Here is a 57671-nt window from a genome sequence, read left to right on the forward strand (position 1 = left end):
GCTCTGGGTGGTGTTTACGCCTAAATGGTGCTATATTACAGCGAGAACCCCCCCCCCCCCCCCGCGTCCGACTGTCGGCGCGCCTTCGGCACGGGTTGAAGGCGCGCCGTAGCTGCGGGTACGCACTGCTTCCCGTCGTAGTCAGAACTGACGGCTGACAGCCGGTCTTCGTATCAGCAAGGTGGTTGCGAGCAGTCGTTTAGGCTGTAGCGAACCAGTGATGCGGTGTCGACCCGCGTAGGCTGGCAGTCGCTCCGATACGGGCAGCACGAAGTGCTGGCGCGCCACTGATGTAAAGGCGCAATTCGAGGCCGCCAATCGATCGATTGGGTGCGCCTTTTCTGCGAAAAAAAATGGCCGCAACCGCCCAGTTGTTCACTCGGATCGGATGCGGCGTCGGCAATACGAAGTTGGGTGCTGTTAGTGCGCCGCCATCGCATCGGACGGGTTCGGCTCTAGGCGCGTTAGCGGGCGCGTCTCGATATAAGACCGAATGGCCCAGATCAGTTCCTGCCCCAGCACGGGCTCCCAGGCGGGCATATGAACGACGCCGACGATGGTTTTTCCCTTGCGCACGCTTTTGCTGAAGAAGATGTCGTTGTCGGCGATGCACTTCGCCTTGATTTCGGGGGTCTTGATGCGCCTGCAGGCGACATCGGTTCGGCGCAGGTCGGGCGCTGGATGCCCCGTAGCGTTGGCTTCCGGCCCGTGGCAGCGGGCGCACGTCTGGGCGAATGCCTGTCCGCCGATCTCGATCGCGGCGGAGTTGCCCCGGTAGGGGTTCACGCGCCGCCACTCGGTGCCCAAAGGTGCGAGCGATGAAGCGTCCACGTCAGGCCGGTTGGCCACCTCCTCGGCGCTGACTGGCGATAGTGCCGTCATGAGCAAGAAGCCGCCGAAAAACAATCGCCTCATTTCCATTCCTCCTCCGGGCAACCCTTGCAGCCCTCGAAAAAGGACTCGGGAAAAATGGTGAAGCGCCGGAACGAGCCGGTCAAATCCGCGTCCTTGAAGTTCACGGTAAAGAACTTTGTTTCCTGCAAATTGGCATCGACCAGCTTGGCGCCGGCGAACCAGGCGAAGTTGGCTCGGGCAGCTTCCAGATTGGCAGCAGTGAGATCGGCCCCGGAAAAATCGGCGCGAAAGAGGCGGGCGAATTCCAGATCCGCGCCGACGAGCCGCGCATTGCGAAACGTCGCAGTGGGCGCGGTCACCTTGCTCATGCGCGCTGCCGTCAGGTCGGCATTGTCGAATGTTGCGCCTGCGATGTTGGCTCCCCGCAGATCCGCCCGCGCGAGCTTCGCTCCGGTAAAGTCGGCACCGGCGAGGTTTTTCCCCGAAAGGTCGGCGTGCCGCAGATCAACCCCCTGGCACTGGGCATGAGGCCACATTCCGCAGCCGTTCTTGACAAGGGCGTCTTCCTCGGAATCGTCGGCATGCACCGATCCGGCCGACACTGCGGCAAGCAGTGCTCCCAGAGCGATGCAGGCCAAGGAACAGCGCAGTTTTCTGTTCGGAAATCGAAAGGTCATGCTTTCCTCTTGTCGGGCACCGGGTTTGAAACCGACTGCCGGTTGCGGGAAGCGCGGAGGGCATTCCTCCGCGCCATCCAGTCATGAGGTCAGCCGGCAATCGAACGCCGCCGGGAAACCTGTCCGGGCGGCGTCGAGGCCGGCACGTGCCTTTCAGCCAGGCGCGACTACTTGCTCGCCTGCTTTCCGAAATTGGCGAGCTTGAACACCCACATGGAGCCGCCCTGCGTGACCTGCTTTGTCAGTTCGGCCATATCGCCGCCCCAGAGTGGAACAGCGCCGCCGTAGCCCGACTGGATGCCGACATATTGTTCGCCGTCCATCTCCCAGGTGATCGGGATCGAAACGACGCCGGAGCCCGTCTGGAACTTCCAGAGTTCCTTGCCGTTCTTTGCGTCGAACGCCTTGACGAAGCCATCGGACGTTCCGGTGAACAGAAGCCCGCCGCCAGTCGTCAGCGTCCCCGCCCAGAGCGGGAATTTCTCCTTGTGCTCCCAGGCGACCTTGCCCGTCTTCGGATCGATGGCGCGCAAGATGCCCACATGGTCGTCGTAGATGCGCTTGATGCGGAAGCCCTGGCCGAGATAGGCGGCACCTGCCTTATACGTCAGATGCTCGGTCCAGTAGTCCATGGCCCAGTGGTTCGCCGGAATGTAGAACAGACCGGTCTTTGGGCTGTAGGACATCGGCATCCAGTTGGTGCCGCCAAGGAAGGGCGGAGAGACGTAGATGCTTTCGCCCTTTTGCGCGTCACCCTTCGGCAGCGGTGGGCGATTGTCTTTTTCAATCGGGCGGCCCGTCTTCAGATCGAAGCCGGAAGCCCAGGTGATGCCGTCGACGAACGGCCATGCGCCAATCAGTGCCGTCGGCTTGTTCGGGTAGCCCGCACCGGTTGCGAGTTTTTCGCGATCCGTGATGAAGAAAAAGCCGTTGCGGTCGGCGTGAGCCGAGGCCTTCACCGTTTTGCCGTTCGCGTCCTGATAGTCGAACAGGATGATCGAGTTGTTGCCGGAGAAGTCCCAGGCGTCGTTCGGCGTGTGCTGGAAGAAGCCCTTGAGTTCACCGGTCGAGGCGTCGACATAGGCTTGGCCGGAGGTGAAAAGACTGTCCCAGTTCTTCGGATCGTCGCCTTCCTTGGTGCGCTTCCATGTGTTCCACGGAGCCGGGTTGCCCGCGCCGATCACGATGGTGTTGGTGTCGACATCGAAGCTTGCCGTCTGCCACGGAGCGCCGCCGCCGTGATTCCAGGCTTCCACGAGGTTGCCGTCCTTGTCGCGCGGCCAGGAAGGCGCTTTCGGATCGCCGGTCGGGGTCGATTCCTTGCCGCCGAGACGTCCCACATGTCCCTCGACCATCGGGCGCGCCCACACTTCCTCGCCCGTGTCGGGATCGCGTGCGAACAGCCAGCCGACGACGCCGAATTCGTCACCCGAAGATCCATGGATGAGCAACACCTTGCCGGTCTTCTGGTCCTTCACGATGAAGGGAGCGCCGGTCATGGTGTAGCCGACCGTATGATCGCCGAATTTCTTCTTCCAGACGAGCTTGCCGGTGTCCTTGTTCAGCGCGACGATGCCGGCATCGAGGGTGCCGAAGAAAACCTTGTCGCCGTAGATGGCCGGACCGCGATTGACGACATCGCAGCACGGGCGGATATCATCGGGCAGCCGGTAGTTGTATTCCCAGAGCCTCTTGCCGGTCTTCGCGTCGACGGCAAAGATCCGCGAGTAGGAGGCGGTTATATAAATGACCCCGTCATGGACAAGCGCCTGACCTTCCTGACCGCGCTGCTTCTCTCCACCGAATGAAAAGCTCCACGCCGGGATAAGGGCGCCGACGTTATCCGTGGTGATCTTGTCGAGAGGGCTGAAGCGCTGCGCCTTGAGGCCGAGACCGTAGCTCAGGACATCGCCGGACGTCTTGTCGTCGTTGGCGATGTCATCCCATGTCACCGGACCGGCCAAGGCGGATCCGCTCCCGGCGAGGGCGGCGAGCAAGCCCGCAACCGCCACCGCGGACTTAAAACGAGGCAATTTCATGCAGTGATGTCTCCTGGTCGTTTCACTATCCAAAACGCAGTCGGTATTGCGGGCCGAGCAAAAGGTCTCGCACCCTGCAATGCGAACGCTGATAGAGGCTGCCGGATGTCGTGCGAACCGGCGTCCCCCCGAATTTTCTTGTTTTCCCTTCACTTGATGTGAAGCTGCTAAACTGTACGGCGACTGTATATTTGCTGATATTGCCCAAAGGTCGAAGACTGCGGCCTTTGGGCAAAACAATGACAGTCAACGAGGGTCGAAGATCGGCATTAGCGCTTGTAGGTCACCGGCTCGGCCTTCGGCGCGGACCATACCGGAAGGATGAGGCGCACCCAGCCACGCGTTTCCTCGGTCTCGTAGTTTTTCGTCCAGACATCATGCGTGACGTAGCTTTGAAGCGTGAACTTGCCGAAGTCGTACCCAACAAGACCGCCCAGCGCGAACTGAGACTGCTTCCTGTCTGTGTAGAAGGTGCCGCTCGTATCCCACGAGCCGAAGCCGACGAGACCCACCTGCCACTTGTCGATGGCCTTGACCGCTGTCAGGTCGAGGTTGACATAGTCGGGATGGGTCCTGACGCCGGTATTTTCATCCTCGCCGGTCAGGCCGACGATAACATGCGCCGTAAGGTTCCAGTTATCGCCGGTGTAGCTCAACGCCGAGCGGCTGTTGAACACCCACATATTCTGTCCGAGATCGTTGTCGACCGGGCCGTAAGCGCCGACAAAGGTGCTGAAACCCCAGTTGCCGCCGAGATCCCATGCTATGCCCGCCGTGAAGAACGGATTGTAGAGGTCGAAATGATCCGTATCGTCAGGCAGGCTATAGCTGACGAAAGGCGCGGCCGCGTAGGCCTCGATGCGGCCGCCCGCTACCTGCCATGGTGTCGACCATGCCAGCACCGGAATATTTACGCCGAGAGTGGCGTCGTTCCCCACTGCGCGAAAACCGCCGACACTGCCCGTGTTAAGAAAGTATACACCTTCCGGCAACGGCGCACCGAGTGCAAGCCCTGCCGTTTCGCCCGGCTGCGTTATCGAACCTGCCTGAGCGTCAAACGCTCCCCATCCCAGCGCCGCTACTGCGGACGCCGCTATCCTCAGCTTCATTCTTCTCTGCCCCTATTCGGTGGTGCCCTGAATCCCAGATCCGAACTGCTAATCGAACAATCGAATGCACTGATACGCATTATTGAAACAAAGCGACGAGCAACGGATCGAAAAATCCGCTATGATGGTTGCCATTGAAACATTATTAGTCAACAAGGAGAGTGGAAAACGTGGGCTCAGCCTGCGCATTTGCGAGCCAACGGAACCGGAAAGACACACGTTGGAGTGGTTCTAGATAGCAGGGGCCTTGATGGACCCCGGATTTGGATGAGGTCTCATGAACGGGCATCCATAGGCCGAATCTCTAGCCGAAAGGCTACATGACGGCGTTCGCCGATCTGGCTTAGAACTGACTTCCCCCGGCGCGTTTTGGGCAAGAAAAACAGGCGCTACCGGGAAATAAAAACAGCGACTGGGCAGTCGTCCGTGCCCCGCGGAAGCGCGGGCCGGGCGGGGGGAAAACAATGGGTGGGCATTTTCGAGCCCCGCGTCGAGCGCGGGCTTTGCTGGTTTGCGAGCGAGCGTATCTGTTTCTACTCTGTGTGTGCTGCGCGATGGTTTTCGCGACGGCAAACGTCAGAGCCGACTCCCCGAGCGGCGGCAAGGAAGAGATCGAATTCAAGTTTTATCGCTGGAAAGAAGATTATTCCTGGCTGGCGAAGAAAGACGAACCGCTAGCCGGCTACGAACAACTCAAATACATGCCGCTGTTCGGCTCGCCTGAAAACTATATCAGCTTCGGCGGCGAGATCCGCTACCGGCTCGACACCTTCGCCCCCTATCTGTTCGATCTGAACGCCTCGCAGAAGGATTTCGCGTCCAATCAGGAGCGGATCCTGCTCCACACCGATGTGCATCTTTCGGAGAACTTCCGCGCCTTCCTGCAGGTGGATGCATCGACCGAGGACGGCCGCGTATTCACGCGCGCCTACGATCAAAGCGGTCTCGACCTCAGGCAAGGCTTTGCCGACTTCATTCTTCCATCCGCCGACCAGGGTACGCTGACCATCAGGCTCGGTCGTCAGGAATTGTGGCTCGGTCCGACGCGGTGGCTTGCCGTGCGGGATCCGACCAATATTCGCCGCACTTTCGACGGCGCGCTCGTGGAATATGTAAACGGCGGCCTTACGGTCAGGGTGTTCGACGCAAAGCCCGTCATCATCGACAAGGGCTGGTTCGACGATACGACATCCGAAGTCGAGACGTTCAAGGGCGTGTACGCGATCGCCAAAAAGCCCCTTGGCGCGCCCTTCACGGTTGAAACCTACCTGATGGATCGCGAGCAGCAGAGCGTGCGCTATGCCAGAGGGACCGCCCACGAGGAACGATGGACGCTCGGCTCGCGCGTGACGGGCGACATCGGGCCGGTGAAATACGCGGTTGAAGGCGCCTATCAGTTCGGCACCTTCGGCACCGCCGACATCTCCGCCTTCGGCTTCAACAGCGACATCAGCAGCGGCGTCGGAAGCCTCGTCGGCATCCCGAAGGATTCAGAGATCAAGCCGCGGCTCGGCTTCCGCACCCACTACGGCACCGGCGACAGAAACCTCAGTGACGGAACCTTCCGCACCTTCGCCGCGCCTTACCCTGCCGCAAGCGAGATCGCTGAAATGTCGCTCATCGGCCTTTCGAACGCGATCAACGTCTCTCCCTACATACAGTTTCAGCTCCCGCACGACATCTTCATCGAGGTGAACTGGAACTGGGTCTGGAAGGATACCATCGCCGATTCTGTCTATGGGCCGCCGGGCACCATCGTGAGAGCCGCCGGATCGACCGCACGCGGCGTCGCGGACATAGCGGAAGTGCAACTCGAATGGGACGTGAATACCTTCGTCAAGGTCGAGGCGGTTTACGCGCATGTCTTCGCGGGCGACTACATCAGCGCGGCCAGAGGTACGGATGGCGCGAGTGGGTCGGACTTCGATTACGGCCGTGCTCAGGTCATGATCCGGTTTTGAACCGATGGCGCCGCTACATCTGCGTCGGCGCCTTACGATCACGTTCTGCACGGCACCATGATCTGGTGGGCCGAAGCTCTTCAAAAAGGAGCACTCCCCCCGAACGGCAGCATCATCGGAGCGGGCGGAGCCCCGTGATACTGTCGCCATATCAGGGCAGGCGGCGGCGGCTCACCGCTCGCTGTAAAAACCGCGAGATGCGAGCAAGGGTGCTGTTCGGGCAGATGCGCCCGTCTTTTCGAAGCATAGCCTCGAATTCGATAAAGCCCGTGTATTGTTTCCTCGCTCGCAGCCGTCTCGCGCCGTGCCTCTGAACCCCGGGAACGGGTCACTTCCCGCCTTTCAAGCCAAAGACGATGGGCAAAGTGAATGTCAGCCCTTCCTGCACAACGGAGGACGGCGGCTTCGGTACAGGATTGGCACGACGGAGCACTTCAAGCGCAGCGGCGTCGAAAGATGGTTCGCTCGATCCGCGCACAATGGTTGACGAAAGCACATGGCCGGTGTCGTCTATGACAAATTTCACCGTAACCTCGACGCCATCGAGCGTTTGGCTGGCTGGGTAGCGCTTGTACCTGTTCAGATGGGCGACGAGTTCCTTTTGCCAGCTCGCGCGGATGCGCTGATCACTATTGCCCCATCCCTGCACCGGCGTGACAGAACGGTCGCCTGCGGGAGCGTCCTGTTGCCTCGGCATCGCTGTCGCCTCGGAGGCGATGGATGGGGTCGAGGAACTTGTGCCGACGCTGGGCGACACCTTCTCTTCCTCCTTCGGGTTCTTTGCCTCGGCAGGAGCGACAAGCCGCTCGGGGTCGTCGGTCTTGTCCGGCGTTTCTTGCGGCAAAGTGGTTTGCTCGATCTCCTGATGCGCAGTCGGTGCCGAGGTGGAAGCCGCCGACTCTTCGGAGTCGGGCCCTGGCGGCAGGTCGGTAGGGTCACCGCGGACGGTCAGCAGGTCAATTCCGATTTCGATCGCGGGCGCTCCGAACTCCGGATCGCTATCGCCGGTCTCGAGAAGCGTCATCCCGATAGCGATGAACCCGGAATGCAGCAGCAGGGCGGCAGCCGCTGCCGATGCCCACATTCTGGAGGATATTCGGGTCGTCGGCTCAAGCTCTGTCATGGGGCACTCACCGACCGGAGGCTGCGGGCGCGGCTGGCAGATCCGCGCCATCGGGGAGCTTTTCGAGTGCCACCAACGCAACTTTCTGATAGCCGCCGCGACGCAGCAACTCCAGCACGGCCATAAGCTCGCCATAGGCGACGCCACGGTCGGCGCGAAGGAAAATGCGCCGCTCCTTCGTCGCCTCGGCGGAGACATCAAGCGCACGAACAAGATTTGGGCGGCTGACATCATTTTCGCCGATCGCAAGTGTCAGGTCGGCCTTGATCGTAATGTAAATGGGTTTGTCGGGTCTTTTTGCCGGAGCCGCGCTCGACGACGGCAGGTCGATGGGAAGATCCACGGTCGACAAGGGCGCCGCCACCATGAATATGATGAGCAGCACGAGCATGACATCGATGAAAGGGGTGACGTTGATGTCGTGGACCTCTTCGTCTTCACCCTCATGGGCGTCCGCATGGGTGGGATTTTCCATGGCTCACTCTGCTGCGCGGATGTCCGCGCCCGCTCCGGTCTTTTCGAGAGTCCGCGACAACAGACGCTCTGTGGCGCCGGAGGCCCGACCGACAAGGTCGAGGTAAGCCCTCATGACCCGCGTCAGGTAATTATAGATCATGACGGCGGGGATCGCGGCTACGAGGCCAAAAGCCGTAGCCAGAAGCGCCTCGGCGATACCCGGCGCGACAACCGCGAGGTTTGTCGTCTGAGACTTCGAAATACCGATAAAACTGTTCATGATGCCCCAGACAGTGCCGAAAAGACCGACAAACGGCGCGGTTGCTCCAATCGTCGCGAGTATGCCGATCCCTTGCCGGACAGCGCGGCTTTCCGCGCGGACTATTTCCGAGAACCTCGAAGCCGCGCGGGCTTTGATACCGCTGCCGCTGGAGCCGTGGCCCGATATGCGAATCTCCTCCGTTGCCGCCGACAGGAAGCTTCCAAGGACGTCCGTCTTTGGGCCCAGTGCGAGTTCCGCTTCAGGCAGGGTGCGGCAGGCTGAAATTCGCAGCAATGACCTCTCCAGCTGCCGCCGCGCCAAACGGAAACTTGCGGATTTTGCGAGCAAGATCGTCCAGGTGGCAAGCGAGGCGAAGGCAAGGCAGATCATCACGGCCTTAACGACGGCGTCGGCCGATACAAACATGGACCAAGGGGAAAGCTCGCCGAGCGCGGACCCGAGATCATGAGGCGTCGCGGTCGACTTCACCTGTTCTGGCGCGTTTTCCGGGAGTTCAACCGGATTCTTCTGAACCGGCGGCGTCTGAACTGCTTCGCCTGAGATGTGCGCTGGCGCCTGAGCGTCGACGCCCGGCGCCGGGGAATTGGCCTGCTGCTGTCCCAGCGAAGGGCTGGCAAGCAAAAGCACCACCGCAAACAGGGAGAGAGCTTTTCTCATGCCACGCCTGCGCTGATAGCGGTGTAAGGGCATGCTGCGTCCGAAGCTGGATTTCCGGGAGTTCTGGCGGTCTTCGCTTCAATACGTGGCAAGATTTGCCCCGCCGATTGCCGCAGCGGCGCACAGGCGCGTAAGCGCGCATCTTCGGCATGACGCGATATCATGATGATCGGTTTAGTCATAATTGGATCTCTCAAACACCCATCTTCTGGACGCGCAGTCTTGCCCAAATTTTGCGCGCCGGTATCGATTGCACGGGCACTGGTTTGCTGGCCAAAAGCTTCTGCAAATGTCCCGGCAACCGACAAGCCCGAATGTGTCTTTCCTCAGGCAGCGAGCACCGTAAAGCCCGCTCCCCTTATGAGGTCCTCGATTGCGGCGCGATTCACGTTTGCCGCGTCGTAGGACACGTTAACCTTCTTCGTCTCAAGCACGATGTCGGCTTTCTTTATCCCGGACGATTCCTCCAGGACACGCTTCAGGCGGCTGGAACATCCGCCGCATTTCATTCCGTCTACAGTAAGTTCAATCTGGGTCATCATTTGGTCCTTTCTTTAAGAAAGCGGGTGTCGAGGAAGAGGCTCGTCATCGCCACGGCTTCCAGCGGTTAAGCAGAAGGGAATTGCTAACCACGGAAATCGAACTCAGTGCCATGGCGGCGCCGGCGACGACGGGATTCAGCAAGCCGACTGCCGCCAGAGGAATTCCCAACGCGTTGTATATGAAGGCGAAGAAGAGATTCTGGCGAATTTTGCGGACGGTTGCGGTGGAAAGGCTTATGGCCGCCGGTACCCCGCGCAGGTCGTTTCGGACCAGAACCACGTCCGCGACATCGATGGCGACGTCCGATCCCGCTCCGATGGCAAAGCTGACGTCGGCGGCAGCCAGCGCGGGCGCGTCGTTGATCCCGTCGCCTGCCATGCCGACCTGACCGGGCGTCGCCGCCTGCAGACGACGCACTTCCTCAGCCTTGTTGTGCGGCAAGACCTCGCCGAAAAAGCGCTGGACGCCTGCCTGTTTGGCGATTGCATCGGCGGTGTGACGGTTGTCGCCCGTCATCATCACCACCTCGATGCCCATCGCGCGGAGACGATGCACAGCCTCAGGGGAGGACTCTCGAATTCGGTCGGCGATGGCGAGGTAGCCCAACAGGCGGTTCTCGATCGCGACGCCGACCACAGTCTTGCCTTCAGCCTGAAGCGCCTCCGCCGCGTTCCTGGCCGAGGCTTCGCCAGCCGGGGCAATTTCCGCGACCCACGCCGGCGCTCCGAGCCGCGCCGACGCGCCTTCGACCCTGCCGGAGACTCCCTCGCCGGGGATGGTTTCAAACGCCTCCACGGCGGGCACCGCGATGGAGGACTCCTCTGCCTTCTTCAGAATGGCGCGCGCAAGGGGGTGATCCGAGCCAGCTTCAAGGGCTGCGGCAACGGCCAGAAGGCGCTCGCCCGTTTCGCCGGCGGCGGGCACGATGTCGGTCACTTCGGGCTTGCCCTCCGTCAGGGTTCCCGTCTTGTCGACAACCAGTGTCTTGAGACAGCGCGCGCGTTCCAGCACTTCCGCGTTTCGAATGAGAATTCCTGCCCTGGCACCGAGCCCGGTCCCGACCATGATCGCGGTCGGCGTGGCCAGGCCTAGCGCGCAGGGGCAAGCGATGACCAGCACGGCGATGGCGTGCACGAGCGCGGTTTGAACCGCGCCGTCAAACGCCAGGGTGAGACCGAAGGTCAGCAGGGCGATCGCCACGACCGCAGGCACGAAGACGGCAGCGATTTTGTCCACGTGACGCTGAATGGGCGCTTTGGAGCCCTGGGCTTCATCGACCATGCGTATGATTCTCGCGAGCATGGTGTCAGCCCCGACTCCAATGGCGCGCGCTCTCAGCATTCCGTTCTGGTTGATGGTGGCAGCAAAAATACGGCTGCCCGGCGCCTTCAAAACGGGAAGGCTTTCACCCGAGAGCATGGCCTCGTCGACGCTCGACCGGCCCCCGATGACCTCGCCGTCGACCGGCACACTTTCTCCGGCAGCAACCTGAAACACATCGCCCACAACGAGCGTTCCGGCGTCGACCTCGACGAAGACGCCGTCGCGTTCGACGCGAGCGGTCTTGGGTTTCAGGTCAAGCAGCGCCCGTATCGCGGAGGTGGTTCGATTTTTCGCGCGTGTTTCCAGCAAACGCCCGAGGAGGACAAGGGTGATGATGGATGCGCTGGCCTCGAAGTAGACGTGTTGATCGGACAAACCGAAGGCCGTGACGAAAGCGCTGGAAAAATAGGCCATGCTGGTTCCAAGCACGACCAGCACGTCCATATTCGCTGATCCCGAGCGAACGGAGTTCCAGGCGGCTTTATAGAACCGGGAGGCGATCCAGAACTGCACGGGCGTAGCGAGGGCGAATTGCAGCCAACGCGGCAAAACCTCTGAATGGTGCCCCTGACCGATCTGGTCCAACGTCGAGACGTCGAACATCGCGAACATCTGGGCTAGCAAAGGCAACGTCAGGATCGAGGAAACGGCAAACAACGCCACTTCCTTCCGCCATTTGACGCGTTCGCGCGCCTCTCTCGCCTCGGCTTCAGCGGCGCTGATCTCGCGGACTTCTTCCGCCCCGAAGCCCGCCTTGCCTATCCTGCTGACGATATCCGCGATGTCGACGACGCCCGGCGTGTATTCAACACGCGCTTTCGCCGAAGCAAAATTGACGTTCCCATGCAGGACACCTGGAGTTCGGGCGAGAAGCCGCTCGATCCCGCTGGCGCAGGCCGCGCAGGTCATGCCCGACACTTTCAGTGTCACTGTCTCCGAAGGCACCGAGAAACCGGCCTTGCCTACCGCTTCCACCATGGCTTGCGGGTTCACTTGCGCGCCATCGAATTCGACCTGGACGCGCTCGGCGACAAAATTCACCCGCGCCCTGACGCTTGGTAGCCTGTTCAGGACGGTCTCGATTATTCCGGCACAAGCAGCACAGGTCATGCCGCGAACGGGAAAGCTGACGGTGGCGGCGGGATATGGGCTCATTGAAGATGACTTCGTGAGTTCTGCGATCATGAACAGCAATCGCTGGAGACGGGCGGAACCGGCTCGGCGCCGTGAAGGGAGTTGAGGATCGGGCAGCACCCGGGATCGCCCTGGCCGGGACAGGCCGCGAGCAGTTGGGCCAAGCGATCCCTCATGGAAGTCAGATCCGCGACTTGCCGATCCAGCTCCTGAAGGCGTTCGCGCGCCTTGCGCTGCACGCCTTCCACCCCGTGCTCGGCATCCGTTGCCAATGAAAGAAGGCTTCGGATTTCGCCGAGTGTGAAGCCGAGTTCCTTGGCCCGGCGAATAAAACGCACCCGCTCGACAGCGTCGGCGTCATATTCCCTGTAGCCGGACTTGCGTCGTTGCGGTGCCGGGAGAAGTCCCTCCCGCTCGTAATATCGGATCGTGTCGACGGCGACGTCGGCCAGGTGCGCCAACGCTCCGATCTTGAAATGGGTAGGCGGCGAACGTTTCATAACGGAACCGTAACCTTTGGGTCAGGTCCAGAGTCAACGGGGAAAATTGCCGAGGTGAACCGGCCTGCGGATCGGCAGTCACCCCGGCTTAACGCAGCATCGCCGCCCTTTGGTGTCGATTTCCCTCTTCTCCCTGATCTTTATTAAATGAAACCACGCCAGCTCTATTTGGTGGTATATTATTTCTCGGCGCAAATTCGATAAATATTTAATTTCATTCAAGAAAGTCTAGAGTATACTCTAATATTTTTTCAATTTTCAATCTACCAATGATTTTTGATTTGTGATTACCTAAGCTCGGGCACGAATGTTGGGCAACGGTCGCGGTACGACCGAGGGCATTTGTGGGGGAAAATGACAAAATTTTGCAGCGCGCTCGTCCGTGCAACGAATGCGGCTGGCCCGGCGTCAGCCGAAACCGCGATTTCGTCTTCAGACGCGATCCGTATCCACGGGCGCTGCGCAAAATCCGATCCGGCTTTTGCTCGCACGTCAAGGAAGGCGCGGCTGCGCGATCGCCGTGTCGTGGAGCTTCTCGATCCCGGCTGTGCGTTGAGCGCCACCGGCGACGGAGCGAAGCTGTCCGCTGCCGTCCCACCACCAAACCGCGGTCCTCCTCGTCTTTCTCTCATCTGGGCTGATCTGATCTCTGCGAGCCATCTGGGAAGTGGCTTGGCAAATCATGAGTAATATTGACGAGGGAAGAAGACTTATGTTGAGGCTTTCATACGCTGTACTGTCGAGTACTGTGGCACTAAGCATGACATTCATACCGGCTAACGCTCAATCCAACGGCGAAACGGCGACAACCAATCTGCCGCCCTTGCTGGTCTCCAAGGCCAAGCCCAAAAAGAACGCCAAAAAGCCGACCGACGAACGCCGGAGCGACGCCGCCCCCGCGCCGGTCGCATCGAAGCCCCCGAGCATTCGCGATACCAGCGCGGACACGCAGGGCACGCACTCCTACAGCGCCGCGGCGACGACCGCAGCCAGCAAGGAGCCTCGCGCGTTCCTTGAGGTTCCCCAGACTGTGTCGGTCGTAACGCGTCAGCAAATCGAGGACCAGAATCTCACTACGTCCTGGCAAGCTGTGGCGACCGCACCGGGGGTTCAGGTCGTTTCCAACAACCCGGACCAAGGGCAGTATTACGCACGCGGCTGGGCCCTGAATACGGCCGTCGACGGGGTGCCGGTCTATAACTCGCTGTCCGGCTATCGCCAGTTCAATACCGCAATTTACGACCGCATCGAGGTTCTGCTGGGCCCCGATGGCCTGTTTCTTGGAGCGGCACCCAACCCGTCAGGTGTGGTAAACTTCGTCCATAAGCGGCCGACGAACGACGTGCAATTCGGCTGGTCCACGTCCTATGGCTCGTGGAATCAGAAGCACGGCGAACTCGATTTTTCGGCGCCGTTGAACGAGGCCAAGACGGTCAGGTTTCGCGGCGTTCTCGAAGGAAACGACCAGGACTTCTTCTTCGACCGCTTTCATGCAAGCAACGGTCTCGCCTACGGCATACTTGAGGCCGATGTGACCAAGAGTACGCTGTTCACCATTTCGGCCACCGACGAGAAATACTTCGGGCCGTCCTACTCCGGGTTGCCCGCTTGGAATACGACCAGTGATGTTCCGGCAAATCTTCGTGGACGCTTTACCGACCTGCCGCTCAGCACGAATGTTTACCCTTCCTGGAATTCCACGTTCTGGGACTCCAGAGAGTACAACACATCGATCGAACAGAAGCTCGGCAGCGAATGGCGGGTGAAGGTTTCGGCGCGCTTCTTCGAACAAGAGCAGCATTTCCACGACGCTTATCCTGATACCGGCGTTTATGCCGACCTGACCGCCGATTATATCGCTCGCAATGCGATCTACGACTATGAGCGTGTCGGTGTGGACGCCTATGCACAAGGACCGCTCTACCTGTTCGGGCAGAAGCACGAACTCCTCTTCGGCTACAATTACGACCGTTTCGACAGCACTAACGTGCGCAGCGACAATGTCTCAGTCAAAGGCGTATCGGTGCTTGACCCGGATAGCAAGTTGGGGGCCGTCAGCACTCCCTTCACCAAGGGTGGCGAGAGCCTCTACGAGCAGTCGGGCTACTACGGCCAGGCCCGCTTGAAGCCGCTCACCGATGTTACGGTCATCTTGGGCGGCCGCGTCTCCGATTTCGACGCAAAGACCCGCAACCTCGCCCCTTCGGTCGTAACGAACTGGGCACAAGGGGCTCATGCGGAGGATCATTTCTCGCCTTATGCTGCGGTACTCTACGACGTTACCAAAAATATCTCCGTGTACGGCAGTTATTCGGATATTTTCATTCCGCAGACGCAATTGACCTACAGCGGAGAGCCGCTCCAGCCCCGACAGGGCGAGCAGTATGAAGTGGGCATCAAGGGAGAGTTCCTTGATAAACGCCTCAGAACTTCGCTCTCGGCGTTCTATATTCAGGATGTGAACCGCGCTTTCGTGGATGCCACGAACTCGACACCCTCCCTGACCTATTATACAGCGGCTGGCGAAGCGGTCAGCGAAGGTGTCGGTGCTTCGGTAACCGGCAAGGTATTGCCCGGCCTCGACCTCTCCGCGAGCTACGACTACCTCTATACAGTCTTGGCCTCAGCGTCGAGCTATGAGGGACAAGCGATCAGCCTCTGGCTGCCAAGACATGTGGTCAAGGTGTGGGCCAAGTATCAGTTTCAGGACGATGCCTGGAATCGCTGGAGCGTCGGGGCAGGGTTTGTAGCACAGACGCAGACCTATGCAGGCTACAGTGACGCATATGCCCGCTTGCGCAATCAAGATCCTTATGCCGTCGTCAATGCGCTGATCGGCTATCAGGTCGATAAGGATATTTCACTCACGCTCAATGTGAATAACATCTTCGACCAGCAATACTATACCCGGCTCGGCGGCTTGAACACATACAACACTCCCGGCGATCCGCGTAACTTCCTGCTCACCTTGCGCAAGAGCTTTAGCCCCGTCGCTTCACTGAACTGATTTCAGATCAGATTGAGCTATCACAGTTTGAGACTGTGGTGCCGTTCGAGAAGCATGCACGCGAAGCTGGGTTTCTCTGCAGACACAGCTTCGCTTTCCACCAAGTCAGTCCGGACAAAAAGAGAATGCCGCCTTTCCATCGTCAAGATCGGGAAGGCGGCCTCGGCACAGCCCACGGCTTCCGATCCGGAAAACATCAACAGGGTCTACAAAATTCATGTCATTCCTGCGGGGCCTCTGGACGATCACTCGTCCCTATTGGAGATCGAAGGATCGCTGGGTCGGTATCGCGCTGCTGGCGGCCGCAATCCTCTCTGAATTGGGGCTTACAGCCGCAGGCGTCGGTTTCAATACCTGGAACGGACCCTTCTATAACTCGATCCATAACCGCGACGCTGATGCGTTTATTCACCAATTCTTCGTCTGGTGGCAATGGTTCGCGTTGCTGGTGGTCGCCGTGGCGGCCAACTCCTATTTCAGTGGAATGCTGGGCTTGCGTTGGCGCCGCTGGCTGACGGAGCATATGAGCGGCAAATGGCTGAACGGATACGCCTATTACCGCATCCAGCTCAATGGCCAGCGCACCGACAATCCGGATCAGCGTATCGCGGAGGACGTGCGCGTTTTTACCGATAAATTTATCGAGCTGTTCCTCGGCCTTATCCACGCCGCGTTGGGTTTCGCAAGTTTCGCCGTCATCCTTTGGGTTCTGTCCAACAAGTTCGATTTCTTCGGCCTGTCGGTACCCGGCTTCCTGTGCTGGGCGGCGCTGGCCTACGCGATCATTTCCACCACTGCGACGTTCGTCATTGGCCGCAAGCTGCCATCTCAGGAATATCAGCACCAAAAACTCGAAGCCGATTACCGCTTTTCTTTGATGCGCATCCGTGAAAATGCGCAAAGCATTGCTCTTTCGAGGGGTGAAAATCAGGAGGCGCGGACTCTCGACGAGAGGTTCGGCAAGGTCTACCTCAACTGGGTTGCTGTCATCGTGAGCAAGACGAGCGTGGCGGTCACCAACCGCTTTTTCGGGCAGTTCACCAACCTGTTCCCCCTCGCGCTGATGGCGCCGGGCTATTTCGCAGGTAACCTGCAGCTTGGCGATTTGATGCAGGCGCAGGGCGCATTCTGGCAGATCGAGCTTTCGTTGCGGTGGTTCGCGACCAATTACGTCACGATTTCCGAACTTCGCGCGACTGTGGACCGGCTTGTTCGGTTTGACGAAGCGATCCGTTCCGCCGCCACCACGAACGGCCCCGATCATCGTGAGCAAGCCGATCAGGAAGCCCTGACCGTGAAAAGCATCGATCTGCGGCTTCCCGATGGCAGCGTGCTGGCCAAGGAGCTGTCGCTGAGCTTCCCCAAGGGAAGCCGCACCCTGATCGCGGGGCCGTCCGGCACCGGCAAGAGCACGCTTCTGAACGCCATAGCCGGCATTTGGCCCCATGGCTCCGGCGAAGTCATCCTGCCGGAAGGCTGCCGCCTGATGTTCATGCCGCAACGCACCTATCTCCCCGTCGGCTCGCTTCGTCAGGCGATTACCTATCCAGCCTCCGCCGACAGCTACGACACCGCTGCTATCGTCCGCGCGCTGAATCGATGCGGTCTCGATTTCCTGACCAGCAGGCTGGATGAGGAGGATCATTGGTCGCTGCGGCTTTCGCCCGGAGAACAGCAGCGTCTCGTTTTCTGCCGGGCCATCCTGTTCAGACCCGATATCCTGTTCCTTGATGAAGCGACTTCGTCGATCGACATTCCCACGGAGGCAATGTTGTATCGTCTGCTTCTCGATGAATTATCCGACTGCGCCATTGTCAGCATCGCGCACCGCCCGACGGTCGAGGCCTTTCATCACAAGCGGATAGACCTTGGGCAATACGGCCCAAGCCAGGATGAAAGGCGACAGCGGCGTAAGCCGGAAGAGCCTGATTGGACCGGCGCCGCCACGATCGATAAGTAGAGGGTTGACTGAAATAACACAGCCAAGAGCGGGCAACCGAAATGATTTCGTCGCGGCTGGCCTTTTGGGCATCAGATTTCCCCACAGCCTGCGAGGGCGTGGTCCCCGCCTCTTCGACTTGCATGCAAACACAGCGTTCTGAAACGAATGGGAAACCTTTCGCCGAAAACGAAAACAGGGGCGATCCGCGCGGTTGCGAGCCTTCCATGCCTCAGACTCTTCGGAAGCGCCGTTGCAGGGGCAGTCTTCCCGCGCGGCGTCCGGCCAGCCCCCCACACGGCCCGCGAAACAGGCCGGGGATAGCGGCAAAAGGGACTTGCATCGCTGCCAGCTTTGCGTAATAAGACACGGACCCGGCGGCGAAGTCCCTCGCGACCTTGCCGCATCGCCAGAGCGGGCGTAGCTCAGGGGTAGAGCATAACCTTGCCAAGGTTAGGGTCGGGCGTTCGAATCGCCTCGCCCGCTCCAGTTTTTCAAAAAAAACAGTCGAGATGAGCTGCCAAGCGGAAATTGCTTGATCGGCCCGCCTGATGTCCGGAAAACCGGAGATGCGGATCCGTGTATCCGGCTTCGTTCCTTTACAGCTTTCTTGATCGTCGGATTTCCCAACTCCGCGTAAAGCCGATTTTGCGATTTTCGTCTCTACGCCGGTCCGCATCCCTTGCCTTTCCCAGTCTGGGTGGGCCCGTCAGCGCCGGTCGCCGCGCAGAAAATCATCAAGGAGAGCGATGAAGGCGTCCGGCTGTTCGAGCGCGGCGAGATGGCCGGTCGCCAATTCCGCATAGCGTGCATAGGGAATCGCCGCCGCCACCGCGCGCGCCTCGGCCGGCGGCACCATATGGTCGTGGGCGCAGCCGATGACCAGAACGGGTTTCTCGATCCGCCGCGCCTCCTCGGTGATATCGATCGCAAGGTCGAGATCCACCTGGCGGGCCATACCCTCCCAGTCGTTGTCCTCGACAATGGCCGCAATCGCCTCGGCGATCCCGTCATGGCCGAGGCCGGACAGGAAGGCCGGGCTGAAGCCGGTCAGCAGAACGAGTCGCGCCATCGCCACGCGGTCGGTGCGGATCAGGTCGTTCCACAGGCCGAACTGCATCCGCTGCCGGGGATCGGCACCGTCAAGGAATGCGCCGAGCAGGACCACCCGGCGGACGAGGTGGGGATAATCGGCCGCGATCTTCGCCGCCACAGCCGCGCCGAGCGAGAAACCGACGAGATCGAAGGGCACCGCGCCCGCCGCTTCCGCCGCCGCGACGACTTCGGCGGCAAGACGCTCGGCGGTGAGGTCTCCGCCGTCGTCGCGGGTGGCGCCGGACCCCGAATAGTCCGGACGCACCACCGTCCAATGCCGGGCGAGCGCGGGCACCAGATGGCCCCAATTGGTCTCGGCATTGCCGCCGGTGCCGTGGATGAGCACCAGTCCGGGCCCCGTGCCATCGACATGATAAGCGACCCGTGCGCCATCGATTTCGACCGTCTTCATCCGTTCCATCTCCGCTCTTTCGTCCAGATGGAGAGGAGGCTACAGTCTGACATCGCTGTCAGGGTCAAGAGGATCAGCCATGCAGATCGGCGATTTGTCGAAGCGCACAGGCATCAGCGTCCGCATGCTGCGTTATTACGAGGAGGAAGGTCTGCTGGCGCCGGCGCGGCGGGCGTCCGGCTACCGCGACTATGGCGAGGCCGAGGAGCGGACCGTCCGACGCATCCGACTCTTGAGCGAGGCGGGATTGAAGCTGGAGACGATCCGCTTCCTGCTGCCTTGCGTGCTCACCGATCGGCCGGATTTCGAGCCCTGCGCCGAAGTGCTGGCAACGCTCCGCCGCGAGATCGCCGGACTGGATGCCAAGATCGACTGTCTCCAGTCGAGCCGCGCCATTCTCGCCGGCTATCTCGGCCGCCTCGGCTGATGCCGGCCAATCCGAGATGCCGACCACCCGGTTTGCCGAAGCGGCCGCCGCTCCTCAGACGGAGGCCTTCGGCACGCGGTGAAGGGAAAGCCCCGGTCGATCATCGGCTTTATCGCGCTTTGACGTGCAAGAACGCGTGATGCTGTCGCCGGCCACACGTCGGCTTCTCCGGCCACATCCTGAAGACGAATCTGTCGGCTTCACGGGGAAGAGGGGCTTCAGATCTCTGAGAGGCAAACACACCTAACTATCTGATTTTTATTTTCTAAAACCATATTGACTATGTCGATCCGTCCAGCCACGCCGTTGTTGGTCGTTATCAAAAACTGTGGTCACTGCCCAATGCAAGAGACACCGGTCTATCTGGCGACCCTGATCGAAGGCTTTATGAACAGGCACTCGGGCTGACGGCGGCCGAAGCCATTACGGCTGGCCGATCCGTTCATGGAGCCGCGACGTCGTTCAAAGAAATATGTGAAGCGACACCAACCTCAAATGTGCTCCGCGGAGGATATGACGTGACATACGAAACCATATTATTGGAGCGTCTGGAGGGTGGGGTTGCCCGGATCACGTTGAACCGTCCCGCGCGCGTGAACGCTCTTAACGTGCGCACTCTCAAGGAACTGAACCTCGCTCTTGACGAGATTGAGCGGGATGCCGGTATTCATGCCGTAATCCTGACCGGTGCGGGCGGCTCTTTCTCTTCTGGATTCGACCTGAAGGAACAGGCAGAAAACGGGCCGACTGGCCCCGAAGAGTGGAAGGAAGCGCTTCGCTACGACTTCGATACCGTCACCCGTTTCTGGCATTTCCCGAAGCCCACACTCGCGGCGGTGCCGGGAGCGTGTCTCGCCGGTGGTCTTGAACTCGCCCTCTGCTGCGACATCACGATCGCGAGCGAGAACGCATTTTTCGGCGAGCCGGAGCTGAAGTTTGGTGCGGGCATCGTCGTCATGGTGCTCCCATGGATCGTTGGTCCGAAGGTGGCAAAGGACATCATCCTTACCGGCGAAGACCGCATAACCGCTCAAAGAGCCCATGAAATCGGCTTGATCACGCGCATCGTTCCTGCCGATGAATTGCAGGAAGCGGCTCTTCGGATCGCCCGCAGGGTCGCCGTCGTCGATCCTGATCTCGTGCGCGACACGAAACGCGCAATCAACGTCGCCCTGGAGGCACAAGGACTCTCGTCCGGTCTCGCTGCCGCCCTCGACATAGACATTGCTGCTGAAGGCAGGAGGTCGCCGGACAAGGTGCAATTCATGAGTATCGTAAGGCAGGAAGGACTTCGCGCCGCCCTGGCCTGGCGCGAACGTCGCTTTGCCGAAGCGGAGCCCTTATGAGCAATATGCTGGCAGACTTTGTGCTTCAGGCGCTTGCGGACAGGGGTGCGTCCGCGGAGAGCCCCGGCATCCGCCTCGATGCCGCCGCCATGGAGGCCTACAGCGCAAGGATCGCGCTCGATCTCGAAGCCCATGGCCTTCGCCCCAGAGAGCCAGTGCTCCTGAAGCTGTCAAACGCCGCGCCAGACATCGCGGCATTTCTCGGCGTCTGGCGGGCGGGAGGCGCCGTGGTTCCGATCCATCACGCCTCGCCACCGTCAACGGTCGAGCGAGTCATTCGGAAAGCCGGAATACGTCTCATAATCTCCGATCATCGTGTCGTGGATAATACGGGCACCGTTTCCATCCGCGATCACGATGATTGCGGCTCGCTCGTGATATTCACCTCCGGCAGTACCGGCGAGCCGAAAGGCGTCGTGCTCGACGGCGACCGGCTTGCTGCAAAGCTTGAAGTCTTGCGGCGTCTCCTCGTCGTGAGGAGCGACGATGTGGTCCTCCTTCCACTGCAACTTTCGTTCGTTTACGGGATCTGGGTCGCTCTGCTTGCGCTACTGGAAGGCGCAAGGCTCGTCCAATTGCCGAAATTCGATCCAGGGCGGGTTGCCTCCTCCCTTCAGGCAGAGGCAACCGTCGGGGCGCTCGTGCCATCAATGCTCAGGATGTCGGATGCGCCGGACGGCAAGCCGAGCAGCAGCCTTCGACTTCTGCTGACCGGGGGCGAGGCTCTCGGGGTGCCGCTTAGCCTTCGCACGATCGAACGCTTTCCCGAGGCGCGAATTTTCGATCTCTTCGGCCTCAGTGAGACAGGCTCCTGCGATTTTGCGCTCGCAGTGCACGAAGGCAAGCATCTCGGCACTCTCGGCCAACCGACCGAGGGTGTTTCGTTCCGCATCGCTCATACCGAAACGCCCGGCTCCGGCGAGCTTCAGATACGCACGCCGTTCGGTATGATAGGCTACCTCGGCGAACCCACTCTTACGGATGCAGTCTTTCACGACGGCTGGTTCCGCACCGGAGACCTTGCCCGCCAATGCGAAGGCGGGATCGCCCTCATCGGTCGCGCGAAGGAGATCATATCGCGCGGCGGCATGAAAATCGCCCCCCTCGAAGTGGAGGCCGCGATAGCCTCCCATCCTCTCGTTCACGAAGCGTTATGCGGCAGCATCGCTCACGAAACGCTTGGCGAGGCAGTTCACCTCCTCGTTGCGCTGAAGTCAGGCGCACATGTGACGGCAAACGAACTTCGCCTTTGGGCAGCCGAGCGGATCGAACACTACAAGCTGCCGAACGCCATCCACATCGTAGACGGTTTGCCGCTGGGAAAGACCGGGAAGGCGGATCGCCGCGCAGTCGGCGCAGTCGTTGCATCCCTTGCGAAGTCGTCATCCTCATGATGAGGCGGACGGCTGGGTTCGTGACGGACGTCGCAACGGCTGCGGTTTCGGCCCGTACCAGTTCCTTCACGCTTTGGCGGGAAACAGACACAACGCAATTTGACATGCGGCCGCCAACACGGTTTTGTCCCGGCGTGAATAGCCACCTATCCGTATGTTCGCGTCGCGCTGGTGATTCGATCAGCGGATTGGACCGACAGGGAAGTGCAAGTGACTGATAAGAAATGGACATTCTGCACCGCACCGATGATGGATTGGACGGATCGCCATTGCCGTTTCTTCCATCGCGTTCTCTCGCGCCGTGCGCGGCTCTATACGGAGATGGTAACGTCAGGCGCGATCATGTTCGGCGACCGCGAGCGGCTTCTCGGCTTCGACGGTTCGGAGCACCCGGTCGCTCTGCAACTCGGCGGCTCTGACCCGCTCGAACTCGCGCGGGCGGCCGAAATCGGCGCGGGCTTCGGCTATGACGAAATCAACCTCAACTGTGGCTGCCCTTCGGACCGTGTGCAGTCGGGCCGGTTCGGCGCGTGCCTGATGGCGGAGCCGGAACTTGTCGGCAAATGCGTGGCGGCGATGAAAAGCGCCGTCGGCGGCCAGATCCCCGTCACCGTGAAAAACCGCATCGGCATCGACGAGCAGGACAGCGAGGCCGATCTCACGCGCTTCATCGAGACGGTGGCGGCGGCGGGGTGCGAAATCTTCATCGTTCATGCGCGCAAGGCGTGGCTCAAGGGGCTGTCGCCGAGAGAAAACCGCGACGTCCCGCCGCTCGATTACGACCGGGTTTATCGCCTCAAAGCCGCGTTCCCCGAGTTGACGATCGTGATCAACGGCGGCATCGAGACGATCGAACAGAGCGCGATGCACCTCGAAAGGGTGGACGGCGTCATGCTTGGACGCGCGGCTTACAAGAACCCGGCGCTGCTTCTGGAAGTCGACGCCGCGCTCTATGACGAAACGGCCGCGCCGCTCCTGCCGCACGAGGCGCTGGAGCGCATGCTTCCTTTCATCGAACGCGAGCTTGAGCGCGGCACAAGGCTTTCCGCCATTGCACGCCACATGATCGGCCTCGTGAACGGCAGGCCGGGCGCGCGGCAATTCCGGCGTCTGTTGACCGAGGAATGCGTCAAACCCGGCGCGGGTCTCGATATCATTCACGCCGCAATCGAGGCGGCGCGGCGCGCCGAGGAGGCGCCTTCGCTCGCGGCGTGATGGCGGCAGGGAGAACCGCGCGGCGGGGTCACACCCTTTCAGGCAATCGCGGCATCCCGCCAGTGCGTCAGCGGTCAGGAGAACCATGGATATCGAGGCGCCAATCGTGATTGGTGGCTGCTCGCCGGGCTGATACCGTTTCCGGCATCCCGGCTGGCCGCGTTCGTTTCCGGCGAAATTGATGGCCGGTTCACGCGAATAAGGCGCGCAAATCAGCAAGCCATCGCCTCGTCCTGTGTTCTGCAAAACGCGATAACATTCCGGCCCGGACATGCCGGAGCGGCTCACTCGTTGGCAACCATGGAAGCGGCGGAACCGCCGATCATTGCATGTAATAGACTCGACATTGTATGCAATAAGCCCCAAAAATAATAATAATTGCATGCACGGGGCAAAGCTGTAGTCTTTCGCTCGCATCTCATCCTTTCCCATGTCCCGCATGCTTGACCTCATTCAACACCTCCCGTGGTATCAAATCGCGGAATTGTCCATTGCGCTTCTCATCGGCGGCGTGATCACCGGCTTTCTCGCTGGCCTTCTCGGCATCGGCGGCGGCGCGGTGAGCGTGCCCGTGCTCTACGAACTGTTCCGGCTGGCGGGCGTCGACGAGAGCATCATCATGCGCGTCTGTGTGGCGACCTCCCTTGCCATCATCATCCCGACGGCCATCAACTCGGTGCGGTCGCATAACAAGCATGGCGCGGTGGTGATGGAAGTGATCCGGCGGCTTGGCCCGTGGGTCGTCGCGGGAGCGGTGCTCGGCGTGTTCATCGCGTCGCGCGCTCCGTCCAGCTTTCTCAAGGCGGTATTCGCGACATCGTGCATCTTCATCGCGTCGCGCCTTGCTTTCGGCAAAAGCGAGCCGAAGCCTGACGCGGCGCTCCCGCCCGCGCCGTGGAATCTCGTCGCCGGCTTCGGCATCGGCCTGATTTCAACCCTCATCGGCATCGGCGGCGGGGCTTATGTCACGGCTTACATGAAGTTCCTCGGCTGGCCGATCCATCAGGCAGTCGGCACCGCGTCCGGTTTCGGGCCGATCATCGCGATACCCGCCACCATCGGCTATATCGTGGAAGGCTGGAACGTGGCCACGCTGCCGCCGCTCTCGGCGGGCTATGTCAGCCTGCTCGGCTTCATGGTGCTCGGCCCGGTAAGCGTGCTTGCGGCGCCGCTTGGCGCAAAAGTGGCGCATCGGCTTTCGCGGCGGACGCTCGAAATCACGTTCATGAGCTTCCTGCTGTTCATCGCGGCCCGGTTCATCGTAAGCCTTGTCTGGGGAACATGAAGCCTCTCAGGGGGCGCTCTGACGCTTCTCCGCCGGGGGCCAAAGGAAATTGGACCCCGGTCTTGTCGGGGCGGACGTCTTCACGGGAGCCGACAGGCTCCAACGCGAAAGGGCAGGGGCATGCACGGGCTCGGGTTCGCGATCGCGACCTATATCGTCTGGGGGCTGCTTCCGCTCTATCTCGCACTCCTCAAACCGGCATCGGCGCTCGAAATCCTCGGGCAGCGAATCCTCTGGTCGCTCGTCTTCCTGCTGGCATGGCTTCTGGTTTCGGGGCATCTGCGAGCGCTGATGCGCCGCCTCGACCGGCAATTGATCGGCCTCTATTCGCTGGCGGCGGTGCTTATTTCCGTAAACTGGGGCGTCTACATTCTCGCGGTGACGTCGAACCGAACCGTTGAGGCGAGCCTCGGCTACTTCATCCTTCCCATCATCAATGTGATCATCGGGCGCGTGGCGCTCGGCGAGCGGCTATCGCCTTTGCAGGCGGCGGGCGTGCTGACGGCGGCAGGGGGTGTGGCCTATCTGTGCGTCGCGGCGCAAGGCGTGCCCTGGATCGCTTTCGCGCTCGCGCTGTCCTTCGGATTTTATGGCTTCATCAAGAAGAAAGCGCCGTTACCTGCGGCCGAGGGGCTGTTTCTCGAAACGGCGATCCTTGCGCTTCCGGCCATGATGCTCCTGGGGGGCATGGCGGCGCACGGCGAGTTGGCGATGCTGCACAACGCGACATCGCTTGATCTGCTGCTCGCGGGCTCCGGTGCGGTGACGGCGGTGCCGCTCATTACTTTCGCGCTCGCGGCCAAGCGCGTCCCTCTCTCGACCATCGGAATGCTGCAATATCTCGCTCCGACGCTGCAATTCCTGATCGGCGTCTTCGTGTTCGGCGAGACGCTGACGGAAGCGAAGCTGGCAGGCTTCGCGATCATCTGGTTTGGGCTCGTCTTGTACCTCTACGGTCTCGCGCGCAGGCCGCATCCGGCGGCGCTTCCCGGCTAGGCGTCTCTGTCGGGGCGAAGGGAAAAGAGCGTGCGCGTGCCCGTCCCTCTCCGCCTTGTGATGGACGATGTGTGGAGTTTTTCCACGGCGACGCCTACATGCGGATCGAAAGCGAGGTGTCATGTCAGACAAGCGCCCGGGCCGACCCGCCTTCACTGCTGCGCGCTCGAATGTTCTGGGCGCGCCGATCCCTTCATCGGAAATCACGCCGCGCGCGCTGTATCTAAGCCGCCGCGAGTTCATCGGGGGCGCGATAGCCTCGCTGGCGCTGGGGCTTCCGCCATCCTCGCATGCCGAAGCCCTTGCCTTCCGGAAAGGCCCCTTTGCCACCGACGAGCCGCTGACGCCGAAGAAGGATGTCACCACCTACAACAATTTCTATGAGTTCGGCACGGACAAGAGTGATCCCGCCTCCTATGCCGGCAAGCTCAGGACAAGCCCCTGGTCCGTGGCCATCGACGGGCTCGTGGCGAAGCCCTCGACGCTCGCGCTGGACGACATACTGAAGCTCGCTCCGCTCGAAGAACGCATCTACCGGCTCCGCTGCGTCGAAGGTTGGTCGATGGTGATTCCGTGGATCGGCTTGCCCCTGTCGGCGCTTCTGGGGCGTGTCGAACCGCTCGGCTCCGCGAAGTTCGTTTCCTTTGAAACACTTGTGCGGCCGTCCGAGATGCCGGGGCAAAGGGGCTTCTTTCAGCCGCTCGAATGGCCGTATCGCGAGGGGTTGCGCCTCGACGAGGCGATGCATCCGCTGACCATCCTTGCCGTGGGGCTTTACGGCGAAACGCTGCCAAACCAGAACGGCGCGCCGCTGCGCCTCGTCGTTCCATGGAAATACGGCTTCAAGAGCATCAAGTCCATCGTGCGGATCAGCTTCGTGGAGCGCCAGCCGCCAACATCATGGAATATGCAGAACGCGCGCGAATACGGCTTTTATTCCAATGTGAACCCTACCGTTGACCACCCGCGCTGGAGCCAGGCGACCGAGCGGCGTATCGGCGAGGGCGGGCTTTTCGCGCCGCGTAGGCCGACGCTTGCCTTCAACGGCTACGGCGAGCAGGTCGCGTCTCTCTATGCGGGGATGGACCTCAAGACCGACTTTTGAGGCGAGCGCGTCCTCCCGCTTCTTTTGCAGCGGGAGACGCGGGCGATCGGGAGCCGGTTCCGATCTGAATCGCAACCGGATCGGTAAAACGGTCTCCTACCGACGTTCGGAGGCTGCTTCATCCGGTCAGGTTGAAACGACCCGATCGCATCGGCTCTAGCGCTTATTGAACGGGAAAGGCGGCACCGGCTGTTCGGTGTTGTCGCCAGCAGGTGCGAAGCCCTGACCGGGTTGCGGCGGCTGCCCGGGAGAAGCGCTTTCGGCTTGCGCCGCGGCCTCCGGTTGAGGCGCTGCCGCTTCCTTGGCTCGTGGCTTGCCCGCATCGCCGCGACGCAGGCGGCGCCCGCTTGCTCGCGGCGGTTTGCCGGACGTTTCAGGCACGACATCGCCCGCCGCCTGCACGTCCCTGTCTGCGAGGACCAGCGCCTTTTCCTTATCCTCTTCCTGATCCTTTTCCGCGCGGCGGCCTGCGCGACGCTCTTCCTTTTCGATCGCCCTGCTATCGCGTTTGGTCGAGCGCGCGATGGCGTTCAGAAGGTTGACCACATCCTTGTCGGACATGAGGTCCGCATAGAAGAAGCCTTGGCCGTAATCGCAGCCCAGCGCGCGCACATAGGCGAGATCCTCTTCGCTGTCGATGCCCACGGCGACGACGTCCTTGCCGAGTTCGTGGGCGATGGACAGCACCGCTTTCAGCACCATGGCGCTTGAGCGGTCCTTGTCGGAGAGCGTCACGAGCGTTCGGTCGATCTTGATCGCATCGATCGAGAGGCGGTTCCAATACGACAGCGACGAGAAGCTTACGCCGAACTCGTCGAGCGCGATGGACACGTTGAGGCTCTTCAGCCAGTCGAGGATTTCGATGGCCTGCTCGGGATTCGCGTTGATGAGCGTCTCGGCGATTTCAAGGCGAAGCGCGCCCTTCGGCAGCGTCTCGCGTCCGATGATAAGCCGCAGGTTCTGCACCAGATCGTGGTGGAAAAGCTGCTGGCTCGACATGTTGATCGAAATGTAGATCGGGTCGTCGCGCTGCAGGATGCGATGCCAGCGCGCGCCTTGCCGGATGCAGCGCTCGAATACATAGGACCACAACTCGCCGGACAGCCCCGATGCCTCGGCGGCGGCCTCGAATTCCGGCAGAGAGAGCCTGCCGAGCGTCGGATGCTCCCACACGACGAACGCTTCCATGCCGGCGAGCCGCTCGTCGGCGATGCGCATGATCGGCTGATACAGGATGCGGATCTGACGGCGCTCGATGGCGTGTTTCAGGTCGGCCTGAACGATGGCCCGCTCGTCGGCGGCGCCGCGCATTTCGGGCTTGAACAGTTCGATACGGTCCGGACCCGCGCGCTTTGCGCGATACATGGCGCTTTCGGCCTCGCGCAAGAGGTCTTCCGCGTGCTCCTGCGTGCCGTCATACATGGCGATGCCGATGCTGCCCGTGAGCACGAGATCGCGGCCGCCCACCTTCATCGGTGTGCGAAGCGAGCGGCGAACGCGCTCCGCCAGCATCGCGATGTGGCGCGGCTCGGTGTCGTCGGAAATGAGGATGGCGAATTGCAGCGCGCTGACGCGGGCGAGGGTGTCTTGTTGCGAAATATATCGCTGGAGCCGGCGCGAGATGGTCAGCAGCACGCCGTCGTTGGTGGCGAAATCGGGCGAACGGCTTTGGTTCTTGAGCGCGTCGAGGTCGACGAAGAATACCGTCGGCTTGAGGTTTTCGATCTGTGCCCGGGCGACGGCGAATTGCAGCCGATCGAGGAAAAGCTCGCGGTTCGGCAAGCCGGTGAGGCCGTCCCGAATGGCGTTGTGAAGCAGCCGCTCCTGCGCCCGCTTCTGCGCGTTGATATTGCGCAGGAGGCCGACGCCGCGAAGCTGGCGGGTGGTGCGCTGCGGCGTGACGGCGGCGCGCAGCTCATACCAGAGATAGCCGCCATCGGCCCGCTTCATGCGGAATTCGAGGTTGATGTCGCCACCCTGGCGTTCGCGGAGCGTCCAAAGAGTGAGGCGCATGCGTTCGCGGTCGGAGGCGTGGAGGTGCTGAAGCCAGGCGTCCTGCGAGCAGCGAAGCGTGCCGGAAGGAAGTCCGAGCGCGTTCTCGACCTCCGGCCCGGCGTTGATCTCGTTGCGGCGGCCATCCCATTCCCACACGCTCGCGCCGGAAGCCTCCAGCGCCATCACCCGCAGCTTGAACTGGCCTGGGTCTTCGCCGGACGCGCCCGGATCGGCGGTCTGGAAGGCATATTGTGTGACGGTGACGCCGACCAGCATGAGAAATACGACGAGCCCCGCCGAGATTGCGGACACAGCAACGTCGCCGGACATCTTGCCGGTAACGATGACGGCGGCCGCGAACAGCCACAGCAGGAACAGCATCCACGTCGGCAGCAGCGAGAGCGCGCGTTCCTGGCCCCTGAACGCCAGAAACACAATGACCGCCGTACCGATGACCGAGATGGGGATCAGCGACAGGCGCGCGAGGCTCATCGTCGCCTGAGCGTCGACGAGTCCGAAGAAAATGAGCCCGAGCTGCGCCGCGATCCAGCCGAAAAAGGCCATCGAGATCCAGGAGTGCCATAGCCGGAGATTGAGGAAGGCGTAAAGGAAGATGACAAGGCTTGCGGCGAACGACGCCTCCGCCATCGCTCGATAGGTGCCGTTGTCTTCCGAGGAGAGCTGGAACAGCTTGTGCCAGAACCCGAAATCCACGCACAGGTACGCGAGCGCGGACCAGGCGAGCAAGGCCGCCGCCGGGAAGATCGACTTGTGATTGACGGCGAAGATTGCGGTCAGGAATAGCGCAAGGAGGCCGGTGATACCGAGCAGGATGCCGTTCAGCAGATTGACGTCGCGGAGGCGCTTTCCGAAATTCTGCGCCGAAGAGAGATAGAGACGGGGCACGGACGCGGAAGCGAGTTCCACGATGAACGTCACCGTGGTGCCGGGTTCTATGGAAATGCGGTAGATGTCGAGGAAATCGTAATCCTCGACCCGTTCGGGGCGGAAACCGAGCGATGGCGTGACGTTGGTGATGCGTGGCGCGTCGAGGTCGGGCTTGAACACGCCCGAATTGACGATGTCATAGCGCTGGGCGCTGAGGAAGCGGGTCACCTGCTTGTCGGTCGGGTTCGACAGCGCGAATACGATCCAGCTCGGATTGGTGCCCGGCGTTTTGGCCGACACCGTCATGCGGCCTGCGATGCCGTCTGCGTTCGCGGCAGTTTCCACGGCGATCTTGTCGCCGCGCCGCTCGTAGAATTCCCCGAGAAGGGTGATGTCGATCTTTTCCTGCGCAGAGCCGACGACGATCGGCTCGACCGCCGCCGCCGGCGAAGACGCCGCCAGCGCGGCCACGATCCACGCGGCGCAGAGAAGGAGCATCATTCGCGCAAGGACGACAGGACGAAGGGGACGGGAGGCGGCCATTTCGGCAGCGCAATGCAGCATTCGACCTCGCATCAGCGCTTCACGCGTTGTGACCGGGCGCCGGTCCGATTAATGAAATACGCAGGTTCACCAGCATCGGCCTGCGTAAAATCGGACTTCGTTTGGCGCGGAACAGCCGATCGATAGGCGCGACATAAGGCGACGTGCCGCTTGCGGTTCGCGGCACGCTTCTGCCGCAAACCGGCATCGGCCAAATTCGAGGCCGGATTAGGCCAATGGGTCGTCGTTGAGAAGCGCGAACAGCCAGTGGTCCTGCCACACGCCATTGATCTTGAGATATCGACGGGCCACGCCCTCATATTGAAACCCCGTACGGACCAGCAGAGCCGCCGAAGCCTTGTTTTCCGGCAGGCAGGCCGCTTCGAGCCGATGAAGACGCAAAACGTCGAACACGAACCATATGACCGACCGCACCCCTTTGGTCATGTAACCCTGGCGAGCGTATGGAGCGCCTGTCCAGTATCCGAGAGAGCAGCTTTGGCTTACGCCGCGCCGAATGTTGCTCAACGTCAAGCCGCCGATAAGGGCGTTATCAGAGCTTCTGAACAGAAAAAAGGCATAACCGACATCCTGCCGGGCATCGCGGTAATAATAACGGATGCGACGCCGGTACGTCTCGCGGGAAAGCTCGTCCTTGGCCCAGCGCGGTTCCCAGGGTTCGAGGAACGAGCGGCTTTCTCCGCGAAGCGCCGCCCATTCCTTGTAGTCGGACATTTGCGGCTCGCGCAGATAAATGCCGTCGCCCTCGACATAGGGCCTCGTCTCCGGGAAGAACATGCGGGACCCGCCGAGCATCAGGCGGCCTCAGCCGGCGAGGGTGCCGGAGAGGAACGCTTCGGCCGCGTCCGCCGCAGCGGCTGCGGAACCGCGTCCACCGACCACCGCCGAGACGATTTCCGGCCGGGCGCGGAAGCCGAGGCCGACGGCCTGAACGTGCTCGCGCGTAACCCCGTCAACCTTTTCGATGAGTTCCTCGTTCGAGATCGGACGTCCGAACACCATCAGATCCCATGCGATCTGGCCCGCGCGCGATTCGCAGCTTTCGAGGCTCATGAAAAGTCCGGCCTTGATCTGCGCCTTGGCGCGGGCAAGCTCGCGGTCCGTCGGTCCGTTCTCGGCTAGGTCCGAGAAGATGCCGAGCGAAAGCGCGCTCAGTTCCTTCAGTTGCTGCGCGCTCGTCGCTGCGTGGAGCCCGATGATGCCGCTGTCGGCATAGCCCCAGTCGAACGCGTGGATATCGTAGCAGAGACCGCGCTTCTCGCGCACCTCCTGAAACAGGCGCGAGGCCATGCCGCCGCCCGCGATCCCGGCGAAGATGCGCCCGGCGAACGAGTCGTCATGTCCGTTCGGGAAGCCCTCGAAGGCGAAGATCACATGGCACTGCTCGAATCGCTTGTCGACGGTGGCGTGTCCTCCTTCGAATTTCGCCCGCTTGATCGGACGCGGCGCTTCCTCGGGCAATCCGGTGAACAGGCTCTCGGCGAGCTTGTGGATCGCGTCGTGATCGACCGCGCCCGCGGCCGAGAGGATCATGCGCGAGGCGGAATAGTTCTCGTTGCGGAAGCGGCGGAGATCGGCGGCGGAATGGCGCGAGATGGTGCGCTCCGTGCCGAGGATGGAGCGGCCGAGCGTCTGGTTCGGATAGGCTTCGTCGAGCGCCAGATCGAACACGATATCGTCGGGGCTGTCCTGCGTCGCGGCGATTTCCTGAAGGATCACCTCGCGCTCGCGGTCCATCTCCTCGTCGGAAAAGGACGGGTTGAGAAGCAGGTCGCCGATAAGGTTCAGCCCGAGTTCCACGTCGCTCTTCAGCACGCGCGCGTAATAATTGGTCGCTTCGGACGAGGTGACGGCGTTCAGAGCCCCCCCCGCGCCCTCGATCTCCTCGGCGATTTCGATTGGCGAGCGCGTCGGCGTGCCCTTGAAGGCCATATGTTCGAGGAAGTGGGCGACGCCGTGCTCGTTATCCGTCTCGGAGCGAGCGCCAGCAGTCACGAAAACGCCAACCGTCGCCGTTTCGAGCCCCGGCATGCGATCGGTGACGATGCGCATTCCGTTCGCTAGCTGGCTGGTTTCGACTGTCATGGGCTGTACCTCGGGCAATTCAGAGTCGCTTCAGGCGAGCCGCGATGGAAACGCGTCCCGCCAAATCTGTCGTCGAGCATGATAACAATCGGAGATCCGTTTGCGGATCATGCTTTTTTGGTTCGCAGCATCCTGCGCAAAACCGGGGGCCGCTTTTGCGGCTCATGCATTGTGTCGATGCGGGAGCCTATGGCAAAACCGGACGCGTCTTCTGCGGATCATGCTTGCGGCCTGCCCGCGGCGTGCTGGGTTATGACGTTTGCCACCGCGGCGGCAGAGTTGGGCAAAATCTGCACGCGTTCGGCCCCCTGAAGACGCTCAACGAGGCGTTCGGGTATAGGCGCCGCGTGGCCCGTCGCGCGTGTCACGGCCTCCGGGAATTTCGCGGGATGCGCCGTCGACAGCACGACCATCGAACCCCCGCTGCGTTCCTGCTCGCGCTTGCCCGCCACGACACCGACGGCGGTATGCGGGTCGATGATCATGCCGGTTTCGTCGAACAGGGCGCGCATTGCGTCGGCGGCCTCGTCGCGGGTCACGCGCCACGCGGAGAAACGCTCGCGGATGCGGGCGAGCGTGGCGGGCGGCAGGTCGAAATGACCCTTTGTCTTGAGGTCGGCCATCGCGCGGTTCACGAGGTCGGCATCGCGGCCGCTTTCCTCGAACAGAAGCCGCTCGAAATTGCTCGAAATCTGGATGTCCATGCTCGGGCTGTCGGTCGGCACGACGCCCTTCGGCTCGTAGCGGCCGGTTTCAAGCGTGCGGGCGAGGATGTCGTTCTCGTTCGTCGCGATGACGAGGCGGCCCATGGAAAGGCCCATGAGCGACGCCGCGAAGCCCGCGAAGATGTCGCCGAAATTGCCGGTGGGCACCGAGAAGCTCGGGCGGCATGCCGTTCCGAGCTTCGCCGCCGCCGTGTAATAGTACACGGTCTGGGCTACGATGCGCGCCCAGTTGATGGAATTGATCGCGGAAAGCGAATGCCGCGTGCGGAACTCGGCGTCGCCGAACAGCGCCTTCACGATGGCCTGCGTATCGTCGAACGTGCCTTCGATGGCGATGGCGTGGACATTGTCCTCGGCGGCCGTCGTCATCTGCTTGCGCTGCACGTCCGAGATGCGGCCGTGCGGATAAAGGATGAACAGCTCGATGTCGTCGCGGCCGCGAAACGCTTCGACCGCCGCCGCGCCGGTATCGCCCGAGGTCGCGCCGAGGATCGTCGTGCGCTGGCCCCGCCGCTTCAGCGCGCGCTCCATCAGCCGCGAAAGAACCTGCATCGCGAAGTCCTTGAAGGCGAGCGTGGGCCCGTGGAACAGCTCAAGCAGATAGAGGTCGGGCCCGATCGTCTTGAGCGGGGCGGTGTCGGGATCGGCAAAGCGCGCATAGGCATCGGAAACGAGCGCGAAAAGCTCGGCCTCTCCGGGATTCCCTCCCATGTAAGGCGTCATCACATGCGCCGCCGCCGCCGCATAGGCGCCCGTGGGCGAAGCAGGCAGGGACGAAAGGTGCGGCCATGTATCGGGCATGTAGAGCCCGCCATCGGGCGCGAGACCGGCGAGAAGCGCTTCCTCGAAGTCCGCTTTCGGCGCGGTCCCTCGTGTCGAGACGTACATCATATCGTTTCTTGTTCCGCGAGGCGGGCTGACCGCTTGGGGCGAAGGATGTCGGATTTTCAAGCACAATAGGACGGACTTTGCGCTGTGTCATCTCCGACGCAGCAAATTCGCGTTCAAACCGCAGGTTGAGCGTATGAACCTCCGCCACAGCGGGAGGTGCGGGCGAACAAGCCCGCCACGTCGTACCCTGCGCCAAGGTGGCGATGGCGGGGCGGCTCGCGCGCAGCCGTCAGGCGGAAACAGAGCCAGGCGCCCGGCGTCGCGCCGTTCCAGTCTCAATTCGGCCCGAATTCTTGCCGAGTGCAAGGTTATATCCTCGCGCTCAGCGCTTTCTCGACACGGACCGCCATCATGCAAAGAACGGCCAAACTTCTCGCCGCGTGCCTTTTCGCCGCTTGCGCTGCGGGCCTTGGGGCTGCCCAGGCTCAGGAAATCGGCTCCGGTCAGGTGAAGGCCATCTACGGGGCCTGGAAGCTGAAATGCGCGCAACTCGCGGGCGCGAAGAAGGAAAAATGCGCGCTCGTGCAGGATCTGAAGCTCGAAGACCGGCCGAACATGTTCATGACCGTGCTTCTGATGCGGGCGTTCGAGGACCAGAACAAGAAGATCCTTCGCATCGTGGCGCCGCTCGACGTCGTGCTTCCGGCGGGTCTTGGTCTGCGCGTGGACGGCAAGGATGTGGGCAACGTCAAATTTCTGAAATGCCGCAAATTCGGCTGTCTGGCCGAGGTGATCGTGGACGACCAGCTGATCGGAAAATTCACGAGCGGGCAGACGGCGAGTTTCATCGTGTTTCCGACACCGGACTCGGGCGTTGGGTTTCCGGCCCCGCTAGCCGGGCTTTCCGACGGCCTCAAGGGTCTGAACTGAGACAAGAAAAACCCCGGCGCGCTGAGCTGCCGGGGTTTTTCGTCTCAAATCTCAATAGCCGTAGGGGCGGTCATAGCCTCGACGGTAGCGAGGATCGTAGTCCGGCCTGCCGCGATCGGCCGCCGCGAACCGCTCCACGCTGTAGACATCCCCACGCCCGGAGATGTTGAGCAGCGAGTGAGCAACGATCTCGCCGCGCCCGTTGAAGCGCAGCAGCACATTGCCGCGAACGTAAGGCTGGTTGACGCGGACGAGAACGGCCGAGTTGTCCTGCTCGCGATCGCGCGGAGAGTTGGAAAGGAAGGTCCGTCCGCGATATTCGCCAAAGACGACGGGCTCACCGTCGCGAAGCCCGAAAACGGTGACCGAGACGCCGCCGCGGGGGCTTTCGGGCCGGATTTCGATGCGCACGACCAGATTGCGCTGGATTTCAACGTTATTCCATGTGCCGAGGAAGTCGGTCGGCTCACCGTAGTAGGGATTTCGGCCTTGCGCCTGAGCGCCTACCGCGCCCAGCATCAAGACCACGCATGCTACTAAAACTCTCATACTCAACACCCTCTCAAGTGGAACTAGGGGCAAGTATCGAGACTTCGCGTAAATTTTTAGTATAATTTCACGCGCTCTTAACGCCGCTCGCAGGTGGCGACCCCGACGGCTCGGCAAAATCGCCGCACCTCGCGGCGCTGTGAACGATGCGCCGCTTCGAAAAGCTCCCCGCGCAGCCCATGTCACCGAAAAGCACGCGCGGCAAGGCGTCCCGGAACGCCATCGCGCCGATTGCAAGCAGGGAACAGGCGCATGTCGCAGCCAGAAGCATCGCCGAGGCGCGCCGCTCAACGGGTCATCGGCGCTTTTCCGCGCTGGCCGGTCTATCTCATCGGCGCGCTGCCCGGCCTGTGGGCCTTCTGGCTCGCCCTGGGCGACAGGCTGGGCGCCGATCCGGTAAAGGCGCTCGAACATCTGCTCGGCATTTGGGCGCTGCGTTTTCTCATTGCGAGCCTTGCCGTGACGCCGCTTCGCCGCCTCGGGGGGCCGAACCTCGTCCGGTTCCGGCGGGCTCTCGGTTTGCTCGCGTTCTTCTACGCCTGTGCCCACCTCCTGACATGGATCGCGCTCGACCGTGGGCCCGATATCGGTGCGATCATCGGCGATATTGTTAAACGCCCCTACATCACGCTCGGCATGGCAACCTTTGCCATCCTCGCCCCGCTTGCGTGGACCTCCAACGCGCGCTCGATCAAACGCATGGGGGGCGCGGCGTGGCAGCGCCTTCATCGCTGGGTTTACTTCGCGGCGGTTCTGGCCATCGGGCATTATCTCCTGTCGCTGAAGTCGTGGACTTTGGAGCCTCTCGCCTATGCGGCGGCGGTGGCGGCGCTTCTGCTTTTTCGCGTTTTCTGGCGGTCGTGCGGGAATAAGCCTCCAAGGGCGGCTTGAGTCCGAAAATGCTCGATGAATCTGTGCCGGACTTCCGAATGGGAATAGGGTCGTTCGCCAGCACGACCGTTTGCGTCGCAAACGCGAGGGGGTGCGGATTCTTAATGGCCGTTCTGGATCATGGAGAGGCGGCAAGGAGATTTCGTCGTGAAGGCAGACAAATTCCTGGTGAGCGGGCCACCGTCGCTTGCTTCTCTCGGCGACGGTCATCACGTCGACCAGAAGGATTACGCTCGAAAGATCGTCCCGCTCCAACACACCATGCAATCCATTCAGCAGGCGTATCTCGGCACACGCGAGCATGCCGTCATCGTGCTTGAAGGATGGGACACGGCGGGGAAGGGCGGCGTGATCCGGCGTCTCGGCTGGACGCTCGATCCGCGAAGCTTCAAGGTGCACCCCATCGCCGCGCCCTCGCCGGACGAAAAGAGGGAGCACTATCTGCAGCGCTTCTGGAGACGGCTGCCGGAGCAGGGCCAGATCGTGGTGTTCGACCGCTCCTGGTACGGTCGTGTGCTGGTGGAACGTGTCGAAGGTTTGGCGAAAAAGGCGGAGTGGAAACGAGCCTATCGCGAGATCAACGAGTTCGAACGCCTGCTCGTCGACGACGGAACGCGCATCGCCAAGGTCTTCATGCACATATCCGCCGAGGAGCAGCTCAGGCGGTTCAAGGACCGGCTCACAGATCCCTTGAAGCGCTGGAAACTCACCTATGAGGATTTCCGCAACCGCGACCATCGCGCCGACTACGAAAAGGCTATCGAGGACATGCTCGAAAAGACTTCGACGGATTATGCGCCGTGGTTCCTCGTCCCGGCGAACAACAAGAATTACGCTCGCCTTGCCGTGTTCAAGATCCTGATCGACAGGTTGGGGAAGGGCGTCGATCTGGAACCGAAGCCGCTCGACGAGAAAACGGCGGAGGCGGCGCGGGCGCTGTTCGGTTCGCTGGAATAGCGGACGACGATCGCGAAAGGGCGCTCGAAGATCGGGCGCGCCTTTGGTCATGGCATCGAGGATGGCGGCGCGGAGCCTTGGCAGTCGCGCCGGCCGCAGCGACAGCATGTGTGCCGTCAATTGAGAAGCGACGCCGCGGTGTGTCGGTCAGCTTTTCCGCGAGAGGCGGCTGATCTGACTACGGGGACGAGCGCGCCCAGGTATGGAAAGCGCGCGCCCGAAAAAAAAGCGGCGATAATCGCCGCTTTCTGCTTTCCGATGCGCACGCCGCGATGTGAACGCTACAGGCTCCGCGTCTCGATATGGGTGCGGAAGCACTCGATCGTATCGCCCGCCTTGAGATCTTGATAGCCCTCGAAGGCCATGCCGCATTCCTGACCGACGACCACTTCCTTGACCTCGTCCTTGAAGCGCTTGAGCGTGGATAGCTTGCCTTCGTGGATCACCACATGGTCGCGCACCAGACGAACGCTTGCTCCGCGCTCGACCTTGCCTTCCGTGACACGGCAACCCGCGACCTTGCCGACCTTCGAGATGTTGAACACCTCCAGGATTTCGGCATTGCCCAAAAACTCCTCGCGCGTGATCGGCGCGAGCAAACCGGACATCGCCTTTTTCACATCGTCCACGAGATCGTAGATAATGTTGTAGTAGCGGATTTCGATGCCGTCGCGTTCGGCCTGCTGCTTCGCCTGAGCGTCGGCGCGGACGTTGAAGGCGATGATGACGGCGCCGGAAGCTTCGGCAAGCGCTACGTCCGAGGATGTGATGCCGCCCACCGCCCAGTGTATGATGCGCGCCTCGACCTCGTCCGTTCCGAGCTTTTCGAGCGCGGCGTTGATCGCTTCGACCGAGCCTTGCACGTCGCCCTTGATGATGAGAAGGAATTCCTTCTTTCCACCTTTGGCGGCTTGCTTCATCATCTGTTCGAGCGAGCTTCTCGCGCCGGCGCCCACCGAACGGACATCACGCAGCTTGCGCTGGCGGTGTTCGGTCAGTTCGCGGGCGCGCGCTTCGGTATCCACCACGGCGAGCTGATCGCCAGCTTCCGGTGCGCTGTCGAAACCGAGCACCTCGACCGGCGTCGATGGCCCTGCCGCGACAACGTTCGCGCCCTTGTCGTCGATGAGCGCACGCACGCGGCCCCACGCACGACCGGCGACGACGATCTGGCCGACCTTGAGCGTTCCGCGCTGCACGAGCACCGTTCCGACCGGGCCGCGACCGCGTTCGAGCTTGGCTTCGATGACGATGCCTTCCGCCGGGCGGTCGGGGTTGGCCGTGAGTTCGAGAACTTCGGCCTGAAGGGCGATCGCCTGAAGGAGCCTGTCGAGATTGAGCTTCTGCTTGGCCGAGACTTCCACTTCGAGCGTGTCGCCGCCCATGCTTTCCACCACGATGTCGTGGGAAAGAAGGTCGGTGCGCACACGCAGCGGATCGGCGTCCGGCTTGTCGATCTTGTTAATGGCGACGATGATCGGCACACCCGCCGCCTTCGCGTGATTGATTGCCTCGACCGTCTGCGGCATGACGCCGTCGTCGGCCGCAACGACCAGCACGACAATGTCCGTCACCTTCGCGCCACGAGCACGCATCGCGGTGAAGGCCGCGTGGCCCGGCGTGTCGATGAAGGTCACGGGGGCGCCGTCGGGCGTCGTCACCTGATAGGCGCCGATATGCTGCGTGATGCCGCCTGCCTCGCCGGAGACCACGTTCGCGTGGCGGATCGCGTCGAGCAGCGATGTCTTGCCGTGGTCGACGTGACCCATGATCGTGACGACCGGCGCGCGGAACTGGAGGGTATCGGGATCGTCGGTCTCGCCGATGAAGCCTTCCTCGATGTCCTCTTCGGAGACGCGCTTCACGCTGTGGCCGAATTCCTCGGCGACGAGTTCGGCCGTATCGGCATCGATCACGTCGTTGATCTTCAGCATCTGCCCCTGTTTCATCAGGAACTTGATGATGTCGACCGCGCGTTCCGCCATGCGGTTCGCGAGTTCCTGGATGGTGATGGCTTCGGGCAGAATGACGGTGCGTTGAATCTTGACACGCTCCTGCCGCGCGCCCGAAGCCTGAAGCTTCTGACGTTCGCGCTGGCGTTTGAGAGAGGCGAGGCTGCGTTCACGCTGCTGATCGTCGAGCGCGTTCGAAAGCGTGAGACGCTGACGGCCGGTTCGCTCGGTCACCGCTTTCTTGACGGGTGCCGGCGCGGCCACCTTGCCGGGCAGGCCCCGCTTGGCGCGGCGATCATCTTCCTCGCTATCCGCACCGCGGGCGCGGGCGCCGACATCTGCATCGCGCGCCCTGTCGGGACGAGCGGCCACTTCCGGGATCGGAGACGCGGGCGCGGCTGCGGCGCCTCGCGGACCGCCGAAGCCGGGCCTGGCGCCGGGAGCACCGGCGCGGGGACCGCCCTGAGGTCTGGCGTCCGGACGAGCCCCGCCCGGACGAGTTCCGTCGCGCGCGGGTCCGCCCCGCGCATCGGCGCGTGCGTCGGTCGGGCGCGCCTCGGGTGTGCGCGGCGCGCGCCGGTCATCCTGAGGACGGGCGACAACGCGCACGGTGTCGGGTCCGACACGGCGCGGCGGTTCCGCCGGACGGCTTGGTCGCGCAGCCGTGGGAGCCATGGGAGCGGCTTCCTGCCTTGCCGGTTCTTTGGGAGCTTCCGGTTTTGCTTCAGCCGCCTCTTTTGCGCGAAGCAGAGCAGCTTCTTCCGCGGCCTTCTTGGCAAGGGCCTCTTCCTCGGCGGCGCGCTTCTTGTCTTCGATCGCGCGCAAGGCATCTTCTTCACGGCGGCGCGCTTCTTCGATTTCGCGCTCGCGCTTCAGGATTTCCTCGCGCTTGCGCGCCTCGACGAGCGCACGGGCGCGGGCGTCGACCTCACCGGCGGACAGCTGGCGCAACACCTTTTGCGGCCGCTTGTCGCCACCCTGCTCGGAGCCGGGTTTCTGGAAGGCGCGATGCTCGGGCTTCTGCGGAGCGGGCTTCTGGGCTTGCTGCGGTTCTTCCGCCACGCCAGGCCCCGAACCAGGGCGTTTGCGCTTCGTCTCGACCAGAACGGATTTCGACCGGCCATGGCTGAAGTTCTGGCGGATGTGGCCCTGTTCGACCGTCCGCTTTACGTTCAGCGACATCGTCTTGCGGCCAGCCGCCGGTTTCGAGTCCGTTTCTTTCGTTTCGCTCATTCTCTATCCTGACGCAGCGAATGCGGCTTCGCCTCGCTTGCGCAATACCCGCTGAACCGATCGAGAGCTTGCAAGAATGCGGCTGTCGCCCCGCCTTCCTTAAGTCCCGCATGTATTACATTCGTGCTTCCCGTCGCCAAGCTAATTTCGGCAGATGTGAAGCAATTTTCCGGCTCGATGTGATTCGCGCCTGAATATAAGGCCTTGAACTTCCTGTCGAGCTTGTCCTTCCCGTCTGCGGCCGCGTTGTCAGCATGGAGAAGAACCACGATTTCACGCCGCTTCAGTGCGTCCTCGACCTTCTGAAACCCCGTGACCACAAGCCCGGCCTTATTACAAATCGACAAGCGTTCTAGCACAGATCGCTTAAAAAGCTGTTCAACGTCTGAAGGAAGGCTTTCGCTTACGGTAACCGGTTTGCGAAACGCCCTCTGAAACGCGCGCCGCACGACGGCATCGGCGACGGCCTTCCGACCGGCTGTAACCCAGACACCGCGCCCCGGAAGATTTCCCTTGATATCGGGTACGACCTCATCCTCGGGAGAGACGACAAACCGCAGAAGGGAAGGCTTTTCCCTTCTCGATCGATCCATGACACAGGTTCTGACCGGAGTATGTTGCGTGTCGCCTTGCTCGCCCTCTGTTAAATGTGCCTTTTCCGCGTCAAAGTCCAGTATCGGTTCCGGATCAGAGCGCTTTTTCTTGGCTTTGGGCATGCGTGCCCCCTTCCTCGTGCGCTTCGGCCTCTGCGCCTTCGTGGCTTTCCGCCTCGACGCGCTCGTCCTCATGCGCTTCCGGGGTCGAGCCATCGTCAAGGATATCGGCCTCGACCGCTTCTTCCTCGGGTTCTTCCGGTGCCTCGATCCAGCCCGCCTTCACGCGGGCAGCGATGATGAGATGTTCGATGTCCGACTTCGACAGGTCGAAGCCTTGAAGGATGCCGGGATTCTGCTTTGTCTGACCGTGCGCGCGCTCCGTCCAGCCCGCGAGTTCGTCGGTCGCGCAGTCCGCGAGATCTTCGACCGTCTTGATATTGTTCTCGCCGAACGCGACGAGCATCGCGGTGGTGACGCCCGGCACCTCGGCCAACTCGTCATCCACGCCGAGCGCCCGGCGCTTCTCCGTGAGTTCGGCCTCCTGCCGCTCCAGAAATTCGCGAGCGCGCTCCTGGATTTCCTGCGCGGTGTTTTCGTCGAAGCCTTCGATGCTTGCGACTTCATGCGCGTCGACGAACGCCAGTTCCTCGACCGAGGCGAACCCTTCCGAGACGAGCAGCTGCGCGATCATCTCGTCCACATCGAGTGCGTTGACGAAGGCGGCGGTACGTTCGGCGAATTCCTTCTGACGGCGCTCCGATTCTTCCGCTTCCGTCAGGATGTCGATGTCCCAGCCCGTGAGCTGAGAGGCGAGGCGCACGTTCTGGCCCTTGCGGCCGATCGCGAGGCTCAACTGCTCGTCCGGCACCACGACTTCGATGCGCTCGGATTCCTCGTCGAGCACGACCTTGGCCACTTCCGCGGGCGCGAGCGCATTCACGATGAAGGTGGCGGGGTCGCCCGACCACTGGATGATGTCGATCTTTTCACCCTGAAGCTCGTTCACGACGGCTTGCACGCGGCTGCCGCGCATGCCCACGCAGGCGCCGACCGGATCGACGCTCGTTTCCTTCGAGACGACTGCGATCTTGGCGCGGCTGCCGGGATCGCGCGCGACCGACTTGATTTCGACGATGCCGTCGTAGATTTCCGGCACTTCCTGCGCGAACAGCTTCGCCATGAATTCGGGGCGCGTGCGCGAAAGGAAGATCTGCGGACCGCGATTTTCGCGGCGCACGTCATAGACATAGGCGCGCACGCGGTCGCCGAGCTTGTAGTTCTCGCGCGGCAGCGTCTCGTCGCGCCGGATGATCGCCTCGGCGCGGCCAAGGTCGATCATGACGTTGCCGTATTCGGCGCGCTTCACGATGCCACTGACGATCTCGCCCATGCGATCCTTGTATTCCTCGAACTGACGCTCGCGCTCGGCCTCGCGCACCTTCTGCACGATGACCTGCTTTGCGTTCTGCGCCGCGACGCGGCCGAAGTCGAGGGGCGGCAGTGGCTCTGCGATGAAATCACCCACCTCGGCCTCGGGGTTGCGTTTCTTCGCGTCCTTGAGGCTGATTTCGGTCGCGTCGAGCGTGACGCGTTCCACCACTTCGAGAAGGCGCGAGAGGCGGATTTCGCCGGTGCGCGGATCGATCTCGGCGCGGATCTCGTTTTCGCTGCCGTAGCGCGATTTCGCAGCCTTCTGAATCGCGTCTTCCATGGCGGAAAGCACGAGCGTGCGGTCAATCGACTTTTCGCGCGCGACCGCGTCCGCGATCTGCAACAGTTCCAGCCGGTTCGCGCTAATTCCGGATTGCGCCATCGTTCAACTCCGCGTCTTCGATCTGTTCGTCTTCAATTTCGCCGCCTTCGGCCCAGTTTTTGCCGGCGGCTTTCGCCTTTGTCAGCGAAGCGCGGATCAGTTCGTCCGTCAGCACAAGCTTCGCGTCGTGAATGAGATCCACCGGCACGCCGATGGTCTGGGGCTCGCCTTTCGGGTCCAGTTGAACCTGCAGCAGCATTTCGCCGTTTTCGTAGCCTTCGAGGATGCCGCGGAAACGCTTGCGGCCATCGACCAGCTCCTTCAGTTCCACCTTCGTCTCGAAGCCGGCCCAGTCCTCGAAATCGGACGGGCGCACGAGGATGCGGTCGATGCCGGGCGAGGACACTTCCAGGAAATAGCGGTCCTTGATGGGATCGTGCGCATCGAGCAGCGGCGAGATACGGCGCGAGATGTTCGCGCAGTCGTCGACATTGATCGCGCCGTCCGGCTTGTCGGCCATGATCTGGATGGTGGCGCCGTCGCGCTTCGACATCGTGACGCGCACAAGGCGAAAGCCCATGTCTTCCAGCACCGGCTCGACGAGGGCGGCAAGGTCTGCCGCCGCGCCGAATTCGCGCGTGAAGCGCTCTGTCGGAGCGGAGGGGGCCGCTTGTTCGATCGGTGGCGTGTCGTTTTCGTCTGCCATGAAATCCGGTTCGAGGCGCTATCGAGGCGCCAGATAAAGAAAAAGAGCGGACCGGCCGGCCCACTCTTCTCCAGAGTCTGATTTATTGAGCTGTGAAAAACATAGGCGAAATGGGCTTGCCGCGCAAGGCTTTTGGCCGACGCCGAGACCCGATGCGGGATATCCCGGCTTTACCGATGCGTGTCGCGCAGCTCTTGTCGCCGTGTCGCAGCCTGACGAAGACCTGACTTGCGAGAAAGGGCTGAGCTTATATCGTCAGCACGATCTTGCCCATGTGCGCGTTCGTTTCCATGTGGCGGTGCGCTTCTGCTGCCTCGGCAAGCGGGAATGTCTTGTCGATCACCACGCGCACCGCGCCCGACTCGATCAGCGGCCACACCTTCTCTTCGAGTGCGCGGGCGAGATGCGCCTTGAACGCGGGGCTTCTCGGCCGCAGCGTCGAGCCGGTAAGCGTGAGGCGCTTCAGCATGATCGGCATGAGGTTCACCTCGACCTTCGCGCCCTTCAGGAACGCGATCTGCACGATGCGGCCATCCTCGGCCGCGCAGCGGATGTCGTCCTGAATGTACGAGCCGCCGACCATGTCGAGGATCACGTTCACGCCCTTGCCGCAGGTGAGCGTCTTTATCTCTTCGGCGAAGTTCTTCGTCCGGTAATTGATCGCGGCCTCCGCGCCGAGGCTTTCGCAATAAGCGCATTTCTCGTCGCTGCCGGCGGTGGCGAAAACCCGCGCACCGAAATGGTTTGCAAGCTGGATCGCCGTCGAGCCGATGCCGCTCGATCCGCCATGCACGAGGAAGCACTCGCCCGCCTTCAGCGCGCCGCGCTCGAACACATTGTGCCACACGGTCATGAAGGTTTCAGGAAGACACGCCGCTTCCTCCACGGAAAGCCCCTTCGGCACGCGAAGACACGAGCCTTCTTGCGCGATCGCGAATTCCGCATAGCCGCCGCCGGATGTCAGCGCGGCCACCGCGTCGCCCGCCTTCCACCTTGTTACGCCCGCGCCGACCGCCGCAATCCTGCCCGAAACTTCAAGGCCGGGGATGTTCGATGCGCCGGGCGGCGGCGGATAAAGCCCTTGCCGCTGCAGCACATCCGGGCGGTTTACGCCCGCAGCGGCCACCTCGATGAGCACCTCGTCCGCCTTCGGCTCGGGGGTGGGCGCATCCACGAGCGACAATGCGTCCGGGCCGCCGGGTTCGCGAATTAAGACCGTTTTCATGAATTTTCCTCCGGCTTTGCCGTTCCACATGCGGGATCTTTACTCCAACTTAAGACGCAGGCGTTAGGCTTCTCCCAATGTAAAGCTGGGTCGACCCTGAAACACCTCCACAAACTTTTCGAGAGCCGCCATGATGCGGCTCTTTTTTTTGGGCTAGGTCCGCTGAGGCTTGGCCGTGCATTCACCTTTTGAAAGGCTGTTGCGGCTATGCTGGCGTAAGGTGAGGGTTCCGATCCGGGCGGGTCGGAAGTGGTGCGTAGGGACTCCATGAAAAGCTCCGGCGTTTTGAATGAATTACCAAAAGCGGCGCTGCTGTCGTTCGGGGATCGGTTCACGACATCCCCACAGTTCGCCAGGCTCTATCGCGAGGGAATGGACCTCGTTGAGCGCACGGCGGAATATCTCGACGGGCAGGGCAGGGCGGAATCCAAGACCCTGACGCCGCCGGCGAGCTTCGCCTATTCCTCCGAGAGCATCCGGCTCACCACGCGCCTCACGCAGCTTGCGTCGTGGCTTCTCGTGCGCCGCGCCATCGCTGCGGGTGAAATCACCGCCGCCGAGGCGCACAATCACCGCCATCGGGTGACGCTGTCGCCGCAGGGCACTGCATTGCCCGAGGGCTTCGACGCCCTGCCGGAGACGTTCCGTTTTCTCATCGCGGAAAGCCATCGCCTGCATGACCGCATCATGCGCCTCGAACGCATCTTCTCGGATGGTGCCGTGGCCGCGAACGAGACGGTGTCGCCGGTCGACGGCCATATCGAGAAAATCAGGCTCGCCTTCCCGGCGGCCTGATATTTTTTTTCATTCGTGATAGGTCATTCCCCGAAAGCAGGGGAGAGCCATGACCATTTCGAAAGCGTTCAAAGCCTTTCTGGACGAAGCGCCGGAGCACGCGAAGGCGTGGATGGGGGCCGTTCATGCGCTCGACGGCGCAAGCGCCCTCGACAGAAAAACCGAGGAACTTGCCTATCTCGCGGTGCTCGCCGCCGCAAGGCTCACTTCCGGCATCCCGTTTCATGTCAAAGCCGCCAAGGCGGAGGGCGCGAGCCGCGAGGAGATCGTAAGCGCGGTGCTTGTCGGGCTCCCCGCGGTCGGCAATACGGTGATCGAGGCGTTGCCGGTCGCCCTTGCGGCTTATGACGGCGAGGGTTGAGGCTCTCCGTCCGGGCGGCGCGGGAGCCGCGTGGAGGGCAGCGCTGCTTGTCCCGCTTTTGCGTGCGCGAACCGGCGTCAAGCCTCGGGCGCAGGGCCCCCAGCGGCGACAGCTCGCCCTTTCGCCGAGTGCTGCCCGACCCAACGCGCGAAGGCTTCCATGAACCCGTGCAGGAATTTTCGCGTACCGTCGTTCGCGATATTCCCGTTTTCGTCGAACAGCTTGTTCGCGCCGCCGATATAGGCTTCGGGCTGCTGCATGGCCGGGACGTTCAAAAACACAAGAGACTGGCGCAGGTGATGGTTCGCCCCGAAACCGCCGATTCCACCGGGCGAGGCGCTCACCACCGCAGCGGGCTTGCCTTCCCAGACGCTCTGTCCATAGGGCCGTGACCCGACATCGAGCGCGTTTTTCAATACGCCGGGCACTGAGCGATTGTATTCGGGGGTTACGAACAGAACGGCGTCGAGCGGTTTCACCTTCTCGCGGAATGCCTTCCACGCGGCGGGCGGATCGGTGTCGCCATCCTCGTTATAATGGGGGAGGGCGGCGATATCGACGAACTCGAACTTGAAGTCGGATGGCGCAAGTTCCACAAGCGCCTTGGCAAGTTTGCGATTGAGCGAGTCCTTGCGCAGGCTTCCGACAAAAACGCCGACTGTATAAGTTTCGGTCATGGGGCGCGCTTTCTCTTTCAGAAACGGCAATGCCGCCGTCCCTGATAACGCCCCAGGCGACTTTCCGTTCACGGCGAACTCTCTCGCCGCCGCGACAACGGGCGCTTTCGATTATTGGCTCAATTCCAGACGGGTGAAACCGGTTCCACTTTGTCCGGGGATTGCTCCAGCTTTCCGCGCTACTCCGCGAACACGCCGTGCTTTTCCACATACGCGGCGAGATCCAGCGTGTACTCACGCACCAGCCTTTCGGCCTTGTCGCCGTCTCTCTGGCTGATCGCCTCGACAATTTCCTTGTAAAGGGCGACGACGTGGCCCGGCCGCTCTTCGTGCGTGACGCAGATCGTCCTGATGGCCCGTATATGGGCGAAAAGGTTTTCAGTCGTCTTCCGGATCAACTCGCAGCCGCCAAGAGCGATAATCTTCCGATGAAAGTCGAGGTTCGCCTGCGAAAACGGGTTCAGAAGCTCGGACGACGTTTCGTTGCTGAACTTTTCGAAGCGCTCGGAAAGCTTCTTGAGTTGCTCTTCGGTGGCCTTCTGTGCGGCGAGGCGGGCAGCGATGCTTTCGAGGGCGGCGGCGACCACAATCATATCGCAGATCTCGCGCCTCGATTTGCGAACCACATAGATGCCACGGCGGGGCACAGCCCGTACGAAGCCTTCCTGTTCAAGGAGCGTAAGCGCTTCGCGGATGGGTGTCCGGCTGACGCCGAGTTTTTGGGAGAGCTGCCTCTCGTCCAGACGGATCGGCTCGATCTGACCGTAGATGTCCATCTGCGTTATGGCGAGCCTAAGGGCGTCGTATGCCAATGTTCTCAAGCTCGTCCCGGCTTCGATAGGGACAATCTTCAGTTCCGGCTGATGGGCCGATGGTGCCACCACAAATGCTCCCTTGTAAACGTGCTTGACAGGCAGAAGTATCCTGATCAAGCGGGGGTCGCGCCTTTGGAAATACTGTCGTGCCCCTTTGGCGAACCTGTTGGTATGACGTAAAAAATAACCCGGCAAAAAGCCGTGCCGTATGAAAAGATCGTATCATCGCGGTCTTGGACGGGACTTGATATAAATCATAAACCAGATGCATGGCTGGTAATTTTGCGCGTCTAGCGGCGGGCAAATTGTAATTATTTGTGAAAGGTTCGGCGTTGCGCACAAAGGAACGCGCGCTCCCGTTTATCGCGGATCGCGACGAAAGCGCACGGGTCGGAAGGGCGGCATTTCGGGTGGGCGAGCCTATCGGATCGGCGGGCGCTTCTCGTTCTTCGCCACGCGAATTCCAGCGCCGGCGGTTTCGCTTTCACACATGTAGGCGCCTTTCCTGGTCTTCCCGTATGTCCGTGAACCGGGAAAATGATACACCTTCGAATCGGTGTTGGCCCATACCACCATCTCGCGCGGACAATGCGCCTTGGCCTCCGCTTCTGTCGGGAACTGGCCTTCGACGTCGAGAACCTGCGGTCCCCGGTTGAAGACGCGCCTGCTTTTCGTGGTCGGGTCCGGCGTCGTCGGCGCGGCGGAACGTTTTTGCGGTGCGGCAGCAGCCGGAGGAGGCGTAACGGCGGCAGGCGGGGTAACGTCCTGCGGCGCGGGCTTCGCGGAGGCGGTCTGCGCGCGGCATTCCGTCATGAATTCGGTTTTCTTCTTGCCGGTTGCCTGGAGGGCGTCCTTGTTCGCGCGCCATTCGGTCTCGCAGGCCCGGATCGTCTTTGCCGCTGCCGGCACGGCGGGCGCAAGGCTGGCGGCTACGGCCGATGCGGCGCCCAGCAGGAAAAGTGTTTTACGCATGACTCGCTCTCTGGTTTCGGTTCGACGGTGAACGACGCCGTCCATGAGACGGCCAACCTTTGAGCGAAAGATTAAGAGAACTGAGCGAACCCTATCCCATTGGCCGATGCGCGGCGCTGGATTATCCGAAAGCCTTGATGCGATGTTACCGCAAAACAGGTGCTTTTCGGGAGTTCCGGGGTTCTCGTCGGCTGCGGGGCTTTTGAGGGGCGGACGCGGGACAACGCCCCAAGCCCCGCAGCAACGCGAGACAGTTGCAGTATGGCGTGGAGGGGTTACCCTTCAGTAAAGGTGTTCGGTCGCAGGGAGAAAAAATCACGTGAATGAAGCTGTCGCCGCCTTCGCGAACAGGCTCATCGCAAATCGTGACAGGCTCGGCGATCTGGCAGGCGTCGAGTGGCGAACGAGCCCGGACCTTGTGCCTTATGAGGCGGCGGTTTCCGCGATGGAAGATCGCGCGGCCGCGATCTTTGCGGGCGCCGCGCCGGAACTCGTGTGGTTCCTCGAACATCCGCCGCTTTACACGGCGGGCACGAGCGCGAAGGCGGGCGATCTTCTGGACGCGGCGCGCTTCCCGGTATACGCGGCGGGGCGCGGCGGACAATATACCTATCACGGACCGGGGCAACTCGTCGTCTATGTGCTCCTCGACCTCAATCGTCGCGGTCGCGACGTGCGCCGCCATGTTCGCCGCCTTGAAGAATGGGTGATTGCCGCGCTCACGGATTACGGCGTGACGGGAGCGGCGCGCGACGACAGACCGGGCGTATGGGTGCGCGACGGCGCGCGGGAGGAAAAGATCGCGGCCATCGGCGTTCGCGTCCGCCGCTGGGTGACGTTTCACGGCACGGCGATCAACGTCAGCCCCGACCTCTCTCATTTCGCGGGCATCGTGCCGTGCGGGATCGAAGATGCGGGCGTGACCTCGCTCGAACGGCTTGGCGCGCTGAATGGACACGCAGGCGCGCCCGCGGCCTCGCCCGCGTCCTGACACGATCGCGGCACACTCGAAGCCCGGTCGCCGTCGAAGTTTTCGTGTGTGCCTTGTCGATATTCAAAGGGAGCTGCGCGCAATGCCTGATCAGGCAAAGCCCTCGCGGGTGACGATTTCTGAGCACAGCCGCGTGCTCGACCTGTTTTTCAAGGTCGACGACTACGTGGTGTCCCATGAGCGCTTCGACGGCGAAATGAGCAAGCCTCGGTCGACCCTCGTTTTCGAGCGCGGCGATGCGGTGGGCGCGCTCCTCTGCAATCCGGAGCGGCGAAAGATCGTCGCGGTGCGTCAGTTCCGCCTGCCGGTGCATCTGCGCGAGCCGGGGCGCGGCTGGATGGTGGAAGCCGTCGCGGGTATGCTGCACGTGGGCGAGGGCGGCGAAATCGAGACACCTTATGAATGCGTCCTGCGAGAGACGCGCGAAGAAACAGGCTATCAGCTCACGCGGTTGACCCCTGTCGGCAAATATTACTCGTCGCCCGGCGGCAGCACGGAAATCATCCATCTTTATTATGCCGAGGTCTGCGAGGTCGACCAGACCGGGAAGGGCGGCGGGAATGCGGACGAGGGCGAAGACATCGAGATCGTCGAGTTCGACATCGAGGAATTTTTCGACAGGCTCGTCGCGGGCGAATTTCAGGATCCGAAGCTCATCATTGCCGGACAATGGCTGATGGCTCGGCGCGGCAATCTCGCCGGTGCGGCTGGACCAGCGCGCCTTTGCGATTCCGCTCGACCGTAAGCTCTCCACGCTTCAGTTGCGAGCTGAAGCGCGTCGTCACGTTTCTTGCGCCGAAGATAGTCGGACGCGCGCAGCTTCCGCGGGTTGAGCCGTCGCTGTCTCGCCCGAAAGCCCCTGAAGCCACGCGTTTGCCAGGAACTGCCAGCCCGCCCGACCGTTCGCCTTCCAACAGGCGCGGTTCGATGCGCAATGGGGTCCATGTGACGCGACGCTGCCTAACCGGGGCACGTCGGTCATCACGCCCCCGCGCGATGGATAAAGGAGGACAAGATGGCCGACATTCAGGGTAAAAGGATTGCGATACTCGCAACGAACGGCTTCGAGCAGTCCGAGCTTGAAGTTCCGCAAAAGAAGCTTGGCGAAGCCGGCGCGACGGTCGAGGTGGTTTCGCCTGAAACCGGCGAAATCCGGGGCTGGATCGGCAAGGACTGGGGCAATCCTGTCAAGGTGGATCGAGCGCTGGCCGACGCTCACGCGAGCGACTACGACGCGATCGTGCTTCCGGGCGGGCAGATCAATCCCGATCTGCTTCGCGGCAATCCGCAGGCGTTGTCCTTCATCAAGGATTTCTACTCCGAGGGCAAGACGGTGGCAGCCATTTGCCATGCGCCGTGGCTTCTGATCGAGACCGGCATCCTGAAGGGCAAGCGCGCGACAGGATACAAGACGATACGCACCGATATCGCCAACGCGGGCGCCGAATTCGTCGACGAGGCCGTCGTGACGGACAATGGCGTGATCACCAGCCGGCAGCCGTCCGACCTCGACGCGTTTTCCGCGAAGATCATCGAAGAGGTGCGCGAAGGCAGGCATGATCGCCGTGCCGCTTAGTGGAGCGAATTTGACATTTGAGGCCCGGTTGCTGCGAGCTCTCGCTCAAATATCAAATTCAAAAGCTCCACGAGAATCATGATGTTGCTGGTGGTCCTTTCGATTCCGACATGTGCTCGCAAGCGTGCCGCAAACGGATGCGAATGTCGGAATCGGACCACTAGATCGGCTTTGGCAGCAATTAAGGGTGAATTGAGGGTCAGTCAGCGTGTCTTTCCAGCGCCTCGTTTTAACCGAGCCGTGCGCGTCCGCTCTTGCCATCGTCGCGGCGCCAGTGGACTTCGGTGGGCGAGACGCGCTTCATCGTGAAACAGTGAGTTTCGCCCGACATCCAGCGGTTCCAGCGAATGCAAAGCTTGCTGTCGGCAACCCACCAGCGGCCGCTATCCTTCGTCGTGGTCTCACCGTCGAGAAGTGCAAGTTCCGTGCGGCCGCTCACCTGACCGTTAGCGGCATAGCGGATCGGCACCTCACCCATCGGCGTACTGATATAGACGGTCTTTCCAGCAACGGCGCTGTGAAGAGCCTGACCGATAAGCGCTTCTTCACCAGCGTCGGCAGCTGCGAACGGCAGGGCGGCGAGGAGAATGGGCAAGGCAAATCGCTTCATCGGTTCCGGGTCTCCACTTATCGATTGACTGACGTGCATTAACATTCGTTAACGCAAAAATCAGGCGTATTGGGGCAAAATTGTGGAGGGACGACAGAAAGTTACGATTGTTTGAAAGCGCAACAAGACTGTGCACAATGATTGAGGTTCCGGCACTCGTGGCAAATATCAACGACGTTGCTTGTATGGAACTGTTAGGCCGTTTATGAAAAGGACTATAGGGGAGTTGAGGGTCATAGAGGGAGGCGGAAACCGTGTTCGCGGATTTCCTGAACGAAGATCAGATCAAGGCGCTTGAAGCGGCGATCCGAATGGCGCGCTCCAAGCACGGAATGCATCGCGTGCCAATGAACGGCGGAGAAGCATACGCCTATCAAGTGAACTCGGAAATTTTCTGGCACGTGGAGGGGGGCGATCGCTCCAACATGGCAAAGGGCATCGTCCCGCTCGTTCGCCCGGCCGAGTGCAACGTGATCCCCCTGCAACGCCGCGCCTCGGCGCAGCCCTGATCCCCGCTCATTTCCCGCTTGGCGCAGAGGTCTCGATCTCGCCTCGTTCCGGGTGACCGGTCACGGTCGATTTCGTGCGAACGCTCGCCAACAGCGGTTTCCGCAGACGGGTCAAGCCGCGGAGCTGCGCCCAGCGGCCTGCCGTCGATGCTCAGGGTCGCTCAGACGGCGCCCAGGATTTCCTTCACGACGAGGCAACGGCGCGGATTGCTTTGCCCGAGGTAGAAGCCGAAATCGCCCTTGTAATACGTGCTGCTGGTGACGCTCCGGAAATCCGACTCCCTGGCTTCCGAGCAGGGCTTTTCAGAGACGCCGAGCTTGATCGACTCGATTGTGACGCCGGCGCAGGAAGCCGGGGTAGCGAGCGCGAAGGTGCCGCCGTTGGTCAGCTTCAGCGTGCATTTTTCGGCGGGGATGGCCACGGCCTTGACGCCCGGGGCGAGTTGAGGTTGAGCGGAGGAAACACCGATTGTGGCTGCAGCGGGCGCCGACGTGACATGCGCCCTCTTCTGTTCCTGCGCCTTGAACCAGATTCCCAACACAAGAAGACCGGCAATCAGGAATGCCAATTTCCGCGAAGTGCTGTCAGACATGTCCATTTCTTCCTTCGGAAGGGCTCGCCGAGGGCGTAGCGCCCATAAAATTTCACTTAAAGTTTCAGCGTTAAGTTTCCCCTAACTTTGACGACTAAGCGTTTATATTTTAACAAAGATTAGGCGTCCCTGCTGCGGCCGGGCGACGCACCGGCAATCTGCCTCCGCTACAGCGTTAACGGTTTCGTATTTGCCGCTCGTTCATAGTCTCCGTCGGGAAGATGGAGGGACCATGACACAGGGGCGAAACGGGCGGCTTTTGCGGCAGTTCGGCTTGCTGGCCGTCTTCCTGGCGTTGATTGCCTATGTCGCGGCGGATGCCGTTCGCGGCCCGCATGGCCTGATCGCCAACGAACTCCTGCGCGCCAAGATCGCAGATCTCAACAAGGATCTCGCGGCACTGAAACGGGAGCGCGCCAGACTCGAAAGGGACGCCGACCTTCTCGGCCCCAAGGCTTCCACGCACTCAGATCTTCTCGACGAGCAGGCCCGCGCCCTTCTGGATCTTGCCCGACCTGCCGACATTGTGATCGTGAACGCCGAAAAAACCACCCGGTAACCTTCGCTTGTGCGAGATAACCGGGTGGCGCGCGCCTCGCAAAACCCTTATTAAAAAGGGGACGGCGGTAGAAAATGCCGCAGGCCCGGCGCAGTGCCCGCGCAATTTCCCGAGACGAGGCGCATCCATGTTCGACGACCTTCCCAACGGTACATCGCCAAAAGCCAATCCGCCGGAATTGTCACGCGAAGAAGAGTTGCACGCCTATCGCGAGATGCTCCTTATTCGGCGCTTCGAGGAGAAGGCGGGACAACTCTACGGCATGGGCCAGATCGGCGGCTTTTGTCATCTCTATATCGGGCAGGAAGCCGTCGTTGTCGGTATGCAGATGACCGTCCGCGAAGGCGATCAGGTCATCACCGCTTATCGCGACCATGGCCATATGCTCGTCTGCGGCATGGACCCGAAAGGCGTCATGGCGGAGTTGACGGGGCGACGCGGCGGTTATTCCCGTGGCAAGGGCGGCTCGATGCACATGTTTTCGGTCGAGAAGAACTTCTTCGGCGGCCACGGCATCGTCGGCGCGCAGGTGCCGCTCGGCACCGGACTCGCCTTCGCGAACAAATATCGTGGCAACGGGAATGTCTCGCTCACCTATTACGGCGATGGCGCCGCAAACCAGGGGCAGGTCTACGAAGCCTTCAACATGGCCGAGCTCTGGAAGCTGCCCGTCGTCTATATCGTCGAGAACAACAAGTACGGAATGGGCACGAGCATCAACCGTGCCTCGGCGTTGACGAACCTGTCGCAACGCGGCGCGAGCTTCAACATCCCCGGCAGGCAGGTCGACGGCATGGATGTGCGCGCCGTCAAGGATGCGGGCGAGGAGGCCGTCGACTGGGCGCGCTCAGGCAAAGGGCCGTTCATCCTCGAAATGCTGACCTACCGCTATCGCGGCCATTCCATGTCGGACCCGGCGAAGTATCGCTCGAAGGAAGAGGTCGACAAGATGCGCCACGAACACGACCCCATCGAGATGGTTCGGCAGCGACTGCTTACCAGCGGGCGAGCCACTGAAGACGATTTGAAAGCGATCGACAAGACAGTCCGTGGCGTTGTGAACGAGGCCGCCGAGTTCGCGCAGAGCGACCCCGAACCCGACGTCGCCGAGCTTTATACGGATGTCTTGAGAGCATGAGAGACTGATCGGCCTCGGGGAAAAAGGGTTGCCCGAATGGATAGACAATCATTGTGATCGCTTACGTCTTTTCTCTCTACAGACTGCCGGTCGAGGATCAGGGCGGAAACAGCCGCACCTTCGAGGCGCTCGCGGCGGGTCTGAAGGGCGATACGCCGTTTATCCGGAATAAGAATGAGGCGGGGCGGATTGCTCCGAGAGACAGAAACGAGGCTGGCGCATGACGACGGAAGCGGATCGGATCATCCATGGAAGGCGTCATGTGCGGCCTGCAATGACGACGAAGGCGCTCTGAGATGGCGACACAAGTATTGATGCCTGCCCTTTCTCCGACCATGGAAGAAGGAAAGCTTGCGCGCTGGGTCAAGGCCGAGGGCGACGAGGTGCGCTCCGGCGACGTGATCGCGGAGATCGAGACCGACAAGGCCACGATGGAAGTCGAGGCGGTGGATGAAGGCAAGATCGGCAAGATCCTCGTTCCCGCAGGCACCGAGGGCGTGAAGGTCAATACGCCGATCGCCTTGATCGTAGCCGATGGCGAGGATGCGGGCGCCGTGCCGAATGGTGCGGCGAAGGCAAACGGCTCTCAGGCTCCCCACGGCGCTGCGGCCGCGACCGGCGGCGGGGAAGCGGCGCGGGCCCCCGTGGACGTGCGTGTCAAGGATCAGCCGCGCGAGACCGTCGCGCCTGCCGCGTATGACGCCGCGTCCGAAATTCCCGAGAGCGCGGAACTCGTGCAGATCACCATGCGCGAGGCGCTCCGCGACGCCATGGCCGAGGAGATGCGCCGCGACGGCGACGTGTTCGTCATGGGCGAGGAAGTGGCCGAATATCAGGGCGCGTACAAGATCACGCAAGGGCTTCTCGACGAGTTCGGCGCGCGCCGCGTGGTCGATACGCCGATCACGGAAGCGGGCTTCGCGGGGCTTGGCGTCGGCGCGGCCTTCGCGGGCCTGCGACCCATCGTCGAGTTCATGACGTTCAACTTCGCGATGCAGGCCATCGACCACATCATCAATTCGGCAGCCAAGACGCATTACATGTCCGGCGGGCAGATCGATTGTCCCATCGTGTTCCGTGGACCGAACGGGGCGGCCGCGCGCGTCGGCGCGCAGCACAGCCAGGAATATTCCGCGTGGTACGCGCATGTGCCGGGCCTGAAGGTGATCGCGCCGTCCACGCCAGCCGATGCGAAGGGCCTGCTCAAGGCCGCGATCCGCGATCCGAACCCGGTGGTTTTCCTCGAAAACGAAATCCTTTACGGCATCGCCGGGCCCGTGCCCAAGGGCGACGATTGGCTCGTGCCCATCGGCAAGGCGAAGATCGCGCGCCATGGCAAGGACGTCACCATCGTCTCATGGTCGCGCGGCATGGCCTACGCGCTCGACGCGGCGAAGCAGCTCGAAGCCGAGGGCATCGACGCCGAGGTGATCGATCTTCGCACGCTTCGCCCGCTCGACATCGAAACGGTGCTGGCATCCGTCCGCAAGACGAACCGCATCGTGACCGTGGAAGAAGCCTGGCCCGTCTGCTCCGTCGGTTCCGAGATCGTGGCGCAGGTCGTGGCGAGGGCGTTCGATTATCTCGATGCGCCGCCGACCAAGGTTTCCGGCGAGGACGTGCCGATGCCCTACGCCGCCAACCTCGAAAAGCTTGCACTGCCCAACGCCGACAAGGTTGTCGAGGCGGTGAAGGCCGTCTGCTACAAGGGCTGACGCGGATGCGGAAGCGGTCCCCATGGACACGATATGGCGATGGCCACGCGGCGGATTTCGAGGCTGCGGGCACGGATTATTTCGTGATCGTGACGGACGCCTATCTCAACACGCGTTATCGCATGCCCGCCGACAGACCGGTGGATCGCAAGACCCTCATCGAAGACATCGACGACGAGATCGAGGCCATCGCGGCGGCGAAGCTCGCCCGCGGCGAGGCGACCCAGCCCATGGGACGCCGCGCGGCGCAGATCGTGATCGACGCGGGCGATGCTGCTTCTTAGGTTTCTGAAACTGTTCTTCGCGGGCACGTCCGCTGCCCCGCGCTTCAGGGATAAAGCCATGCCGACACCGATCCTGATGCCCGCCCTCTCGCCGACCATGGAGCAGGGCAAGCTCGCGAAATGGCTGAAGAAGGAAGGCGACAAGGTCGCCTCGGGCGATCCCATCGCCGAGATCGAGACAGACAAGGCCACGATGGAAGTCGAGGCGGTGGACGAGGGCACCATCGGCAAGATCATGGTGCCGGAAGGCACCGAGGGCGTCGCGGTGAACACGCCGATTGCGCTCTTGCTCGGCGAGGGCGAGGACGCCGCCGCGCTCAAGAGCTACGGTGCGGAGCCGCCGCAGCCCGCGCCTTCGAAGCCCGCCAAGGACGCGGAGCCGGTGAAAGTTACGTCGGTGAACGCTCAGTCCGCTGCTGCGCAGGTCAACGGTCATAATGGCGCGAACGGGAGCCGCGTCTTTGCCTCGCCCCTTGCGCGCCGCATTGCGAAGGATGCCGGCATTGACCTTGCCGCCGTGAAGGGCACCGGCCCGCATGGGCGCATCGTGAAGCACGACGTCGAGGAGGCAAGGGCCTCCGGCTCCGCGAAGGCTGCCGCAGCCGCCGCGCCCGCGCAGAACGGCGGCGCGCTTGTGCCGTCCCGCCTCGCCGCGGCGATCCCGGACGACCAGATCATCGCCATGTACGAGAAGGGCACCTACGAGCTTCGCCCGCTCGACAACATGCGCAAGACCATCGCCACGCGGCTTACGCAGGCGACGCAGACCATTCCGCATTTCCGTCTTTTCGTCGAATGCGAGATCGACACGCTGCTCGAAGCCCGCCAGCGCATCAACATGCGCTCGCCGAAGGACGGCCAGCCCGGCGCGTTCAAGGTTTCTGTCAACGACTTCATCGTCAAGGCGCTGGGCCTCGCGCTCCAGCGCGTGCCGGACGCCAACGCGACATTCACCGAGCGCGGCATCCTCCTGCACAAGGCGAGCGATGTCGGCGTCGCGGTCGCGGTGGAAGGCGGGCTGTTCACGCCGGTGATCCGGGGCGTCGAAAGGAAATCGCTCGCCGACATATCGAACGAAGTGAAGGATCTGGCCGAGCGCGCACGGAAGCGCCGCCTCGCGCCGCACGAATATCAGGGCGGCACCACGGCTGTGTCGAACCTCGGCATGTTCGGCGTGGACCATTTCGACGCGGTCATCAACCCGCCGCACGCGACCATCCTCGCCGTCGGGCGCGGCGAGAAGCGCGCGGTGGTGAAGGGCAACCAGATCGTCATCGCGACGACCATGGGCTGCACGCTCTCCTGCGATCACCGC

51 protein-coding genes and 1 tRNA gene (1 of these 52 running past the window's edge) are annotated in these 57671 nt (G+C 61.9%); 26 read left to right on the forward strand and 26 right to left on the reverse strand.

Annotated elements, in window-relative coordinates:
- Positions 1-420: 420 nt before the first annotated feature.
- The 4 genes from QM659_RS11065 to QM659_RS11080 all read right to left on the reverse strand — a co-directional run bounded on the left by QM659_RS11065 (position 421) and on the right by QM659_RS11080 (position 4680).
- Positions 421-915: a c-type cytochrome gene (locus QM659_RS11065; protein ID WP_415188472.1), complete on the reverse strand. Its 495-nt coding sequence runs from the start codon at positions 913-915 to the stop codon at positions 421-423.
- A complete protein-coding gene (locus QM659_RS11070; RefSeq protein WP_415188473.1) occupies positions 912-1532 on the reverse strand; it encodes a pentapeptide repeat-containing protein in 621 nt (206 codons plus the stop codon). The genes QM659_RS11065 and QM659_RS11070 overlap by 4 nt, the downstream gene beginning before the upstream one ends.
- Positions 1533-1699: 167 nt before the next feature.
- Positions 1700-3571, reverse strand: a complete 1872-nt coding sequence (locus QM659_RS11075) for a methanol/ethanol family PQQ-dependent dehydrogenase (protein ID WP_415188474.1) — start codon at positions 3569-3571, stop codon at positions 1700-1702.
- Between the two features lie 269 nt (positions 3572-3840).
- On the reverse strand, positions 3841-4680 hold the full coding sequence (locus QM659_RS11080; protein WP_415188475.1) for a transporter: 840 nt from the start codon (positions 4678-4680) through the stop codon (positions 3841-3843).
- Between the two features lie 554 nt (positions 4681-5234).
- On the opposite strand from QM659_RS11080, the gene QM659_RS11085 reads away from it, so the two are divergent.
- Positions 5235-6641, forward strand: coding sequence for an alginate export family protein (locus QM659_RS11085; protein WP_415188476.1), 1407 nt, complete (start codon positions 5235-5237; stop codon positions 6639-6641).
- Positions 6642-6969: 328 nt separating this feature from the next.
- Here QM659_RS11085 and QM659_RS11090 read toward each other — a convergent pair whose 3' ends face one another.
- The 6 genes from QM659_RS11090 to QM659_RS11115 all read right to left on the reverse strand — a co-directional run bounded on the left by QM659_RS11090 (position 6970) and on the right by QM659_RS11115 (position 12660).
- The gene (locus QM659_RS11090; protein WP_415188477.1) at positions 6970-7764 is read right to left on the reverse strand and encodes a cell envelope integrity protein TolA; all 795 of its coding nucleotides are present in this window, start codon (positions 7762-7764) and stop codon (positions 6970-6972) included.
- 7 nt (positions 7765-7771) lie between these two features.
- Complete coding sequence (gene exbD, locus QM659_RS11095) at positions 7772-8239, reverse strand: TonB system transport protein ExbD (protein WP_303486062.1); 468 nt, start codon at positions 8237-8239, stop codon at positions 7772-7774.
- Positions 8240-8242: 3 nt separating this feature from the next.
- The gene (gene exbB, locus QM659_RS11100) at positions 8243-9160 is read right to left on the reverse strand and encodes a tonB-system energizer ExbB (protein WP_415188478.1); all 918 of its coding nucleotides are present in this window, start codon (positions 9158-9160) and stop codon (positions 8243-8245) included.
- Positions 9161-9486: 326 nt separating this feature from the next.
- The gene (locus QM659_RS11105) at positions 9487-9699 is read right to left on the reverse strand and encodes a heavy-metal-associated domain-containing protein (protein WP_127079949.1); all 213 of its coding nucleotides are present in this window, start codon (positions 9697-9699) and stop codon (positions 9487-9489) included.
- Positions 9700-9745: 46 nt separating this feature from the next.
- On the reverse strand, positions 9746-12181 hold the full coding sequence (locus tag QM659_RS11110) for a heavy metal translocating P-type ATPase (RefSeq protein ID WP_415188479.1): 2436 nt from the start codon (positions 12179-12181) through the stop codon (positions 9746-9748).
- 26 nt (positions 12182-12207) lie between these two features.
- On the reverse strand, positions 12208-12660 hold the full coding sequence (locus tag QM659_RS11115; protein ID WP_127079941.1) for a heavy metal-responsive transcriptional regulator: 453 nt from the start codon (positions 12658-12660) through the stop codon (positions 12208-12210).
- Positions 12661-13420: 760 nt separating this feature from the next.
- Between QM659_RS11115 and QM659_RS11120 the strand changes: the two genes are divergently transcribed.
- The 3 genes from QM659_RS11120 to QM659_RS11130 all read left to right on the forward strand — a co-directional run bounded on the left by QM659_RS11120 (position 13421) and on the right by QM659_RS11130 (position 18095).
- On the forward strand, positions 13421-15667 hold the full coding sequence (locus tag QM659_RS11120; protein ID WP_415188480.1) for a TonB-dependent siderophore receptor: 2247 nt from the start codon (positions 13421-13423) through the stop codon (positions 15665-15667).
- 217 nt (positions 15668-15884) lie between these two features.
- Positions 15885-17627: an ABC transporter ATP-binding protein/permease gene (locus QM659_RS11125; protein WP_415188481.1), complete on the forward strand. Its 1743-nt coding sequence runs from the start codon at positions 15885-15887 to the stop codon at positions 17625-17627.
- A gap of 393 nt (positions 17628-18020) precedes the next feature.
- A tRNA-Gly gene (locus QM659_RS11130) sits at positions 18021-18095 on the forward strand.
- A 220-nt stretch (positions 18096-18315) separates the two neighbouring features.
- Here QM659_RS11130 and QM659_RS11135 read toward each other — a convergent pair.
- Entirely contained in the window at positions 18316-19113 is a 798-nt protein-coding gene (locus QM659_RS11135) for an alpha/beta fold hydrolase (RefSeq protein ID WP_415188482.1), read from the reverse strand.
- Positions 19114-19192: 79 nt separating this feature from the next.
- Here QM659_RS11135 and QM659_RS11140 point away from each other — a divergent pair, with 79 nt between their 5' ends.
- The 7 genes from QM659_RS11140 (at position 19193) to msrP (ending at position 26881) form a co-directional block, all read left to right on the forward strand.
- A complete protein-coding gene (locus tag QM659_RS11140) occupies positions 19193-19540 on the forward strand; it encodes a MerR family transcriptional regulator (protein WP_127076314.1) in 348 nt (115 codons plus the stop codon).
- A gap of 518 nt (positions 19541-20058) precedes the next feature.
- Positions 20059-20886, forward strand: a complete 828-nt coding sequence (locus QM659_RS11145; protein WP_415188483.1) for an enoyl-CoA hydratase/isomerase family protein — start codon at positions 20059-20061, stop codon at positions 20884-20886.
- Positions 20883-22280 (forward strand): class I adenylate-forming enzyme family protein, encoded by a 1398-nt coding sequence (locus QM659_RS11150; RefSeq protein ID WP_415188484.1) that lies wholly within the window; start codon positions 20883-20885, stop codon positions 22278-22280. Before QM659_RS11145 ends, QM659_RS11150 begins: the two co-directional genes overlap by 4 nt.
- 210 nt (positions 22281-22490) lie before the next feature.
- On the forward strand, positions 22491-23495 hold the full coding sequence (gene dusA / locus QM659_RS11155) for a tRNA dihydrouridine(20/20a) synthase DusA (protein ID WP_415188485.1): 1005 nt from the start codon (positions 22491-22493) through the stop codon (positions 23493-23495).
- A gap of 439 nt (positions 23496-23934) precedes the next feature.
- The gene (locus tag QM659_RS11160) at positions 23935-24780 is read left to right on the forward strand and encodes a sulfite exporter TauE/SafE family protein (protein WP_127076310.1); all 846 of its coding nucleotides are present in this window, start codon (positions 23935-23937) and stop codon (positions 24778-24780) included.
- A gap of 120 nt (positions 24781-24900) precedes the next feature.
- On the forward strand, positions 24901-25776 hold the full coding sequence (gene rarD, locus QM659_RS11165) for an EamA family transporter RarD (protein ID WP_415188486.1): 876 nt from the start codon (positions 24901-24903) through the stop codon (positions 25774-25776).
- 121 nt (positions 25777-25897) lie between these two features.
- Complete coding sequence (gene msrP, locus QM659_RS11170; protein WP_415188487.1) at positions 25898-26881, forward strand: protein-methionine-sulfoxide reductase catalytic subunit MsrP; 984 nt, start codon at positions 25898-25900, stop codon at positions 26879-26881.
- Positions 26882-27037: 156 nt separating this feature from the next.
- Here msrP and QM659_RS11175 read toward each other — a convergent pair whose 3' ends face one another.
- The 4 genes from QM659_RS11175 to thrC form a co-directional block, all read right to left on the reverse strand.
- Positions 27038-30340 carry an EAL domain-containing protein gene (locus QM659_RS11175; protein ID WP_415188488.1) on the reverse strand — a complete coding sequence of 1101 codons (3303 nt, stop codon included), beginning with the start codon at positions 30338-30340 and terminating at the stop codon, positions 27038-27040.
- 195 nt (positions 30341-30535) lie between these two features.
- The gene (locus QM659_RS11180; protein WP_127076307.1) at positions 30536-31123 is read right to left on the reverse strand and encodes a GNAT family N-acetyltransferase; all 588 of its coding nucleotides are present in this window, start codon (positions 31121-31123) and stop codon (positions 30536-30538) included.
- Positions 31124-31132: 9 nt separating this feature from the next.
- Positions 31133-32413: a M16 family metallopeptidase gene (locus QM659_RS11185; protein WP_127076306.1), complete on the reverse strand. Its 1281-nt coding sequence runs from the start codon at positions 32411-32413 to the stop codon at positions 31133-31135.
- A 218-nt stretch (positions 32414-32631) separates the two neighbouring features.
- Positions 32632-34029: a threonine synthase gene (gene thrC / locus QM659_RS11190; protein WP_415188489.1), complete on the reverse strand. Its 1398-nt coding sequence runs from the start codon at positions 34027-34029 to the stop codon at positions 32632-32634.
- 351 nt (positions 34030-34380) lie between these two features.
- Here thrC and QM659_RS11195 point away from each other — a divergent pair, with 351 nt between their 5' ends.
- Positions 34381-34899, forward strand: a complete 519-nt coding sequence (locus tag QM659_RS11195; protein ID WP_127076304.1) for an invasion associated locus B family protein — start codon at positions 34381-34383, stop codon at positions 34897-34899.
- A gap of 51 nt (positions 34900-34950) precedes the next feature.
- Here the strand turns inward: QM659_RS11195 and QM659_RS11200 are convergent, their stop codons facing one another.
- Positions 34951-35448 (reverse strand): hypothetical protein, encoded by a 498-nt coding sequence (locus QM659_RS11200; RefSeq protein ID WP_303486114.1) that lies wholly within the window; start codon positions 35446-35448, stop codon positions 34951-34953.
- 252 nt (positions 35449-35700) lie between these two features.
- Here QM659_RS11200 and msrQ point away from each other — a divergent pair, with 252 nt between their 5' ends.
- Together msrQ and QM659_RS11210 are read left to right on the forward strand one after the other, a co-directional pair.
- The gene (msrQ, locus tag QM659_RS11205) at positions 35701-36339 is read left to right on the forward strand and encodes a protein-methionine-sulfoxide reductase heme-binding subunit MsrQ (protein ID WP_415188490.1); all 639 of its coding nucleotides are present in this window, start codon (positions 35701-35703) and stop codon (positions 36337-36339) included.
- Positions 36340-36486: 147 nt separating this feature from the next.
- Entirely contained in the window at positions 36487-37296 is an 810-nt protein-coding gene (locus QM659_RS11210) for a polyphosphate kinase 2 family protein (protein ID WP_415188491.1), read from the forward strand.
- A gap of 281 nt (positions 37297-37577) precedes the next feature.
- Here QM659_RS11210 and infB read toward each other — a convergent pair whose 3' ends face one another.
- From infB to QM659_RS11235, 5 genes are all read right to left on the reverse strand, one after another.
- The gene (infB, locus tag QM659_RS11215; protein WP_415188506.1) at positions 37578-40430 is read right to left on the reverse strand and encodes a translation initiation factor IF-2; all 2853 of its coding nucleotides are present in this window, start codon (positions 40428-40430) and stop codon (positions 37578-37580) included.
- Positions 40431-40477: 47 nt separating this feature from the next.
- Positions 40478-41197: an RNA-binding protein gene (locus QM659_RS11220; protein WP_415188492.1), complete on the reverse strand. Its 720-nt coding sequence runs from the start codon at positions 41195-41197 to the stop codon at positions 40478-40480.
- The gene (gene nusA / locus QM659_RS11225; protein ID WP_415188493.1) at positions 41169-42890 is read right to left on the reverse strand and encodes a transcription termination factor NusA; all 1722 of its coding nucleotides are present in this window, start codon (positions 42888-42890) and stop codon (positions 41169-41171) included. The genes QM659_RS11220 and nusA overlap by 29 nt, the downstream gene beginning before the upstream one ends.
- Positions 42871-43536 (reverse strand): ribosome maturation factor RimP, encoded by a 666-nt coding sequence (gene rimP / locus QM659_RS11230; RefSeq protein ID WP_415188494.1) that lies wholly within the window; start codon positions 43534-43536, stop codon positions 42871-42873. The genes nusA and rimP overlap by 20 nt, the downstream gene beginning before the upstream one ends.
- Before the next feature lie 247 nt (positions 43537-43783).
- Positions 43784-44761, reverse strand: coding sequence for an NAD(P)H-quinone oxidoreductase (locus QM659_RS11235; RefSeq protein ID WP_415188495.1), 978 nt, complete (start codon positions 44759-44761; stop codon positions 43784-43786).
- A gap of 267 nt (positions 44762-45028) precedes the next feature.
- Here QM659_RS11235 and QM659_RS11240 point away from each other — a divergent pair, with 267 nt between their 5' ends.
- Both QM659_RS11240 and QM659_RS11245 read left to right on the forward strand, forming a co-directional pair.
- Positions 45029-45556 (forward strand): DUF1465 family protein, encoded by a 528-nt coding sequence (locus QM659_RS11240; protein WP_415188496.1) that lies wholly within the window; start codon positions 45029-45031, stop codon positions 45554-45556.
- Positions 45557-45605: 49 nt separating this feature from the next.
- Entirely contained in the window at positions 45606-45917 is a 312-nt protein-coding gene (locus QM659_RS11245) for a carboxymuconolactone decarboxylase family protein (protein ID WP_415188497.1), read from the forward strand.
- 77 nt (positions 45918-45994) lie between these two features.
- On the opposite strand, the gene QM659_RS11250 is transcribed toward QM659_RS11245, so the two are convergent.
- The 3 genes from QM659_RS11250 to QM659_RS11260 form a co-directional block, all read right to left on the reverse strand.
- Complete coding sequence (locus tag QM659_RS11250) at positions 45995-46594, reverse strand: NADPH-dependent FMN reductase (RefSeq protein WP_415188498.1); 600 nt, start codon at positions 46592-46594, stop codon at positions 45995-45997.
- Positions 46595-46773: 179 nt separating this feature from the next.
- A complete protein-coding gene (locus tag QM659_RS11255; protein ID WP_415188499.1) occupies positions 46774-47475 on the reverse strand; it encodes a GntR family transcriptional regulator in 702 nt (233 codons plus the stop codon).
- A 354-nt stretch (positions 47476-47829) separates the two neighbouring features.
- The gene (locus QM659_RS11260) at positions 47830-48381 is read right to left on the reverse strand and encodes a hypothetical protein (RefSeq protein ID WP_415188500.1); all 552 of its coding nucleotides are present in this window, start codon (positions 48379-48381) and stop codon (positions 47830-47832) included.
- Positions 48382-48700: 319 nt separating this feature from the next.
- Between QM659_RS11260 and lipB the strand changes: the two genes are divergently transcribed.
- From lipB to QM659_RS11275, 3 genes are all read left to right on the forward strand, one after another.
- On the forward strand, positions 48701-49372 hold the full coding sequence (gene lipB, locus QM659_RS11265; protein ID WP_127076291.1) for a lipoyl(octanoyl) transferase LipB: 672 nt from the start codon (positions 48701-48703) through the stop codon (positions 49370-49372).
- 82 nt (positions 49373-49454) lie between these two features.
- On the forward strand, positions 49455-50117 hold the full coding sequence (locus tag QM659_RS11270; RefSeq protein ID WP_415188501.1) for an NUDIX domain-containing protein: 663 nt from the start codon (positions 49455-49457) through the stop codon (positions 50115-50117).
- A gap of 270 nt (positions 50118-50387) precedes the next feature.
- Entirely contained in the window at positions 50388-50948 is a 561-nt protein-coding gene (locus QM659_RS11275) for a type 1 glutamine amidotransferase domain-containing protein (RefSeq protein ID WP_127076289.1), read from the forward strand.
- Between the two features lie 229 nt (positions 50949-51177).
- On the opposite strand, the gene QM659_RS11280 is transcribed toward QM659_RS11275, so the two are convergent.
- Entirely contained in the window at positions 51178-51558 is a 381-nt protein-coding gene (locus QM659_RS11280; protein WP_127076288.1) for a hypothetical protein, read from the reverse strand.
- Positions 51559-51812: 254 nt separating this feature from the next.
- Here QM659_RS11280 and QM659_RS11285 point away from each other — a divergent pair, with 254 nt between their 5' ends.
- Positions 51813-52067, forward strand: coding sequence for a hypothetical protein (locus QM659_RS11285; protein WP_415188502.1), 255 nt, complete (start codon positions 51813-51815; stop codon positions 52065-52067).
- 161 nt (positions 52068-52228) lie between these two features.
- Here the strand turns inward: QM659_RS11285 and QM659_RS11290 are convergent, their stop codons facing one another.
- Complete coding sequence (locus tag QM659_RS11290; protein WP_303486146.1) at positions 52229-52660, reverse strand: hypothetical protein; 432 nt, start codon at positions 52658-52660, stop codon at positions 52229-52231.
- A gap of 232 nt (positions 52661-52892) precedes the next feature.
- Here QM659_RS11290 and QM659_RS11295 point away from each other — a divergent pair, with 232 nt between their 5' ends.
- The 6 genes from QM659_RS11295 to QM659_RS11320 all read left to right on the forward strand — a co-directional run.
- The gene (locus tag QM659_RS11295; protein ID WP_303486148.1) at positions 52893-53219 is read left to right on the forward strand and encodes an FtsB family cell division protein; all 327 of its coding nucleotides are present in this window, start codon (positions 52893-52895) and stop codon (positions 53217-53219) included.
- A 127-nt stretch (positions 53220-53346) separates the two neighbouring features.
- Positions 53347-54357: a pyruvate dehydrogenase (acetyl-transferring) E1 component subunit alpha gene (pdhA, locus tag QM659_RS11300; RefSeq protein WP_415188503.1), complete on the forward strand. Its 1011-nt coding sequence runs from the start codon at positions 53347-53349 to the stop codon at positions 54355-54357.
- Between the two features lie 53 nt (positions 54358-54410).
- On the forward strand, positions 54411-54581 hold the full coding sequence (locus QM659_RS11305) for a hypothetical protein (RefSeq protein ID WP_303486152.1): 171 nt from the start codon (positions 54411-54413) through the stop codon (positions 54579-54581).
- Positions 54582-54653: 72 nt separating this feature from the next.
- Positions 54654-56072, forward strand: coding sequence for a pyruvate dehydrogenase complex E1 component subunit beta (locus tag QM659_RS11310; RefSeq protein ID WP_415188504.1), 1419 nt, complete (start codon positions 54654-54656; stop codon positions 56070-56072).
- A 5-nt stretch (positions 56073-56077) separates the two neighbouring features.
- On the forward strand, positions 56078-56356 hold the full coding sequence (locus QM659_RS11315) for a hypothetical protein (RefSeq protein ID WP_127076282.1): 279 nt from the start codon (positions 56078-56080) through the stop codon (positions 56354-56356).
- A 58-nt stretch (positions 56357-56414) separates the two neighbouring features.
- Positions 56415-57671 carry the 5' portion of a pyruvate dehydrogenase complex dihydrolipoamide acetyltransferase gene (locus QM659_RS11320; protein WP_303486157.1) on the forward strand. It continues 81 nt past the right edge of the window, so the window shows 1257 of its 1338 coding nt (coding positions 1-1257); its start codon is at positions 56415-56417; its stop codon lies off the right edge, out of view.

The organism is Rhodomicrobium sp. (genome assembly GCF_047605405.1).
GTDB lineage: Bacteria > Pseudomonadota > Alphaproteobacteria > Rhizobiales > Rhodomicrobiaceae > Rhodomicrobium > Rhodomicrobium lacus.

Bases quoted from the DNA above. Each gene is read 5' to 3' on its own strand.
- QM659_RS11070 (WP_415188473.1), bottom strand. From the start codon at position 1,532: ATGACCTTTCGATTTCCGAACAGAAAACTGCGCTGTTCCTTGGCCTGC.
- QM659_RS11090 (WP_415188477.1), bottom strand. From the start codon at position 7,764: ATGACAGAGCTTGAGCCGACGACCCGAATATCCTCCAGAATGTGGGCA.
- QM659_RS11105 (WP_127079949.1), bottom strand. From the start codon at position 9,699: ATGACCCAGATTGAACTTACTGTAGACGGAATGAAATGCGGCGGATGT.
- QM659_RS11310 (WP_415188504.1), top strand. From the start codon at position 54,654: ATGGCGACACAAGTATTGATGCCTGCCCTTTCTCCGACCATGGAAGAA.
- QM659_RS11280 (WP_127076288.1), bottom strand. From the start codon at position 51,558: ATGAAGCGATTTGCCTTGCCCATTCTCCTCGCCGCCCTGCCGTTCGCA.
- QM659_RS11160 (WP_127076310.1), top strand. From the start codon at position 23,935: ATGCTTGACCTCATTCAACACCTCCCGTGGTATCAAATCGCGGAATTG.
- QM659_RS11110 (WP_415188479.1), bottom strand. From the start codon at position 12,181: ATGAGCCCATATCCCGCCGCCACCGTCAGCTTTCCCGTTCGCGGCATG.
- QM659_RS11075 (WP_415188474.1), bottom strand. From the start codon at position 3,571: ATGAAATTGCCTCGTTTTAAGTCCGCGGTGGCGGTTGCGGGCTTGCTC.
- msrP (WP_415188487.1), top strand. From the start codon at position 25,898: ATGTCAGACAAGCGCCCGGGCCGACCCGCCTTCACTGCTGCGCGCTCG.
- nusA (WP_415188493.1), bottom strand. From the start codon at position 42,890: ATGGCGCAATCCGGAATTAGCGCGAACCGGCTGGAACTGTTGCAGATC.
- exbB (WP_415188478.1), bottom strand. From the start codon at position 9,160: ATGAGAAAAGCTCTCTCCCTGTTTGCGGTGGTGCTTTTGCTTGCCAGC.
- QM659_RS11065 (WP_415188472.1), bottom strand. From the start codon at position 915: ATGAGGCGATTGTTTTTCGGCGGCTTCTTGCTCATGACGGCACTATCG.
- QM659_RS11195 (WP_127076304.1), top strand. From the start codon at position 34,381: ATGCAAAGAACGGCCAAACTTCTCGCCGCGTGCCTTTTCGCCGCTTGC.
- QM659_RS11270 (WP_415188501.1), top strand. From the start codon at position 49,455: ATGCCTGATCAGGCAAAGCCCTCGCGGGTGACGATTTCTGAGCACAGC.
- rimP (WP_415188494.1), bottom strand. From the start codon at position 43,536: ATGGCAGACGAAAACGACACGCCACCGATCGAACAAGCGGCCCCCTCC.
- QM659_RS11085 (WP_415188476.1), top strand. From the start codon at position 5,235: ATGGTTTTCGCGACGGCAAACGTCAGAGCCGACTCCCCGAGCGGCGGC.
- rarD (WP_415188486.1), top strand. From the start codon at position 24,901: ATGCACGGGCTCGGGTTCGCGATCGCGACCTATATCGTCTGGGGGCTG.
- QM659_RS11150 (WP_415188484.1), top strand. From the start codon at position 20,883: ATGAGCAATATGCTGGCAGACTTTGTGCTTCAGGCGCTTGCGGACAGG.
- QM659_RS11120 (WP_415188480.1), top strand. From the start codon at position 13,421: ATGACATTCATACCGGCTAACGCTCAATCCAACGGCGAAACGGCGACA.
- QM659_RS11245 (WP_415188497.1), top strand. From the start codon at position 45,606: ATGACCATTTCGAAAGCGTTCAAAGCCTTTCTGGACGAAGCGCCGGAG.
- QM659_RS11220 (WP_415188492.1), bottom strand. From the start codon at position 41,197: ATGCCCAAAGCCAAGAAAAAGCGCTCTGATCCGGAACCGATACTGGAC.
- QM659_RS11290 (WP_303486146.1), bottom strand. From the start codon at position 52,660: ATGTCTGACAGCACTTCGCGGAAATTGGCATTCCTGATTGCCGGTCTT.
- QM659_RS11135 (WP_415188482.1), bottom strand. From the start codon at position 19,113: ATGAAGACGGTCGAAATCGATGGCGCACGGGTCGCTTATCATGTCGAT.
- QM659_RS11180 (WP_127076307.1), bottom strand. From the start codon at position 31,123: ATGCTCGGCGGGTCCCGCATGTTCTTCCCGGAGACGAGGCCCTATGTC.
- pdhA (WP_415188503.1), top strand. From the start codon at position 53,347: ATGTTCGACGACCTTCCCAACGGTACATCGCCAAAAGCCAATCCGCCG.
- QM659_RS11275 (WP_127076289.1), top strand. From the start codon at position 50,388: ATGGCCGACATTCAGGGTAAAAGGATTGCGATACTCGCAACGAACGGC.
- QM659_RS11295 (WP_303486148.1), top strand. From the start codon at position 52,893: ATGACACAGGGGCGAAACGGGCGGCTTTTGCGGCAGTTCGGCTTGCTG.
- thrC (WP_415188489.1), bottom strand. From the start codon at position 34,029: ATGATGTACGTCTCGACACGAGGGACCGCGCCGAAAGCGGACTTCGAG.
- QM659_RS11235 (WP_415188495.1), bottom strand. From the start codon at position 44,761: ATGAAAACGGTCTTAATTCGCGAACCCGGCGGCCCGGACGCATTGTCG.
- infB (WP_415188506.1), bottom strand. From the start codon at position 40,430: ATGTCGCTGAACGTAAAGCGGACGGTCGAACAGGGCCACATCCGCCAG.
- QM659_RS11200 (WP_303486114.1), bottom strand. From the start codon at position 35,448: ATGAGAGTTTTAGTAGCATGCGTGGTCTTGATGCTGGGCGCGGTAGGC.
- QM659_RS11115 (WP_127079941.1), bottom strand. From the start codon at position 12,660: ATGAAACGTTCGCCGCCTACCCATTTCAAGATCGGAGCGTTGGCGCAC.
- QM659_RS11125 (WP_415188481.1), top strand. From the start codon at position 15,885: ATGTCATTCCTGCGGGGCCTCTGGACGATCACTCGTCCCTATTGGAGA.
- msrQ (WP_415188490.1), top strand. From the start codon at position 35,701: ATGTCGCAGCCAGAAGCATCGCCGAGGCGCGCCGCTCAACGGGTCATC.
- QM659_RS11315 (WP_127076282.1), top strand. From the start codon at position 56,078: ATGCGGAAGCGGTCCCCATGGACACGATATGGCGATGGCCACGCGGCG.
- exbD (WP_303486062.1), bottom strand. From the start codon at position 8,239: ATGGAAAATCCCACCCATGCGGACGCCCATGAGGGTGAAGACGAAGAG.
- QM659_RS11250 (WP_415188498.1), bottom strand. From the start codon at position 46,594: ATGACCGAAACTTATACAGTCGGCGTTTTTGTCGGAAGCCTGCGCAAG.
- QM659_RS11260 (WP_415188500.1), bottom strand. From the start codon at position 48,381: ATGCGTAAAACACTTTTCCTGCTGGGCGCCGCATCGGCCGTAGCCGCC.
- QM659_RS11185 (WP_127076306.1), bottom strand. From the start codon at position 32,413: ATGACAGTCGAAACCAGCCAGCTAGCGAACGGAATGCGCATCGTCACC.
- QM659_RS11240 (WP_415188496.1), top strand. From the start codon at position 45,029: ATGAAAAGCTCCGGCGTTTTGAATGAATTACCAAAAGCGGCGCTGCTG.
- QM659_RS11080 (WP_415188475.1), bottom strand. From the start codon at position 4,680: ATGAAGCTGAGGATAGCGGCGTCCGCAGTAGCGGCGCTGGGATGGGGA.
- QM659_RS11140 (WP_127076314.1), top strand. From the start codon at position 19,193: ATGCAGATCGGCGATTTGTCGAAGCGCACAGGCATCAGCGTCCGCATG.
- QM659_RS11175 (WP_415188488.1), bottom strand. From the start codon at position 30,340: ATGCGAGGTCGAATGCTGCATTGCGCTGCCGAAATGGCCGCCTCCCGT.